Below are 57671 nucleotides of genomic sequence, written 5' to 3' on the forward strand. Positions count from 1 at the left end.
CCTTTTTGCACAACAACTTCTGCTTTTTTCAAGCAACAACTCTGGGGGTCAATTTGAAATTGGCGAAAGGGGGTCAAATTTATTGGTATATGCACATAAATTAAAGTGTTCGTATTCGGATCACGCTGGAGGTAAAACAGCATATGATCTATATTTTTAGGTGTAGGAAAACTGAGTGGGGATGGATCTTTCGACTGTGTCCATGCTTGAGGTGAAAACAGGAAAAGGATTAAAACTATAATGAATGAGGTTTTAAGTAGAATGGGTAGTCTAGGTGGTGTTAAATACATTTTAGGCTTGTTTATTTAAAAGAGCGTTTAAAAGATTCGAGTAATTTTTAGGTGTCGGTTTTGGGTTGATCATGTAGAATTTCTTCATCGATCTCATTAAGTTGTTCATTATAAAGCCGGTCTGATTCAGCCTTACAATGTTCATAATCATCTAATTTTTCACAAGAAGTGTTTCCGTGGATCTCGAAAAAATCCCTGATGGATGGATAATCAAAATAAACTGACATATTATTAAGTTTAGGTTACCAATTTTAGAGGGGATGGCCATTGATCATTCGCTGAAAACAGTTAAGAGATCTGCTTTCAAACTCATCTTTTCTGCCATTGCAGAAGGAATTAGCACCTTGTTTTACGCAACAGGTTGCTAAGACATCAAAGGGCCATTCCCTACGTCTTTCTTGATAAGTATTAGACGTCATGGACGGAATCGAACCGCCGTACTAGGTTTTGCAGACCTTTACCTAACCACTCGGCCACATGACTATAGGTCTTTTCAATCAGGTTATTCAATCACTTTTTGAATGAGACAAAGCAAAGGTAGAAATAATAACTATATATTCTATAGAAATAGTAGTTTTTTTATAAAGTTTATGATTGTTGAGATCTTTTTATGATTTGACGGTATATTAATGTGCTACCGATTAGGTAAGCTGATCAATAATTTAATCAGATTAGATATTTGCTTTTATAATTAATATCAAAACAAATCTAAAGGGCGTATCGCGGAGGAGTTTTTCTATCCCAACTTCCTTCCCGTATTAATCACATTAACGCCGTTAAAACGGGTAGTGGCACTTCCGTGCGAAACTGCACTTGCCTGTCCGGGTTGACCTTTACCATCTGAAAATGTGCCTCCCAGCCTATAATCGTTTTTATCGCAACGCTGCACACAGGAATTCCAGAATTCTTGTGTATTCGCTTGGTAGGCAGCATCTTTAAGCATACCCACAATTTTACCTTCTTTAATTTCGTAAGCCAACTGCGCGCTGAACTGGAAATTGTAACGCTGTTGATCGATAGAATAGGAATTCCGACCGAACATGTAGATGCCTTTTTCTACATTTTTAATCATATCAGCAGCGCTTAAAGCCGCATGGCCAGGTGCCAATGAAACATTTGGCATCCGCTGAAACTGGATACTGTCCCAGCTATCAGCATAACAACAACCTTGCGATTCTTTTAAACCTAAAATATGTGCCTGATCGCGGATAGTCTGGTAATTTACCAAAATCCCATCTTTAATGATGTCCCATTGGCCACATTTTACACCTTCATCATCATAACCCACCGCACCTAATGAACCTGTTTCCAGTTTATCGGCAATAATGTTCACTTCTTTGCTGCCAAAGTTGAATTTTTTTGATTCCCATTTATCCAGTGTCAGGAAACTGGTTCCGGCGTAATTGGCTTCATAACCTAAAACGCGGTCGAGCTCTGTTGGGTGACCAACAGATTCATGTATGGTTAAAAATAGGTGAGATGGATCTAAAACCAGGTCGTATTTACCAGGAGCGATTGGTTTTGCTTTTAATTTTTCGTCAACATGTACCGCAGCTTCACGCACATCTTCGAGGATATCGTAACGTTTCTTGTACATCGTAACCGGACCACCTTTTATTTTTTCTTCGTCTTTTGGTTTCAAATATTCAAAACCCATACCCATTGGTGCGCTTAAGGCATTTCTGGTTTCGAACTTACCGCTGGCCGCATCCGTTTTGGTTAGGGTAAAGGTTGGCCATATTCTGTGGATATCCTGATCGATATAAGAACCATCGGTAGAAGCAAAATATTTTTGCTCATTGATCATAAAGAGATTGGAACTGATGTACTTTGCACCACCTTTCATCGCCTCACTGTTTACTTTTAAGAGGAGATCAACTTTATCGGCAATGGGTACTTCAAAGGCATTAATTTCAACTGGTGTTTTCCAGCTTACTTCGCCATATCCTTTTTGTGCTGCCAATTGCACAGGCTCTTCCATCAGTTTTGAGTTTCCTTTGGCAATGGCTACGGCAGCCTCGGCAGCTTTTGCAATACTGGCATTATCCAGGTTGTTGGTTGCTGCGAAACCCCAGCTTCCGTTGGCAATAACGCGGACACCTAAACCATACGATTCGGAATTAGAGATGTTTTCGACCCTGGTTTCTTTCGTGGCCACTACCTGATTTAAATACCGTCCAATACGCACATCGGCATACGTTGCACCTTTGCTTTTTGCTGCGTTGAGCGCAACATCGGCCATTTTTTTCTTGAGGGCAACATCAACGGGCGTTAAAGATTCTTCAACAGAAATAATTTTGCCAAAGGCAGGGATGTTGGGCATCATGCTGGCACCAAGGCCAACACCTGTCATGTATAGAAAATCTCTTCTTCTCAATTTTTTGATTTTTTTGTTTATAAAAAATCGTCATTTCGACTGTAGCTGCCGATTTTTTATCGGTAGCGAAATGGAGAAATCTATTTAAAGAGATTTACTGGTATAGATCTCTCCATTCCGTTGCACTTCAGTCGAGATGACGACACTAGTTAAACTGCATCTGATAACGAGGTAAACGTAAAATCGCGGATTTTCATTGGTGGAATCAACCCACTTCCCGTTCTCACCGGTTTACCTAAAGCTTCCACATTGTTGAGCATAATTACCGGACTTTCGTTAAACCTGAAATTCTTGATCGGGAATTTAATTTCGCCGTTTTCGATGTAAAAAGTACCATCACGGGTTAATCCGGTAAGTAATAATGTTTGTGGGTCTACCGAACGGATATACCAGAAACGGGTAACCAAAATGCCTTTTTCAGTGCTCTTAATGAGATCTTCCAAAGATTGTGTTCCTCCTTCTATGATCATGCTGCGGCTAAAAGGAAGTGGTTGAACATTTTTCTGTGCAGCCCAATATCTCGAATAAGATAGGTTTTTCACTATTCCTTTTTCAACCCATTGTGTTCTTTTTACTGGTAAACCTTCGCCTGTGAATGTCGAAGACGGGATTTCAGTATTCATTGGATCAGAATAGATATTTACGTTTTCTGAGAACAATTGCTCGCCTAAACGAGTACCACCACCTTTTTTGCTCATAAAGCTCCGGCCTTCGTCAGCACTTCTGGCATCAAAACCCCTAAACATGTTGCCGATAATATCGCTGGCTGCGAGTGGTTCTAAAATAACAGTATATTTTCCGGGTTCGATGGCTTTTGCACCTGCAGAACCATTTGCTTTGCTTGCTGCAATTTTGCTAAGTGCCAGCGTATCCATTTTATCGAGGTCATTAAAGCCCTGCTCAACGTAGCCTGATCCTGTTCCTTGCTTGTTTCTAACAGTTACCGAAAAAGAAACATCGGTACCTTTATTATAGGCGAACAAACCTTTAGAATTCATGATCGCGTTAAAACGGGTTGAGTTTTCCAAGAAACCAGCAGCATCTAAACCAGCTGCTTTTGATACACTTAAACTTTTTCCTACCATTTCGGCCCTGGTATCAGGTGTCATGGCGGCAGTTTTAGCATTGTATGTATTCGATTCTGCAAAAGTCTGCGGGCCTAATGGAGGCATAAACTCAGGGTTTTCTGGTGCCAGCATGGCCAGTTCTTCTGCTCTTTTTACCACTTTTTGCAAAGAGGCATCATCAAATTCGTTAATAGTAGCTGTACCTGTTTTTTTACCAAAAGTGGAGCTTACCCCTAAACTCATGGTGCTGATCTGACCTGCTGTAGAAACAGCGTTACGGGCATAACGGATATTCCCGCCATCAGAACCGTTTAAACCTACTTCGCAGAAATCGGCTTTCGAATAACCGATTACTTTTTTTAATATCGCTTGGGCTTCTTCTTTACTTAATATGGCCATAATTATATTTTTCTTGCTGTATTAATAACATTAACTCCATTAAACCGGGTAGTGGCACTGCCATGCGAAACGGCACTGCTTTGTGAAGGTTGACCTTTTCCATCATTAAAAGAGCCGCCTAAACGGTAATCGCTTTCATCGCAAATAGCATTACAGGAGTTCCAGAACTCTTGAGTATTAGCCTGATAAGCCACATCGTTAAGCATGCCTACAATTTTACCTTCCTTAATTTCGTAGAAAATCTGTCCACCGAACTGGAAATTGTAACGCTGCTGATCGATAGAAAAACTTCCATCACCAATGATGTAAATGCCTTTTTCAACATTTTTGATCATATCATCAACACTTAGTTTTTCTTTACCTGGTTGTAACGAAACATTTGGCATGCGTTGGAACTGAACATCATCCCAGCCCTGCGAATAACAGCAGCCATTGGATTCCGTTAAACCGATAATGTGTGCCTGATCGCGGATGGCCTGATAACTTACCAATAAGCCGTCTTTGATCAGATCCCATTTCTTGCATTTTACACCCTCATCATCATAACCCACAGCACCTAAAGAACCTACCTGGGTTTTATCGGCTACAATATTTACTTTATCACTGCCAAACTTGAATTTTTTTGATTCCCATTTATCTAAAGTAAGGAAACTGGTACCTGCATAATTGGCTTCGTAACCTAAAACACGGTCTAATTCTGTCGGGTGACCAACAGATTCGTGGATGGTTAACCAAAGGTGAGAAGGATCTAAAACCAGATCGTATTTACCTGGCTCAACCGATTTTGCCTTTACTTTTTCTGTTGCTACACGGGCGGCTTCTTTTACATCTTCCAGCATGTCGTAACGGCCTTTATAACGGGTTACAATGCCGGTAACCTTATCTTCAGGGCGGGCATGCATATATTCATAACCTTTGCCAGAGGGCGCGCTTAATGAATTACGTGTTTTAAATTTACCCGATTCGCGGTCAACTTTGGTTACGTTAAAAGTTGGATAAATGCGGTGAATATCCTGATCAATGTAAGAACCATCGGTAGAAGCGAAGTATTTCTGCTCGTTAACGGCAAAAATAACGGAGTTTATAAAGTTGGCCCCATTTTGCATAGCCACATCGTTCACGTTTAAAAGCAGGTCTACTTTTTCCTTTACCGGAACTTCGAAGGCGTTAATTTCGATAGGTGTTTTCCAGCTTACTTCGCCATAACCTTTTTGAGGGGCCAGTTGAATTGGCTCGCCCTGTATTTTAGCATTTGCTTTTGCAACAGCAACTGCTTGTTCGGCTGCTTTGGCAATAGCATCTTTAGTTACATTGTTTGTAGCTGCGAAGCCCCAACAGCCATTGGCTAAAACACGGATACCTACACCATACGATTCGGTATTGGCAACACCTTGAACACGTTTTTCGCGGGTGGCAACAAATTGGTTCAAATAACGCCCAATGCGGATGTCGGCATAAGTTGCGCCTTTCGATTTTGCTGCATTTAAAGCAACATCAGCCAGCTCCTTTTTAATTTTTACATCTACTCCATCTAAGGCCTGTAAAGGGTCTATTGGAGTTCCGAATGCAGAAAGATCGGGCAGGAGCAGGGCACCCATACCCATTCCGGATAAGTAGAGGAAGTCTTTTCTTTTCAATTGGTTGAATTTAGTTAGTTTACGATTTCAATATAGCCAAATTATATGGCGAAAAGTGGAAAATGATTATAACATTTTAGTTTCAATGCCAAAAAAGGAGATGTTTTTTCTATTCAGGTGTTTTTAGCTATAAATAGACTGTGGCAAACACAGGTATTTTGTTTTTTTCGTTGTCATTCTGAACGCAGTGAAGAATCTTTTATAACATCACTCTCTGATGCTTGCAATTATATCCTCAATCGGTATTCCATCGGTTAAGGATCCTTCACTGCGTTCAGGATGATAGCAAAACGATTTATTTAAACCGCCAAAATCCTCGCTTCGAACCATAAAAAGGTAGCGGCGATTAAGAATCCGGTAAAAAACCACCAGATCGAAATCTCTTCTTCAATAACAGTATCTGTTAATTTGTTTTTGGCTTCATTAGTATTCAGGTTTTTAATAAACTGATGTGTCCCATTCAGCTTTTGCTGATTTTTGAGCGTTTCCCAATCAGTTTTTTTATAGATGTATACTGGCCCGATGGTTTGATTCAACGCTAAGTTAGCCCAGCCTGATTTTTGCGGCCAATAGAAAGCATCCCATTGAAAGGGAAGCTCCATGTTTTGCCTTGGACTGAGTAAAATACTGTCGATTTTTAATATTGGTATCTGGTTTGATTCGGCCAGATCGGCAATAATCCTCATTTTTTGGCTAATAACAGGGAATTGAGGAATAATGTTTACAGCCTGAATGTCGTTTCTTTTTCTTGCTGCATTGGCCAAAAGTTTAGCCCAATAAGTTGCATAATCTATTTTTTGTCCTGAAAGTAACCAATTGTATGTAGAAGAAAGCGTAGAAACTAATACTTTGCCATATCCATTGATGCTGCTATTTACTACTATTTTTCCACTTACATCAACAATTAGGGGCTGATCACTTTGGTTCGACTTTAAAAATAACGCCTGTTCAACAGGTAAGGGACTAAACTTGAAATAATCTTCCTTTAGGCTCAACGGTTTGCCTTTTAAAACTGGAGCTTCAAAACGGGTAAATTTACCACTAAGTGTGGTCGAGGCTTTTACATTCGCAACCCTGATCAACAATCCCATTCCATTATTAACAGCAAGATCTATTGATGATCTTTCGCTAGGGCTAATAGCGGCAAATTCTTCTTCATCAATAATCAGGATATCAAATTTTTTTAAAGATGATGTATTGATCTGGTTAAGGTTTATACTATCTGTGTTGAGGAAATCGAAAGCATATTTATTTTTGCTGATCTGACTTCTGAAAGCCAATGGATATTGATTTTCGTACAGCCAGTTTTTTAAAAATTTATATTCGAAATCGGGAAAAGAAGCCAAGATTAAAACTTTCATCGGCGCTTGGTCGCCAACTTGTACAGGAACCGGCTCCTTTGCCAGGGTATCCGTTTTTTGTAAAGAAATTAATTCGTAAACAGCTTTCCCTGTTTGTTTTGGGGTAGTTTTAAAGGAGAAAGCTTTGCTCAATTTTGCTTCAATAACGATAGAATCTACCGTTTTACCTAAGCCTTTAAGCAAAAGTTTGACAGATTCATTGCCCGAATTTTGATAAGTGCCCTGAACCTGCAATAATTCGGTAGTTTTTGATTTGGCCGGCCAATTGACAGCGATTATACCTCTGGGGTTTGCAGAAGGGTGGAAAGTGACCTGGTACCCTTTTAGCTGCTCCAATTCGGTTGTATTTAATCCGTATCCGTAAACATTCAGCTTCCTGATGTTGGGATTCGATTTTAAGAAATAAGAAAGATCAGGAATATGTATGGTCTTCGTATTTTTTAACTCTAGAGATGAAAGTGTATATTTCTTTCCTTTTAAGCTGGCAATTGAATCAAGATTGGTGCCTTCGGTAAGTAAAATAATCTCATCTGTGTTTTGTGGTACATGTGTTTCAAACTTGATCGGTACAATTAAAAAGATAAAACAGCACACAGCAATGATGTTGGCGAAAATACGCCAAATTAACCTTGCTTTATTTGCCCTGCGGATTTCTTTATAGAGCAAAAAAGCCAATAAAACAAATCCAACCAGAATAGCGATGTATTTAAATTCCATATCTATTTGCCGGCTTTGTTGAGGTTATTAAAATAGTTTTGATACAATGTCGTGGCTGGGCTGGTACTTTGTATTTGTGGTTTGGCCTGTTCGGTATTGATCATATTTTGTATGGCTTGTTGAACCAGATCAATATCGTTGATTATCAGTTTATTGGTTGTGCTTAACTTTCTTAAACTACTCAGGGCGCTTAAATAAGTGGAAGGATGATCTGCTGCTGAACCAATCATATATTTCTCTGTTTCGCTGAGTAAGTATTGATCTTGCTCGCTGAATTTTTTGCCCGTTTTTCTGCTTTCCAACAAGGCGAGAGCCGCTTTTAAAGAAGCTGTCCTTTTTTCTTTTTGCTCAAACGACATTTTCTGTACTGGTTGTGTAATCTTGTCCAGTTCTCCGCTTAAGCGTTTTTCAGGTTTTAGCGCAGCCGTTTTTACGGTAGTTTTAGCCACATAAGCCCGAGATTTTTGCTGCAGGTCTTTGAGTAACCTCAGCGCTTTATATTCGTAAGGTAATGCTTCCTGGGGTTTGTAAGTTCTCAAACGAAGTTCTGCATTCCACATCTCAGTTAAAACCGCCTTTAACTGCGCCTTCATTTCCGGCTCAAAAAAGGTGGCATCTTCAGCAATATCATGTTTGTGCGCATATTTATCCATAATGGTGGTCACATCACCAAACTTTTCGATCCCACTTTTGTGCTCAGCATGTTCATCGTGGTCATCATGATCGCCCCCAATTTCAGTTTCGTTTTCTTCACCTAAAAACTGCCCGTAACGTAATCTTAATAACTTTTGATCAATACCTAAGTCATTACTTCTGTTTTTAAATGCCTGAGCAGGTATTGATGATTGTTCTTTCAATAATTTCTCGGTATCAATAATGATCTGCCTTTCACTCCTGAAATACTCCGGAACCAGGTTAACGCCATTGGTCATGCCAGCTAAACTCATTAATTCGGCAGTATCTACGATGGAAACAAAATAAACATCAGAGCGGCTAGATTGACCATGGTTATCCATTGCTTTGATGAAAAAGTAAAGCTCATCGCCCGGTTTCATGCCAAGGCTTTTTAAATCGATTAATTTGGTAAGTGCAATGCTTTTTTTGTTGTTGAAATTGGTGTTGAAAGAAAGCTTTTTCTCGGTAAAACTCACACCTTCACCTTTGCCACTGGCCATGGTTGCAGATATAAAAGCATCATTGATGCCGTAGTCATCAGTAAGTGATACATTCAGGTTAATTTTTTGGGGCTGACCGATATCAATTGTTGTGTGTTGCTTGGGTTGCGTAATTTTAATTGTAATAGGTAAATCGGGAATGATCTCGATCTGGTAGAGATCTGATTTTTTACCATCCAGATCTAATTGATAAAAACCTGATTTGTTGACGGTTTTACTGTAGTCCCATTGTGTGTGTGATGCGCTTAAGGCTTTTAGTGAAACAACTTCGTTATCGTTAAAGATGATTTTCAGTTTTTTAATGCCAATGTTCGTTTCTATTTTCCAGTTTACTTTGGCACCTGTTTCTGCAGTAATCGTAAATTGCTTTTGTTTACGCTCGCTTTTTTGAGTGTAGGCAGGCGGAATGATGGTTGCGCTGAAATCGGAAATTTCTGCCGGAATATTTTCCTTAACTGCTGGAATCTGACTTGCCTTTTCGTGAAAATTTAAAGGTTCATTTTTATGCAAGGAAATTTGGCTGATACCAATGCTGATGAGCAATCCTACAAGAAGGATAACCAAGCCCAAATATAATTTCTTTGCTGGTTCTTTTGGCTGTGGTAGACTAGTGAGGATATTTTCAATCTTATTTCGTTGTAATTGTTGTAATATCGATAATTCAAGCTCATTCTTGAGTAGCAGATCAGCACTTTCTTCCAATTCAGGATACTGGTTGTTTACAAATCTCGAAACATCATGGTCGGTGGTTTTCCAAATGGGTTTACTGAATAAAAGAATAGCCAGAACAATAGGAAAAACCAGCGCAAAAAGCCATGGCGAAAAATGCAATAGATATACTGCAATGGCCGATAAAACCAAGGCTATGGCTAAAGCAATTGCTAAGGTGCTAATCAGGTAAAAGCTAATCCACTTTTTCCTGAGGTTACTGATCCAATTTTGTCCTTCAGCTCTTAACATAATTCGGTTTTTTTCTGAATGATAAAATACGTTCGGTAACAAAAATCAATAAAGCAGCTATCCAGAATAAAGTTCCAAGCGCTTCATTTTGAGTTGTTCTTATAGCCGATTCGGCTCTGTTGGACTGAAAGGCATTTTTTTGCCCGTCTGATAAACGTCGTTGATCGGCAGGGTTGTCTTCGAAACCAAAATCTGCTGAATTTTCCGCTCTGATTACAATGGGCATCATTGCTTTCACAAATACACCATCCCAAACCAATTCGTTCCACTGCGGATTAAACCGGCTATAAAAATGGAATATAGTTAGATTGTTTACCTTTTCGCTGGCTAAGATTGCATTTCCGAAACCGTCAGTCCATATTTTTTTAGCTCCATTTATTGGAACAGTTCTTTTACTCAATTTAATATGACGGCCATCTAAGTTAATAAATGAGGGTTCGGCAATTATTTTCCCATTTTCATATTGAAATAGAGCTCCACTCGGTGCAATTGAAGATTTGAAGTTTGTAGCTACTGCATCACTTGATAACCAAAAACCAATATCTATTTTCCCCGAAGCAGGGTTAATGACGATTTTTCGCTTTGTAAAGTTGCCAATGGCTTTTAAAGCCGCAATGAGATATTTTCCATCCGCAGTTCCAGAAGTTTGATGTATGGCGATGTTTATCGGTGCCTCATCTCCCGAATTTAAAGTTTGGTATGCGGTATTGGACGGATTAGATTTTGCTTCATATTTCTTTCCTGCATATTCGGCAATCCAGCTGCTAATCGTATCGGTTTCGGTTAATGCAATATATTTCAATTGATAGTTAATAATTGGCAGTTCGTTACCAAAATGGCTTAAACGCCGATCGGCAAAAAGATAAACGTTCGTACCTGCCGGAACAAAATGATTAGCTGCACTTAATAAAGCGTTATAACTTAGGCTGTTAGTCTTTTTTGCTTGATTATCGGTAGTATCTTTTAAGTTTAATGGAGTAAAACCAAGATTAAAATCATGGATTTCGTAACCCTTTTTTAGCAACGAATCGATCGTTTTTTTATTCGAATTAAAAACCTGTTGAAAAGTAGCTTTATCAGCTAAAATCCATCCATTTTTACTCTTACCCGAAATAATTTTTTTTAGGTAAGGCCGCGCCAGAAGAAGTGCCAGCAATGCCAAAAGCAAACAGCGTAATAACAATAATAGCCAATCGTTAATTTTAAAGCTTTTTGAGCTTGCCCTCGAGCTTTCGCCAAGCAGTGCAATGCTACCAATCTTAATGGTTTTGCCCTGTTTAACATTCCACAAGTGGATAATGAGCGGAACAATTAATCCTGCAAGTGCCAATAAACCTATGGGAGATAAAAAATGCACCGTTTAAATTCTAAGTTTACTTCTTTGTTTTAAAAAATCTCTTAAGGCCTGGTCTAAAGGTTCGTCAGTACAAATGGTTCGGTAGAAAATTCTTCTGTCGAGCATTTTAACTCTTGTTTCCTCTAAATAAGTTGCGAGTTTACTTTTATAATCCTCTCTGGCTTTTTCCTGGTCGATCTGAATGATTTCGCCTGTTTCTAAGTCCTCAAAAGTGCTATACCCTTTAAAATCAAGATCGAGTTCATTTCTTGATACCACATGAAAAACAACAATTTCGTGTCGCAGTGTATTTAAAGTATCCAGCAATTTAATAATCTCTTCATCACTTTGATAAAGGTCGGTCACAAAAATGAGCAATTCGCGTTTTTGAGTGCCAGCAAATAATTCTTTATAATGGATAGGTTTGGTAAAATTTCCTTCAGGGTTAATCTGCTCCAACTGATAAAATAACCTGGCCAAATGCTGGTAGTCCTGCTTGGCCGCCATAGAAAATATGCCAGAATTTTTCAGTACATATAAACCAATGGCATCGCCCTGTAAATTTGCGAGATAGGCCAGTGAGGCGCCGATATAGCGTGCATATTCTATTTTGGTAAAATCGCCATCGCTATGGTTCATTGAGGCACTGGCATCTATTAATATTCGAATGGCAATATTGGTTTCCACTTCCGATTCACGGATGTAGTAGCGGTCGGAGCGGGCAAACATTTTCCAATCGAGTGAGCGTAGATCATCACCAGGCTGGTAACTTCTGTATTGGCTAAACTCCAAGCCCGGGCCCTTTACCGTACTTTTATTAATGCCGTTCATAAACCCGTCAACCGTCATTTTAGCTGATAAGGAGAGGTCTTTAATGGCCATCAATATTTTCGGATCCAGTAGTTTTTGCATCAAATGTTCGCTTTTGGTTTCGAAATAGCTCTAATTAATTCATCAGTTACTTTATCTGACGAAACATTTTCTGCTTCGGCTTTAAAATTCATTAATACCCTATGGCGCAATACCGGGTAAGCCATGGCTTGTAAATCTTCCATGATCACTGCATATCTGCCTTTAAATAAGGCTCTTGCTTTTGCCGTCAAAATTAGCGCTTGTCCAGCACGTGGGCCTGCACCCCAACGTACCCATTCTTTTACGAAACTTACAGCGGTGGTATCTGGGCGTGTAGCACGGATCATTTCGATTACATAAGTAATCAAATCATCACTAATACTTACTTCACGTGTAATGGCCTGTAATTCTTTGATTTCTTCAGCACCAATAATGGGGTTGATTACTGCTTTTTTACTACCTGTTGTACTGCTTAAAATCTGTGTTTCTTCGGCTGCCGTTGGGTAACCGATTTTGATGTACAAAAGAAAACGGTCTAATTGTGCTTCTGGCAGGGGGTAGGTTCCGGCCTGTTCAATCGGGTTTTGGGTAGCCAGGATAAAAAATGGCCGATCTAAAGGGTAAGTTTGCCCGCCATAAGTTACTTCAAATTCCTGCATGGCTTCCAATAAAGCCGATTGGGTTTTTGGAGGAGTTCTATTCACCTCATCGGCCAGAATAATATTGGCAAATAATGGCCCTTTGTTAAATTTAAAGAAACGTTTTCCGGTTACATGGTCTTCTTCCAGTATTTCGGTACCAACAATATCAGTGGGCATTAAATCGGGCGTAAACTGGATTCTTCTGAAAGAAAGATCCAAAGCCTGCGACATGGTTCTCACCATTAAAGTTTTCGCTAAACCTGGTACACCTTCCAGTAAACAGTGTCCGCCGGCCATTAATGCAATCAGCATTTCTTCAATGATCACATCTTGACCCACAATTACTTTCTGTATTTCGCTTTTTAACAGGGAGATCTTATCGATCAATATTTTTAGGTTGCTTTCTGAACGATCCAAAACGGTTGATTTTTTAGTATAACGATATTGTGCTTCAATATAGCGCATATTGGCAGATAGTTTTAGTTCTATGGAAAGAATATCAAAAAATTTACAAGATTTTTTGGATAAAAAATCTAAATAATAAAAAATGAAGGTAATTTTAGGCTGTGCGAAGAGCTAAATTTACATTTGCGAGGTTAAAATATAATTCGGGAGACTGGGATACCGATCAGCGTATGCCTTCTAATCTGTTAAATTCTTTATTGGAGTATACCACTATTCCGTTAGATGAAGAAGAGAAAATTGTAGAATTGAGCAGCCGAGATTTATTTAAATACCCTTTTTGTTATTTAAGTGGACACAAACTGGTTCAATTTACACAGCAGGAAGCCGTCAATTTTAAAACCTACGTGCACAACGGGGGCTTTGTTTTTGTAGATGATTGCAACCACGATATTGATGGTTTATTTGCCCGCTCGTTCGAAACTCAGATGAGTAACCTTTTTGGCCCTCAGGCTTTGAAGAAAATCCCCAATAACCATGGCATTTATAGTTCTTTCTTTAAGTTTGAGAAAGGCCCACCTACAACTTCTTTCGAGCTAAACGGCTGGGGTGATGATCTGGTGCACGATTACCTGAAAGCAATTACTGTTAACAACAGAATAGGGGTGTTGTACAGCAATAAAGATTACGGTTGCGAGTGGGATTACGATTTCAGAAACAAGCGTTTTTTGGCAGAGGATAATACCAAATTCGGGGTAAATATTATCCTTTACGCGATGGGCATAAACAGTTAGCAATTGGTAATTTTCTTTTTGTGCTGTCAGATGGTACCATCTGACAGGTTGAAACCATTCATTAACTAAACTGAAAAGCAGCAGGTGGTAAACAACTACCGCTATGCTTATTATGTTTTTTTATTAACCATATAAGATATTTAAGAACATGAAAGTGCATTGAGCTTATATGAACCTTCAATGTCTTATATGGTTAAAAAGCAATTGTATTGTTTATGTGGTTACCTCTGATTGCCATACACTTATTTTACCATCTAAGTTGCTTGAGTTCATCAATTAACCGATCAACAGCATTAATAATAACTAATGAACCAATACACCTAAAGTGCGTAAGCCGTTTCGGCCTTCGATTGATTAAGTACTAAAAAACTCTGTATATTTCCAACATAAGCCAGCGCGCCTATATTGTCTCTCAGAAAATTGTTATAAGAAACCATATCGGGCATGGCAACTTTAAGCATAAAATCGAAATGACCAGTAAGGTGGTAACACTCCATTACCTCGGGGTATTTCTCCATTTCAGTCTTGAATGCGCTTACAATATCCTCTGAATGCATGGTAAGTTGAATGTGCGGAAAGGCTATAAAATGCGACCTCAGTTTATCAATATCTACAATGGCAACTGTTGATTTGATGTAGCCGTTTGCCCGCAGTTTTTTAATACGCTCTACAATATTGGTCATACTTTTCCTAAGCTTTCCCGAAACTTCTTTATAGGTTAATAATCCGTCATGTTGTAAAAGATTTAGGATTTGGATATCTGTCTGATCAACTTTTTGAGGTTGCATGTAAATACTTAGTGTATAATTGTTTCTATTTTGTTCGCTTTTGTAAAGCCTAAAAATAATTAAAATAAGGTATATTTATTTAATTTATTCTTGTTAATTAAAAATGTACTTAGTGTATATATTACAATAATGGCTGGGATTATGGAGTGTAAATAAAAATTATATTCTGTCATCTTATTTTCTTGATATACCAAACCAAATTTTTAGGATGTTTAGGGTTTTCCAAAAAATAATTTTTACCAAAAAAATGGGTTGTTGCGGTATAATTTGCTTAATTACTGATCTTTACACTGTAATTAATTTAACCGAATATTATTTTTCTCATGCATAAAAAACACAACTTTGGTGCCGGTCCATGCATATTGCCGTCATCTGTAATGGAGCAAGCTGCTCAGGCCGTAATTAATTGGGGAGGGATGGGTTTGTCTATTTTAGAAGTGTCTCATCGGTCGCCAGAATTTGAAGATGTGGTGCTTAAAACCCAGCTTTTGGTTCGCGAGTTATTGTCTGTTCCAGATCACTATGCTGTGCTTTTTTTACAGGGCGGGGCAAGTACACAATTTGCTATGGTTCCAATGAATTTTTTGAGTGCAGGAAAAAAAGCTGCTTATCTCGATACCGGGTATTTCGCACAGAAAGCCCTTAAAGAAGCCAAATTATTTGGTGAAGTAGAAATTGTAGCTTCTTCGAAAGATAAAGATTATGCTTATATCCCAGTTGAGTTTAATAACGATAAGCAAGCTGCGTACCTGCATTGTACTTCAAATAATACGATTGAGGGGACAGAAATATTCGATTTTTCTACTGCAGGTGCCCCGTTGATATGCGATATGTCATCAGATATTTTTTCAAGAGAAATTAATATCACCGATTTTGATCTGATCTATGCGGGTGCCCAAAAGAATATGGGACCTGCAGGAATGACACTGGTTATTGCTAAAAATGAATTTATTAATCAGGCAAAAAAAGAAATTCCATCTATGATGGATTATCGGATATTCCGCGATAATATGAGTATGTACAATACACCGCCTGTTTTTTCTATTTATGTAGCCATGCTTAATTTATTGTGGCTTAAAGATCAAGGTGGCGTAAGTGGGATAGCGCAAAAAAATATAGAAAAGGCAAAATTATTATACGCTGAAATAGACCGAAATCCACTTTTTTATGGTACAGCCGATGTTGAGCATCGCTCTCGAATGAATGTTACTTTCTTAGCCATTAATAAGGATGTAGAGGCCGAGTTCTTAAAATTTGCGGCTAACCTGGGAATTGTAGGCATAAAAGGCTACAGAACAGTAGGCGGATTTAGGGCTTCACTTTACAATGCGCTCCCACTATCGAGTGTTGAAGTATTGGTTAATGCCATGGCCAGTTTTGAAAAAGCATACAGTGATAAAATTGTTCTTGAACTCGAATAATCTGTTAAACGATGATAAAAATCTCTCCGTTAAAGGCACTACAGCCAGGTAAAGATATCTTTGATCTGATGATTTCTGATCAGGTAAACGGTAAGGTGCATAAAAATGAGCAGCTTTCGTTTGAAGACCTGCTCAATTTATTCGGATGCCCTTTGGATGACCGGCCTGCTATTTATGTTTACGAGTTCCGCAGCGAATTTGGTATAATGAGGGGGATTTGGGCAGCTACCGATCTCTCCCAAACACCGGAAAATGCAATTAAAAGGCACGAAGAAACCGTATCGTCGAAAGTAGAATCGCTTAAAATAGACCGGAAAAGTAAAACAACGCAAAAATCTCCAATCTTATTGGTACATAAAAAAGATAAAGCTTTAGATGCGCTTATCGATTTTGTGGTACGCACGCGTAAACCTCTGGCAAGCGAGTGGTCGCAGATGGAACATTTTCTTTATCAAGTATTGGAAGAAGATGTTATTGAAAAGTTTGTTGAAGAATTTATGAAGCTTCAGGCGGTTTACCTTGCCGATGGCCATCATCGTTTGGAAGCAGCCTGTTCGCTGCAAAAAAGTATTCCCCAGCAGATCAGTTCGCTATTTGTTTCTGCCGATGTAATTTCTATAGGTGCCTTTCATAGGGTCGTTTTGGGGGTAGATATTTCTTACTCATTGTTGATGGAAAAACTGAAACAGTATTATTATATCTCAAAAATCCCCAATAACAAAGCTTATAAACCAGATCGGAAGAATAGGTTAGGCCTTTTTTTTAAAGGCGAATGGTACCAACTGGATTTAAACGAAGCTTCTATTGCATTGTGTGATGTACCAGATACGGTGATTTTACAAGATAAAATCCTTTCAGCTGTGCTGGGTATCAATAAACCGAAGGAAGACGACAGGCTTATCTGCTATCCGGATTGCAAATGGTCTGAATTTCTTGCTGAGCTTGATCGTGATGAAAATTCGATCGGCTTTTCTCTTTTTCCAATGACAGCAGAGGCTTTTATTACTGCTGCAGAAAAAGCTGAATTTTTGCCGCCCAAATCTACATGGATAGCGCCTAAGGTTCCTCAGGGGTTTATGGCGAGTAGTGCGGTGGCTATCATGGCAAAGGGTGAACGGGTAAATTAATGGTTAAACCTATAAAACAAACGATATGTTTGATTTCGATTTAGAAAGCATAGCGCAGATTGGGGCTACTTTTCTGATAATTGCCTTCTTTTTGGTGGCTTTATACAAAAAGCGACTTAAGGTAAACAAGAAAAAAAGTGATGAAGAGCAGGATTATTTACATTGGCTCTAAAACTGTTAGATTGAATTTGGGGTGTAGGCTTTTTGTTACGGTAAACGAATTTAATTTGATAGGTAGGTTGATTATAGCAATTTGAATATAGTTAAATTTTATACTTTTGGGTTATTGAAATTTACAATTTAACCCGATATATTTTATGAAAATACTTTTTAGAGTTTGTATACTTTCTGTTTTAATCTGTTCATCTATACTGGCAAGTGCCCAAACCGTTACCTTAGATTATTTTTTTAATCGCGAAATCCGAAAAGATAAACAGGGTAAAGAAGTACGTTTTCATTATCTGTGGAGTGAGCAGGCCATGAGTGGCTTTTCTATTTTTGGCAGTGCATTTAAAAAAGAAGGATTTAAATTAGATTCGCTTGAAATAGCACCAACATTGGCCAATTTAAAAGGGAGTGATGTTTACTTAATTGTAGATCCCGATCGTCCGAAAGAAAATCCTAAACCGAATTACATAGAGGCTAATCATATTGCTGCAATTTCTGCTTGGGTAAAGCAGGGGGGCATATTAGTAATGTTTGCCAATGATAGTGCGAATGTAGAATTACTACATTTTAATAAACTGGCCAATGTGTTCGGCATGCATTTTACCAACGAAATGCAGAACCATGTAATTGATGATGAGCATTTTGAAGATGGCGGCATTGTGATCAAAAACAATCCGGTGTTTAAAACAGCCAAAAAAATATTCATGAAAGACATCTGCTCAATCGATACCAAAAACGGTGCAAAACCGGTATTGAAAAATGCAGCTGGTGCAACGGTTATTGCCACTGCCAAATTTGGCAAAGGAAATGTAATTGCCATTGCCGATCCATGGTTGTACAATGAATATGTAAACGGCCGTTTGCCAAAAGAAATGGGCTTTGAAAACGATAAAGCTGCTGTAGATCTCGTAAAGTGGTTAAAAAGCCTTACCCGGAAATAGTTAAAGATTATCTAGCTTAAAATAGCCTAAATGAATTTCATCTTCAGGTAAATCGCCTGAAGATGTTTTTATTTCGATATGGTATTTTTGTTTCGATTCTTCGCTTAAAATATCTTCAATTTTATAAATATCATCTACATCAATACCATACTTTTCATCAATGTGGGCATTGGCGCCTTTTATTGAATTGGTTTTAAAGAATACCGTTTTCTTTGCTTCTTGTATAGCCTTAGCCCTTTCATCATGTACGGATAAAACAATATAATGTTGTTCGTATAGCTGGTTCGATTGATAGCCCCCAAGGTTGATAAAGAATAATTTATGTAGCGATGGTGGCGTATGCTCATCCCTTAACTTAATACTGATTTTGTAATCATCAACTTTGGTTACTTCCCGCCAGCCATCTATGTGGATACTGGCTCCTGCCTCTGGCCAAAATGCTTTAATTTCGGGCACAAGATCTTTTAGCGAATGGGCAATGCCGAAAAAATAGTCGTGCTGTTCTACATTTCGTTTTGGGGCTTTTGAGCCCAGTAAAAGCATATATAGATTTAAATCGTTCATTATTATGGTTAATCGGTTAATTGTTGGAATTGGTTAATTGTCTCGAACCGCTCAATGTCAGTTACCAGACCGATTAATAGCCATTGGTTTATTGGCCATGTCCTCCTGATTATTCAAAACTTACTCATTAATCCCTAACAACATTAATCAGAATTGGTTTGTGATCTTCTTCTTTTAAACGCAGAAGACACAAGGGAGGGACGCGGGAACACAAAGGTGGGCACATTGAATTCCTCTGTATAACAAACTGCGAAAAAATATTCAAAGCACTTCATCATCTGGCTTACATTTTCAATCAATTTAAAACAATTTTGCCTTTTTAAGATTATATGTCCTGACGGGTTATAATATGCTAAATAAAACGCATCAAGAATAGATGAACTTAACTACTGCAAAAAAAAGAATTGCCATTATCGGTGGAGGACCAAGTGGACTTTTCATGTATAAAAGATTAATTGAATCTAAAGCCACCAACTTCGAAATAGAGATATTCGAACGTAAAGATTATTTAGGAGCAGGAATGCCTTATAGTAGTGAAGGCGCAAATGTAGAACATATCACTAATGTATCGGATAATGAAATTCCGATTATATTCAACTCTATTGAAGATTGGGTGAAAATTGCACCAAAAGAAATTTTAAAAAGATTTAATATCAACGAAGAAAAATTTAATGAATATAAGGTATTACCTCGATTGTTTTTTGGCGAATATCTTTCTGCACAGTTTAAGTTATTAAAAGAAGCTGCAGAAAATAAAGGGATTAAAACCAATGTACATTTAAATTGTGTGGTAGAAGATATTATCGATTTTCCTGACAGTGACCGAGCAGCCATATGTTTAAAGGGGCTACCTAAAACCTATTTCGACCAGGTTATTATTTGTATCGGCCACAATTGGCCAAAGAAGTACGAAGGTCGCATTCCCAAATATTTCGATTCGCCTTACCCGCCAAAAAAGCTTTTAGTTAAACTTCATCATCCGGTTGGGATTATGGGCTCGTCGTTAACAGCTATTGATGCAATAAGAACATTGGCCCGGCAAAACGGAAAGTTTGAGGAAGAGGCGGATGGGACTTACCGTTATCATTTAGCGAGCGAGGGATTTAAAGTTGTAATGCATTCGCGTAGTGGCTTGTTGCCTGCTATCCGCTTTCACCTGGAAGATTCGCATTTAGGAAAGGAAGAAACGCTGGGTAAAGCCGAAATTAAGGAGAATATGGCCGAGAACGGAGGTTTTTTATCATTGGATTTTGTGTTTGAAAAGAATTTCAAGGAAATGTTTATTAAAAAAGATCCAGCATTTTATGAGCAGATCAAAAATATGAACCTGGAAGAATTTGTTCAGGCCATGATGGCTTTCAGGGAAAAATTAGAACCTTTCGATCTTTTTAAGAAGGAATATGAAGAGGCTGAAAAATCTATAGAAAAGCGAAAATCTATTTATTGGAAAGAAGCCTTGGCTGTTTTAAGTTTTTCGATGAATTATCCTGCCAAGTACCTTTCTGCCGAAGATATGGAACGGCTACAAAAGATATTAATGCCGCTAATTTCTATCGTAATCGCGTTTGTACCCCAAAGCTCGTGCAGAGAATTATTGGCACTGCACGATGCTGGTGTGTTGAGTATTGTTGCCGTTGGGGATGACGCAGACCTTAAACCCTTAGAAACCGGTGGCGCAGATTATCATTACAGGCTAGGTGAAAAGAAGGTTACCGTTCACTTCGATACCTTTATTAATTGTGTTGGTCAGCCACATCTTTCTTTCGATGATTTTCCCTTTAAAAGCTTAATTAACAATGGAACGCTTAGTCGGGCAAAATTGCAGTTCCAGTCTGCCCGGCGCGGAAAGGAAGAAATGAAACATAACGATTTGGTGACAAAACAGGGCAATAATTACTTTTTAACTGTACCCGGTATTACGATCAACGATTATTTTCAGGTAGTTGATGAAGCGGGGCGGGTAAATAAAAGAATCTATATGATGGCTGTTCCGTATATTGGTGGCTATAATCCCGATTATTCTGGTATCGATTTTTGCGAAGCAGCGTCAGAGGCGGTGTTAAAGTGTATTTTTTAGTGGATAACACAAGTGCTGCAGCAAATACAATGATAATTTATGAAATCAATTAGTGTTATTCCTACAAAAAAATACATCATGTAAACGGTTTACGGACTATTTTTTTCAAGATTATAAACAATAGTTTTTTTGAAAAGTAGTTATTGGGCTAATGTTGATTTTTTTAATTGAATTAAGCTAAAACTACTTAAAAATAGTATATAAAAATAAAACTTTTCTAATGAAAAAAAAGCCTTCAGGTGGATTAAATGTAGTTTTTAGAAAAAAAACAAACGTTTGCGCTTAATTTCTGGTATGTCTTTTTTTAGTTACAGATTTTAGAAAAAATGTATGGTATTTCTGGGTATGGGCTGAGCCCAAATATGATTCTATAACCATAATTTTAGTCACGTACCAAACTATCATTTAAAGCTTTCTGCTTAACAGTTATTTGTTACTGGAATATTATTCAGAAAATTATCAGAAATTACCAGATTAATACTGCTGTTCAATGCGTATAACCCTGTGTAGCTTACTTCTTACGCATTTTTTTAAGCAAACGTTTGCGTTAAGAAAAAAAAAAAAACACCTCCCTTAATATATACCTTGCATTACCAAATATTAATGAGCCGATATTTTATTTTAGTATTACGAGCAAAAAGAATCTTGCCAACTAGCAAGACAATAAATAATAAATAATAAATAAAATAACAAAATACACCTCTAACCAAGGTACTTAACAAACAAGCAAACAAAAACTAATCATTCTTATGCAATATAGGTTGCTTAAGAATTAATATTAATCAACTCTAAACCACATTCCATGATCAAAAATTTTACTTTTTGTCTAGTGGCATTGCTATGCCCAAAAATCCCAAATCGAAGTAACTTCTTAGCGGCATTTTAACAATCGAATTACTTTTTAACAAAAAACTTAATTAAACAATAAAATGGTTAAAATTTACACAAGCATTTGTTTTGCCTTGTTTTTATCTGTTTTTGGATTTCAATCTTCATATGCCAATGGGGCATTGATTAAGAGGATCAACAGCAGCTATTCTGCCTTTCAGCAAGATACCTCAAAATCTAAGAAAGATTTATCCGCTAATGTTGTAAAAACAGATACAATCGGGCAGATGATAAGGGCGTTGCAAAAATTTAAAACAGTGCGCGATACGGTGAACATCCGTTCGTCGGCACCAGTTCCAAACCTGTCGTTACAGCAGATTATTAAAGGCAATTTGGCTGGGGTTTATGTTCAGGAACCGAACGGAGAACCTGGAACCGAGCAAAGTATGATTATACAAGGTACATCGGGCTTACTGTTTAATAAAAAAGATATTTACGCTTTACAGCCAGCTATCTACTTAAACGGGGTGCCTTTGGTGGCTGATAACCCGTTTGCCTTCGATGTGCAGAAATATGATTACAACAGGATTGGCCCTGCAACTAATTTACTCTCACAAATAAATATTAATAACATACAGTCGATTACGGTAATTAAAGATCCATTCGAACTGGCTAAGTTGGGTCCTAATGCAGCTAACGGAGCAATTTATATTACCACCAAAAATGCCAGGGCTGGTCTTAGAGATATTAGCCTTAACGCCTATTTTGGCTATGTAACCGCTCCAAAGGTAAATACCATTAATGGGGTTTACGAAAATAATTTCAGAAGCCAGTTTTATAAAAAATATAACCCTACCGGCAGTCCGGCTTCTTATTTACGAGATTCTACCAATGTGGCCTATTTCGGTCCCTCAAACTGGACAGATTTGTATTATCAGAATACCCCGACTTTTTCTGCTGATTTAGGGATTACCGGAGGTACAGAAAGGGCAAATTTCAGATTTTTTGGTTCGGGAACCAAAAATGCCGGAAATGCAGATAATACCAGTATTGACCGCTATAATTTGTTTTTCGGTATCAATATGGCTCCTTTTAAATGGCTTACTGTGTCGAGTACAGTAAATACTGCCCGTTTAGATCGTACCAGAAACAAAAGTTTACGTGATCGTTTTGCAGAAACACGTTATATACCCGATTTAAGTAGTCCGCTTTCTCCAAACGCGGAATCGTACGCCACATATTTAATTCAAAATGATAGAAATGTAGATAACAACCGTTCTACAGTATTAAATGGAAACCTGACCTTAAGTGCGAAGGTGAATAAATTTGTAATCTCTACTACAGGTTTGTTTAATTACAACGAGGGGATCAGGGATTATTTTGTACCATCAACCTTGCTGGCGGGTATCAGTTATATTTCTAACTATTTTGGTTATAGCCAAAGGGTTTCACTCAACAACAGTATTAGCTACAGATATGATATCAATAAAAATCATGCTGTTGATTTTGAAGTTGGACAGAGCTTACAGGGCGATACCTACAAATATAATTATGCAAGAGCCTATAATGGCCCGAATGATTATGTTAAACTGACTTTTGTGGATGGTAATCCAACCAAGGATGGAGCTGATAATCCGGATTACCTCAACGTACTATCTAACGGCGATTTTTATGTATTCAGGTATATAGATAAGGAGCGTAATAATTTAATGTCGTTTTATGGATCGGCAAAATATGCTTATAAAAGCCTGTTTACTTTTAGTGCCTTATTGAGAAGAGATGGTACCTCTAATGGACAGCCAGATAGCCGATGGGTTACTACTCCGGCATTTAATGCCAACTGGAACTTAAAAGAACAGTTTTTAAAAGGTAACAGCGTAATTGATGCATTACATTTAAGTGCAGGCTGGGGAAGAACTTTAAGGGTTTTCCAGGATGATCGGTTTGCTGCAGGACCACAGTACCGTTCAGAAAATGGATGGGAAGAAGAACCCACTATTCCGGGTTATGGAGGGCTATTAGGTATTAACCGTCCATACAATAGTGGTTTTATTGGCTATAATCTCAGCCTGCCCTATGCCGATCGCACGAGTGTAACTTTAGACGTATCGTTTTTAAACAGTCGCATCAATGCTGCGGTAACAGCTTATAACCGTGAAGATAAAAACAGCGTAATCGGATTACCTGTAGCCGTTGAAACAGGTTATTCTACCCAATATAAATCGGGGATGGATATCAATAACAAAGGAGTAGAATTTTTGGTTAGCGGTGCGGTGCTGCAACAACACAATGGTTTAACCTGGAATACCGGACTAAACATAAGCTATAACAAAAATAAACTTTCGGCATTACCAGAGGGCTTAAACGAATTAATTTACCAGAACGACAATAAGTTACAGATAGGTAAATCGGTGGGCAGTTATTGGTTATACACCAACCAGGGTATTTATAACAGCGATGCGGAAGTACCTGCTGGCAGAACTTTTAACGGAATTCCATTAAAAGCCGGCGATCCTAAATGGGTTGATTATAATAATGATAACCGTATCGATAGTAAAGACAAGGTATTAACCGGAGATAGGTTGCCAAAATTTTTAGGTGGCTGGAACAATACCATAGCTTACAAAAACTTCGATTTAAACTTCAATTTTATTTTTGCTGCGGGACAAAAGGCCATTAACCAATATGAGGCAACCCGTTACGGTTTTGTGAACCGCGAGGCTGGAAACGATATTAATTCGGTTAAAGAAGTTTCTTCATGGCAATCTTTCGATAACGAGAAAAACTACCCGGTATATAATCCATGGAGCCCGGTAGATGCTTACCGTACCGATCAGGATCTGTTTTTAGAAAGTGCTTCTTATGTGAAATTAAGATCGGTTACCCTGGGTTACGATTTTAGTAAAACAGGTTTATTCAAAAAAGCCGGCGGAAAAATCAGAAAAGCTTATTTATATGCTACAGCTTTAAACGTATTTACACTGACCGATTTTTCGGGTGTTGATCCAGAACTGATCAATTACAATGGAATATACGACGGTGCCAATATCACCATCCCACGAACATTTGTTTTAGGCCTCAAACTCGATTTATAAAATATACCATTATTGATATGAAATATTCTAATTATAAAATTAGTATCTACAGGTCGGTCAGCCTAGTGCTAATACTAACTGTGGTTGGTATGGGCAATTTCTCCTGTAAGAAAATTGATGATGTACAATCAACAAGATTAGCTACTGAAGAAAGTAACTGGAAAACGCTGGAAGATGCCCGCGCAAACTTACTTTCGGTATATGGCCTGATGCGTTCGGCTACCGTTTCTGATAACACCCATTGGTTAATGGGCGATTTACGCCAGGGCGATTTTCAGATCACCAACCGGGCAGATCTTAAATCTATTGTTACGGGACAGTTAAATGCGCAATATCCTGTAATTAACAGAATTACCAACTGGCGCAGGTTTTATGCTGTAGTTAATGCTGCGAGTTTATTTATCGAGCGCTCTAAGCAGATTATCCCGTTAGATTCCCGTTATACTCAGATAAACAATAATGTAGATGTTGCACAGGCCAGAATATTAAGGGCTTTTGCTTATTTCTATATGGTAAGAATCTGGGGAGATGTGCCTTTGTTAACCTCATCGCACGATGGCGATTTTGTACAGTTGCCAAGAACCACTAAAGAAAAAGTTTTACAGTTTGCCACGGCCGAACTATTGGCTGCGGCACAGGTAGTACCTTTTAAATATGGTGGTGATGACCCTATTTTACCTGGCCTTTATTATGGTGCTGGCTGGGCAAGCTGGAACGGAAACATTTTTACCCGCTTATCGGCCTATATTATTTTGGCCCACATTGCAGCTTGGCAGGGCAATTACCTGGATGCGGCCACTTATTCAAAATTTGTGTTGGATAACTATACCAAATCTAATGGAAGTGGCTCGAACGGAATTGTTTACTTGGATATGGATGCCCTTACCGAGAACGTAAATTATTATAGTCCATTTGCTTTTAAACGCGCAACGGTGCTGGTTGGTTTTCCTTTTGAGGCAGGTAATGGTCTATCAACCGCAAACGGCCACATTGAGCAATTAACCCTGGCATCGCCCTTTATCCCTAAAACACAGCCCGAAATGTTTGTACCAAAGGATAGTATTCTTAAAATATTTACCGATCCTGGAGATTTAAGGTTTAGCATTAACCCTTTAACCGGATTATACCGGACAAATTATTTTTACAACTTTCCTTCAGAGCAGCCCATTTTTAATAAGATCAAAGTGATTTACACGGCTCAAACTTCTGGTAACTTAACCCTGTTCAGTTCTACCATGCTTTTTAGCCGCATCGAGGAAATTACTTTGCTTAGGGCCGAGGCTTGTGCCGTATTGGGTCAGCGTGATGAAGCCATTTCGGCACTGAACAAAGCAGCCAATTTAAGAGGAACGGTTACTTATAACCCTGCATCAGGTAAAGATTTGGTTGATGCCATTTTTGAAGAACGCAGAAGGGAGTTAATGGGTGAAGGCTGGAGATGGTACGACATCGTACGTTACAACAGGCTTAAAAATGCTACCGGTACCTTCATTAAGAAAAATGGTCAATCACTTACATTCACGCAGTTTGAGCGTGCTGGAGGTATTTACTGGCCGGTATCTCAAGATGTAATCAATGCAAATCCATCGGTTACCCAAAACCCATACTGGCAATAATCAATCAGAAGATCATGAAAAAGAAATTATATAATAAGTACAGCCTATTGTTGCTAATAGCCGTAATGGGTATTTATTTAAGCGGCTGCAAAAAAAACGATTCTCCTTATTACGATTATACCAATACGGTACAAACATTTAAGGGAACCGCAGTGGATTATTTAAAATCGAAGCCCAACACTTTTGATTCCCTGCTTTTGGTATTGGACCGTTTCCCTTTTTTGAAGGATTCTTTAACCAATCAGAAAGTAACCCTGTTTGCACCAGTAAACGAAAATTTTGCTGCATCGGTTAAATATTTAAATCAAACGAGAAAAGCGGAAGGAAAAGCACCTATTTATTTAAGTACTGCAGATCCGTTGGAACTGGCATTTATGCTTTCGAAATATATTATAAGGGGAAACTTAACATCCGCTGCCTATGCCAGTACGGTTGATGGCATTTCGGTAACAACTGTAGCTTCTAATTATCCTATGCATGTTAAAGCCCTACAGGCAAATGCATCAGGTTTTGTAGGTGGAGGTGCCACAACACTCGAATACAGTGATATGTACGGCTCAACCATTAGGCTCAACTGGGTAACCACCAATACCAACGCCATTAACATCAAAACCAATAATGCAACCATAAACATTTTAACCCCGCTGCACAATTTTGGGTTTGATGAATTTACATACAGATTAGACCAATAGCCTTATGAAGATGAAAACTAAAAAATACTTTCTTAGTGTAGCTATAATCCTATCAGGCATGATGCTCGTATTGGTATCGTGTAAGAAAAATTTACCGGATAATAGATTGTCTATCGCTAACGATAGCCAGTACACACAATATTTATATCAGCCTACTTTGGGTAGAAATACCTTATTTACCAACAATTTTGCCTATGGTAACTCGAGCAGGCCTTTGGATTTTAAAATTGTGAATATGCGCACCTTTGGTGGCGAGCCTGCTCCTGAACTTACCAAACTGTATCCTGTTAAGGTATGGAAAACGGCTTATGATGGTACTGAAAAATCGCTGGCCGAAATTGAGGCCAAACGTGTAATCGAAAACCATCCGTTGTTTGAAGTACGTCCGCATTCCGGTGAGTTTTTAATGTGGGCAGAAGCCAATTCCAACATGATTAAAGCACAACCAGATTCGGGTTATGTTTTTGATGTCGAAATGTCGAATACTGGTGGAAGGAAATATTTCCAGAATTTCCGCCTTAGCCCGTTGCGAGAACGCCCTTACGAGCCTTCACCATTAGATCCCATAACCGGACAGGGAACATCAACCTCGGTTAGCCCTGCTGGTTTATTTATTACCGGTACAAGAACCAATCAGTTCTTATCATCGAGCGATGTAGCCGTGGTGTTTAACAAACTGCCAAAAGGATTGCCGGGCTATTCCGGGCATAGCATCAGTTTCAAATTTATAGATACACTGGCACAAGCCATCGATCCAAATAAGTTCGCTTTAACCGATTGGGGCAATTTGGTACATGGTTTCAATATGGTAAAAGATGGAACCAAAGTGAAGTTTGATGTGGCTTATCCCATCCCTTTAACCGCATACCCTACAAAATATACCACAACAGATGGTGCTGCGGCAAGGGTAGTGTTTAGGTTCGACAGGCAGGCTTTTGGTGCAGTTTTACTCCACTGTTATATCGCCTTAAATTTCAAGATTTACGAGGAGGGGGATTGGGAAATTATCTTTCAGTTCAAGAACGACAAACCAAAATTTGATAACGACTGATGAAACAAACTAAATCCAAACAAAACATATTTCCAATGAAGTATTTTTACAGCATAGTAATTTTATTGATTTTTGGTTTGCATAATCTCGCCCTGGCACAACAGCAAATTGCAGTTACAGGTACAGTTTACGATGGCGAATCGAAAAAGAAAGAAACCATGCCCGGCGTAAGCATTTTAAGTGCTGGTAGGGTTTTGGGCCAAACCGATGGTGATGGACATTACAGGGTTACTGTAGCATCAAATGCAGAAATTACCTTTAAATATTTAAGTTATGTTACACAAACCGTTAAGGTAAATGGAAGAACTACCATTAACCTTACTTTACAGGGCGATAATGCTACCCTTAAAGAAGTTACTGTTACTGCAGGTTATCAGACCAAAACCAGAACTTTATCTACAGGTTCTACCGTAAGCATCTCGGGTAAAGATATTCAGGGGCAGCCTGCAAGTGATATTATGTCACTTTTACAAGGTAAAGTCGCCGGTCTTAACATTCAGAATAATACCGGTGCACCTGGTTTTAGAGGGTCTATTACCCTGCGTGGTATTTCTAATATCAACGTATCAGGTTCTGGAAGTTCGAGTTTCTTAACCCCAACTTCGCCATTGTTTGTAATTGATGGTGTACCTGTTGATGACAATACCAATTATTCGTACGGTTTTCAACAGGCAGGTCCAGGTGTATCACCTATCTCACAGATCCCGCCAGAGGATATTGAAGACATTACCACGTTGAAAGATGCTGCAGCTACCTCGTTATACGGATCGAGAGGAGCTTATGGGGTTATTTTAGTAACCACCAAGCGCGGTAATTCTAAAATTCCGGTAGTGCGTTATACAGGTGCATCCTTTTTTTCAATGGTTCCTCAATTGCGCAGTGTTATTGGAGGTAAAGGCGAACGGATGTTGCGGATCAATCAGATTCTGCAAAATGATACCAGTTATAATCACGCGATAGATTTGGTCAATTATAATCCCATTTTAGCTGATAGTCTGAATGCTTACTTTAATAACTCTACCGATTGGCAATCTTATTTTTACAGGAATACTTTCAATCAAACCCATAATGTAAGCATTTCGGGCGGTGATGTAGCATTTAACTATAAAGTAGGTTTAGGGGCTTATGATGAAACCGGAATCCAGGAGAATACGGGGTATTCGAGGTATAACCTTAACATGAATATGCAATACAATCCTACACCTAAATTTAAGTTATATGGTCAGTTGCAAAATTCAATCCAAAAACAACAGGTTGGCAGTGGTAATGGTTTCTTAAATAGTGGTTTAGCCACAACAGGACAGGCCTCAAGCCTATTGCCTTCACCATCGCTTTTCTCTTCTCAAAGTGGGGTGTTGGCACAGTTACAAACCGATAACGATAATAAATCATTACAAACTTTTGCAACCATCAATGCAGAATATGAACTTTTTAAGAATTTTAGGATAGCTACTTTCTTAAATTATACCAATAGCACCGGTACTAAAGACAATTTTTCACCGGCAGCGTTAAACGGAAATCAATCCAAATATTATACGTATAACGATCGGGCAACCAAGTTGTACAACCGTAACCAGTTCTCTTATGTATACGGTTTAAAAGATGCAGCTGGGGAAGATTCTCATACGTTTAACTTATTTGCCTTTACTGAGATCAACTCGAGCTTTTTTAAAGCCGATGCTATTTTGAACGAAAGAGGAGTTAACGATCAATTAAGAGGACCTTTAACCAATATGACCGATTACCTGACCTCTCTGGGCGGAACTATTGATTATAACGATGCCCGGAGTGTAGCTTTTGCAGGTGCATTTTCTTATAACTACAAACAAAAATATGTATTGGATTTTAACTATCGTTTAGATGCCAATTCGGCCAATGGCGAAAATGCCCGCTATGTTGCCAATCCATCCATTGCATTAAAGTGGAACTTTAACAAAGAAAAGTTTTTGCAAAATGTAAAATGGGTTGATTATGCCGATATCCGTTTAAGTTATGGTTCTAACATACAGCCTGTAGGTGGGGTTTTTGATGCCTATGGTAAATATGTAGGAGGAAACCGTTATAATAATGCCAATTCTATCATATTGGATCTAAAAAGGTTGCCAAATTTAGATTTACAGCCTACAAGGGCAACCACTTATAATGCTGGCGTTGATTTTAGCTTGTTCCAAAACCGTTTTTCATTCGTTTTTGATACCTATTACAAACAAAATGATAATATTTTCAGATACAAGGATATTTCAAGTGCCAATTCATTCGAAACGGTTGCATCTAACGAAATCAGTAATGTAAACTACGGATGGGAATTTCAAGCAACCGCTCGCCCATTAAACCCTACAAGTCCATTTAAGTGGACCATATCAGGAAACTTGGCCATCAACAGAGAAATTTTGGCACAATTGCCTGATAATTTAAGAGATCTTATTTATTATGATAAAGCCTTAGGTCAGGATACTTATTATCGCTTAGGTACCAACTCCTTATCTAACTACCTATACAACACAAAGGGAGTTTATTCTACCAATGCCCAGGTTCCGGTTGATCCAAATACAGGTTTGCCTTACCGCGTAGGAGGTACCGGTCGTTTGAATTATTTTAGGGCAGGTGATCCTATTTTTACCGATCTGGATGGAAATTATGTACTTGATGGTAATGATAGGGTGATTGCCGGTAATTCACAGCCGCAGATAACAGGAGGTTTTTACTCCTACCTGCAATGGAAAAACTGGAGTATAGAGGTGAACACTTCCTTTACCCTGGTTCGTGATATTATTAATAACCCATTAGGTAAGCAATTACAGAACTATAGTAATTTTCAGTTCGCGAGTTTGGTGCCGCTTGACCAGCTGAACTACTGGAGTGCACCTGGCCAGAATGCCACTTATGCCAATCCTTTAGATTTTGTCCGTGCACGTATTATTGATCCTTTCAGGTTAAACCAAACGGCATTTCAGGAAGATGGCTCTTACTTTAAGTTAAACTCGATTAAAGTGTATTACATCTTTGATAAGAAATTTACCAGCAGGTTCGGGATGAACAGGGTAAGTATTAATGCTACTGCCGCAAATCTTGGCTTTATTACACGCTACTCTGGGCCAAATCCTGAAAATGTGACCAGCTTGGGTAGAGATGACTCAGGAGGTTATCCTTCGCCAAAGCAGTTTACATTAGGTTTAAACATTGAGTTTTAAAAATTAGACAGATGAAAAATACAACATACATAATTCTGATTGCTGCACTGGTTTTTACTGCCCTTGGCTGCAAAAAATTTCTGAATGTAACACCAATTGAGGCTCAGAGTGGGAATAACTTTTGGAAAACCCGTGAAGATGTAGAGGGATTTACCAATGGAATTTACTCTCGGTTAAAATCAAAAGTGGCAGGTACACCAACCTTCTTTAACAATGATGACCGGGCATTCTTCCCGGCATTAGAAATGAGGGGCAATAAGGTTGCCATAGGAAGCTTAAGTAACGATGGCGCTAATACTTTTCTTGCCCTTACAAGCAATAACATGAAATTCCTCATTGCCAGTTCCGGTCGGTTTAATGGCATGATGAAAAACATCATGAGCTGGAAAGAATGGTACGATGTAGTTGCTGCGGCCAACATCCTATACTTCGAAGTTGACAAAGTGCCTTCATCAAGTTTATCTGATGCCGATAAAAAACGCTATAAAGCAGAGGCCGTATTTTTGCGCAACCTCAGCTACATGTTTATCTGTAAATTGTTCGGTGATGCCATTTATTATACAGATGCTTATCACAGTACTCCACAGGGCAGAACCCCGCAAGTAACCGTATTGAACAAGTGTATCGAAGATATGACTGTAGCAAAAAATGATCTGCCTACTTTCTATAACGATGCCACATCTAACGGTTTCAGGCCTACAAGAGCATCGGCAGTTGCACTGTTAATGCATTTAAACATGTGGGCTGCAGCATGGGATACCGGGGTGAAAACCAAATATTACGATGCGGTAAAAACATTGTCCACAGAACTGGATACTTACAGTAATTATAAGATACTGCCCATTACTCCAGCCAATACCCTTAAAATTTTTAAAGGAAGAAGTTCTGAAAACCTGTTCGGTATTTTACAGGATTTTAACTATGGAGAAGGATTTTCTTTACCTGCAAGTTTATCGTATTACTTGTCGCATTACCCATATCAGGGCAATGTAACCAAAACGCAAAGTTCTATAGCTTATTCAACCGATTATATCCGTAAACTTTATCCTCCGGGATCTCCAGATGCAAGGATAACCACCTGGTTTGAAAACTATGATGCTCAGGGCGGAGCGTTTCAGTTTAAAAAATTCGCAAATATTTATTCAACCGGATCGGGCAGCGCAATATCCATCACGAGTGATGATAGTGCCATCATTTTCAGGTTACCTGACTGCTATTTGTTAACTGCTGAAGCACTTGCAGAGCTTGGCGACGAAAGTGGAGCAAGAGATTTTGCAAACAGGGTAACTGTAGCCGCCAATGCTCCACTGATTACGCAAAGCGGGCAGGATTTAAAAGATGAAATATATAAAGAAAGATGCAGGGAGCTAATTGGCGAAGGACAGTTCTTTTTCGATCTGGTAAGAACAAAACGGGTGTTGAATTCTGATTTCACCAACGCACCTATATCGGTAGCTAACCTAAATGCAGGTGCCTGGACATGGCCACTTACCATTACTACTGCCGAGCGCAGTGCAAACCCAGGTTTAATTGGTAATAATTTTTGGAACTAATAGATATGATGATGAAAAAGAATTATAAAACACTGCTGTTTTTAATAGTCTGCGTATTATCGGTTTTAACCGGCTGTAAAAAATACTATATAGAAACAGGGGTACATGAAGCAAAATATAATGGCAATATTATGCAGTACATGGAAGAAAAGAAGCCGTTTTTCGATTCAACCCTAACCGTAATCAAATTAGCTGGCCTGGCCGATGTGATCAGCAAAGAGAACATCACATTTTTTGCACCGCCTAGCGGGTCGATATTTAAATCTGTTAAGGGTTTAAATATTAGGTTGAGAGCAGCTGGTAAAGATACCGTTTCTCAATTATCGCAAATAAAACCTGAAGTATGGAAGAATATATTATCACAATATATATTTAAAGGTAGTAACCGCTTAAAAGATTATCCTCAGCGCGATACTTTATCTTACCTCGCTTTTCCTGGTCAGGGTTATACCTCTTATAGCGGCAGGATTATGAATATTGGGGTGATTTTTAATGATGCAGTGGTGTATAGTGATAAAGGCGAAGAACTTTCGCGGGTAGCTTATGCAGGTTACCGCCAGTTGTACCTGGCTTATATTCCCGATCTGTCCAACCCTCAGGTGGCATTAGTGAATATTCCGATTGCTACTTCAGATATTCAGCCCACCAATGGCGTTTTGCATGTGCTCACCAAGATCAGGCATAATTTCGGGTTTAACACCAATGTTTTTATCGAGCAGGCCATATCCGCGGGTATTAATCCACCAACAAAATAGCTCTATTATCTCATTCATAAATTGAATAAAATGTTAACTAACATAAAATATAAATTTAAGCTGATTTTGTTCTGGGCAATATGCTTAACAACAGCTTTAATTTCTTGCAAAAAGGAAAAGGGCCTGGGCGAAGATCCTTATGCTGGAGGTAAGAAACCATTAGATCTCACTTTCGTTTCCAAAACAATCGAACCGGATGTAGTAAATGCCGGAGATGTTTTAACAGTAAGGGTAAAAGGCCTGAGTAAATACATTAACGATTTTAAAGTATATGTAAATGAAATAGAAGCGGAAGTGGTTACTGCATCTACCAACGATAGTACCTTAACTTTCAAAGTTCCGTTAACAGCCAGTACGGGCAGTATGTGGATTACTTCACAGGGGCAAAGCTTTTTCGGACCGATTGTTAAAGTTGGTGGTAAAGTGAGTGTTGACGCCAGCTGGAAAGTGATTAACGGCGCAACAAATAACAGTAACAATGGCTTTAGCCTTAGTACCATATACGATATTGAGGCTTTACCTGGTGGCAACTATTTTCTGGGGGGTGCCTTTAACGACTTTGAATTAAATGGAACTGAAAAACTGCCTATTGGTGGTATCGCGCAGATTTTAGGCAATGGCGCTTATTCTACGAGCGGCGTTAATTTTGGAAAAGGAGCAGGTGGTGCCGATAAATCGATCTATTCTATTACCCGCATCCCAACCGGATCACAAGCGGGTAAATACATCATTGGTGGTAGTTTTACCAGCTTTAACTCTACACGCATCAACCGCCAGACTTTGAATAATGTGGCCCGCTTAAATAGCAATGGAACATTAGATAGTCTGATCCTCAGGAATGTAATTAATCCTAAACCTCAGGAAACCTATAAAAATGGCGATACCGTTTCAGCCTTTAATGCGGGTGTTGACGGGTTTGTTAGAAAAACCTTTGTATTTAATGAGCAGGTTTACCTTGTGGGTAACTTTAATAACTACAAGCGTATGTATTTACCAAACTCCAGTTATGACGAAAAAGTGTACGATTATACACGGATGCGCCAGGTGGTAAGGGTAAATATGGATGGTACGATGGATTCTACTTTCCATTATAACAAATCGACCCGTCAAAGTGCAATAGGCGCTAACGGCGTAATTTTAGATGCCATGATGCAGAATGATGGAAAGCTGATCTTGGTGGGTACATTTAGTACTTTTAATGGCATACAGGCCAACAGAATTGTAAGATTAAACCTTGATGGCAGTGTAGATAACAGCTTTAATGCAGGTTCTGGTGCCAATAGCGACATTATCTCAATCAGGTATAACGCTAACACGAATAAAATCGTAATAGGAGGTACTTTTACCAGTTTTAATGGTAAACCGGCTTCTGGTATTAACCTGTTAAATGCTGATGGCTCTAATGTAACAACCTTTACCGGTCAGCCCATTACCGGGGGTATTACCAATTTTGTGGGTCAGCTTAACAATGGGAAAATTATTGTAAGCGGTTCCTTTAATAAATATGGCGACTACCTGCGCCAGGGTTTTATGGTGTTAGAAGCCAATGGCCAGCTAGCTGTAGGATATAACAATACCGGTGGTTTTCAGGGCGCAATTTACGATATGGTAGAAACTTCAACCGCCACGGGTTCGCAGGTAATTTTTGTGGGCGATATCCTTCGTTTTAATGGTGTCTTACCACACAATATCATGCGCCTAAATTTTGCTAATTGATCAATATAGTTTCAAATATAAAAGAGATGAAAAAAGGATTTACATTAACAGCAACCTTTAAATACTTTGGCCTTTGCCTGGTATTTGGACTATTCCTTATGGCCACAGGGTGTAATAAGGATTTTGAAAATACATTGCCACAAAATTTCAGAAACGATACGTTAGGTTTAGGGGCCGGTAAAAAGGTACTTTATATTGTTTTGGATGGTGTAACTGGTGCCGCGATAAAAGCGCTAGCACCTACTAACCTGGCTCAGATTAATGCCAAAGCCACCTATACTTACGAAGGCTTGGCTGATAACAAATATAACGTAATTACCAATGCATCGGCCTGGACAACCATGTTAACCGGTTACGACTATACCAAACACAATGTAACCAGCGAAGATTTTTCTGGTTTAAATCTGCAAACCACGCCTACAATTTTCACGAGGATTAAAAGTTCGCTCAATAATGCAAGAACGGTTTCAATTGCCTCGACTACGGTTTTTAATGATAAACTGGCAGGTGATGCAACAATAAAACAAAATGTAACAGATGATGCTGCCGTAAAAACCGGCGTGGTTACCGAGTTAACCAGTAACAATCCATCAATGGTAGTGGCACAGTTTCACAGTGCTGAAACTGCCGGAGCAGCTAATGGCTATACCGCCGCTACACCTGCTTATGCGGCCGCTATAAAAAACATAGATGGTTACATAGGGGAAATATTAACAGCGCTAAAAGCCAGAAAGGGATATGCCGGAGAGAACTGGTTGGTGGTAATTGCTTCAAATAAAGGTGGCGGTCCATCTGGTGGTACACCGGGGTCAAATATTTTTAATGATGTTTCGCGAAATGCTTATATCGCTTTTTATAATCCCCGCTTTTCGTCGGTATTGATTTCACAGCCAGATCCCAACAGCTATCCATTTGTAGGTACGGGCCCTCGTTTTATCGCAACAACCAATTCTAATGTTACCGCTATTCAGAACAATACCGCGATTGGTAATTTTGGTACCACAGGTGATTTTACCTTTATGTTCAAATTTAGGGATGATTATGGGCAGGCAAATTATTACCCTATGTTTTTGGCCAAAAGAAATGCTTTTAACTCGGTTTCGTCAACAGGATGGGGCTTTCTGTTCGGTGCAAACTCCGCGCAGTTAGATTGGGGCGGTACTCCACGCCCTGGTTTTGGTATTGATATCCGTGATGGACGCTGGCACACTGTAGCCTTTACCATTGGTGTATTAAACGGTGTAAGAACACTCACTTTATATGTTGATGGGCTAACCAGGTACTCAGGATCTATAAACGGAAGAAATATAGATAACAACACTCCACTCCGGTTAGGTGGTGATATAGGAACTGATGGCAATACACAAAGCAATCTCTTAATCAGAGATGTAGCCTTATTTAACGTAGCCATGTCTGCAACCGATGTTGCTGCTATTATGAGAACGCAAATTAAATCGAGTACGCCGTTTTATAACAATTTGCTTGGTTTTTGGCCAGGAAATGAAACAAGTGGCACCGCAATGTTAGATCAATCAGGCAAAGGAAATAATTTTACTTATAGCAGTAATGTAACATTTACTGGTTTTGAAGAGATTTCGCCGAACATCTCGCCCGATATTTCTCCTGCGGCTTACCTTTCTGTACCTAACGGAGTTGATATTCCACTACTCATTTACAATTGGTTAAATATTGCTGTTTCTCCTCAATGGGGCTTAACAGGCAGGTTGTATATCCCAACTGTATCATTACCGACTAATTAACTTTAAATATTGATAAAATGAAATTTAATCAATTAACTAAAATATTTGGCCTGTCTCTTTTAGTAGCATTCACTGCTTGTAAAAAGTATGGCTATGAGGTTCCGGATGGATATCCAGACAATTCGCAGAATGTAGCTGAAGGAACCATTGATACCAACATGAAACTGATCGATAAATCGATGTATGCCAAGGCAAGGGTATTTCCCGGTTTGGTAGATCAATCAGAGCCAAGGGTAAAAGATGCACAGTTTACATTGGATCTGAATTTTACCGATCAGACTGCGCAAAATTTAAGGATTTCTGTTGCTCCATCACCACAATATAGTACCGGTTATTATGCTGCTCCGGGTGAGTTGATCAAACTTGTGGTTCCGGCAGGGGTTGATGGTTTAACCGTACAGATTGGTGCACATACCGATAACCTGGCCGGTAAATTTCCACTGCTGCGCGATCCGGTAATCTATAACAGAAAAAAACTGGTTTCCGGGGTAAACTATATCCGTAATCTCTACGGTGGTCATATTTACATTTTGGCTACTTTCGCTTATGCCAACCCGGTTACTTTTACCATTACAGGCGCTGTGGTATCGCCCGATTTTATTTTGGGACAAACCAGCGATGTCGATTGGGTAGCTAAAGTTAAAGCTTCACAAGTGCCATGGTTAGAGTTAAGGGCTAAAAGTGTTATTTTCACCATTCCCAGGGATAAGGTAATCGCTACTTTTAATTCAAGCGAGCCTTTTACCAATCCTACAGCGGTATTTACTAGGTGGAACGATGTTTTCGATCTCGACTATAACGCATGGATGGGTTTATCAGATAATGCGGCCGATATTAGAGACCGTAGCCCGCAAAGCCAATGGCGGGGAATACTTGATATTCAGCTGAGTTTAGGCTATGGCCACTCGGGTTTTCCTTTCGTAGGTTTAAACGATTCTTACTGGTTTGCCAGTTTTACCAGCTTAAATTCAATCACTACCAGTTCGGGCCAGTGGGGTACCTATCATGAGTTTGGACACAACTGTCAACAGCCAAATGTATGGAGCTGGAGTACTTTGGGCGAAACCACCAACAACCTGTTCAGTTTTAAAGTGGCCAATAGGATTGGGGCCAACTACAATATTCTACATCCTGCAGTATCCAGTGGTTTCCCTAAAGCGATTGCCTATGCTAGTGGAACAGGAACCAAAAATTTTGATACAGATGCAGCTATGAATACGGTAGATGAGGCGCCATTTATGAAAATGACCCCTTTTGTACAAATTTTCGAAAAATATGGCTACGGTGCAATGACCTATTTATATACAGAGGCCCGTCATGCCGACCGTTTAAATACTAACGATGTTACCAAACATAATTTTGTATACGAAAAGCTATCAGATTACACCAAAACCGACTTATCACCATTTTTCGGTGCATGGGGAATTTTAATCAGTGACGCAGTAGTAGCAAAAGTAAATGCCAAATATCCGCTGTTAAAAACAGCTTTATGGACCTATAATCCGCTAAACAAAACAGGTGGTACGGGTACAATTACTTACAATACCACTGTGGTATCGGTAAGTTCGGTTCAATCTGGTGATGGTACAACTGCTGCCCTGGTTGATGGTGTTGTTTCTGCAGCATCTTACTGGCATTCAAACTATGGAACAGCAACCTCTACAAACACATTGGGCTATCCCATCAATATTGTTTTAGGTACTGGATCACCGGTTCCTATAGCAGTTAAAGGTGTAACTTTTGCCCAAAGGCAAAATAATAGCGGTGGTTACGTAAAAGATGTAGAAATATTTACCAGTACCGATAATGTGAATTATGTGAGTGTGGGCACCACAACTTTACCACAAAATACTTCAGTTTATAATTTTAACTTCCCTGGAGGTAACGTGAGTGCCAAGTTTGTAAAAGTGGTGATTAAAAGCGGTGTAAGTTCCGTTTATGCCAACTTATCAGAGTGTAACCTTATTAAACCTTAACTCTCACTATTATGAAAACAAACCATAAAATATACAACATACTGCTTTGTGTTTGCGCAATAGGCCTATTAACATATTCCGGATGTAAAAAATATGCTAATCCACCGGCAATTTACGAAGACCTAAAGCCACTCTCTGCCGGGCAGCGTAAAATTTTGGTCATCAGCATCGACGGACTAACAGGTTCAGAACTGCAGACTGTTGCACCAACCAACATTACAACCCTGCAAAAGAACGCTAAATATTCTTATAATACATTAAAAACAGCATCTGATGCAGCAGGGTGGGTATCGATGTTAACCGGTACAAGTTTCGTGAAACACCAGATCAGTACTGATAACTTTGAGCGTGCAGCGGGTTCAGGTGTTGATGAACATGCCCCTATTGTATCTTATCGTAATGTATTTGATTATATAACGCAGTATAAATCGGTAAAAACGGCTTTCGTTACCCCGTGGGCTAATTTGCGGAATTATATGAAAAATGCAGATTTTGCACCTGTTGTAGCCACTGATATAGCCGTTAAAGACAGTACGGTGAGCATTCTAAATAGCCAAACCGGTTTGGGTACCATATTTGTAAACTTCAGAGAAGTTGAAGCCGCTGGCGCTAATGGAGGTTATGTAGCTACTAATGATAACTATAAAAATGCCATAGTAAAAGCCGATGAATATGTGGGTAATATTTTAACCGCTTTAAAAGCAAGAAAAAATTATGCAAACGAAGATTGGCTGGTAATATTAACCAGTAATCATGGTGGTAGCAGTGCAAACCCAACAAATGGTTTTACCTTGGTTTACAATCCTGCTTTTAAACCATTTGAGTTAAAAAAATCAGGTTTTAATCCTGTGCTTTTTAGCACCAATACTTCAAGGGCGGTTACACCAAACGATAATGGCCTCTATGATGTGGGCGATACCAAAAGCATTACCGTTCAAATGGAAACCAAATTCAACAGTACTAATGTATATTACCCAACATTTTTTGGTAAGAGTACAAATTTAAATGGGAGCACCATTACTGGCTGGCAATGGGGACATTATGGCGATCAATTTTCAGTTACTGTTGGAGGGTCAGCAAATGGTGGTAGTGGAAAATTACAGGTAAATACAACAACAGCACCCGGAACTGATTGGCATACTTTAACCATGAGTATCAATACTACAGTGAATGCGCAAGGTGCAGCCAGTGCCAGAACGCTTAAATTGTATGTAGATGGTAATTTGGAAGCAACGAGTGATATCTTAAGTAGAAAAAGCTTAACAACAACCGAAGTGTTAAGGGTAGGGCATAGAACGGGCGACTCTGATACGCCGACACCGTTTTATGGAGCTAACCTTGCATTTTTTAATGTGGCTTTAAGCGACGCCGTTATTAAGGCAAATGTTGGTCTTAAAGACATTACCAAGCACCCTAATTATAATAATTTAGTAGGCTTTTGGCCAATGGATGAGGGAACAGAAGGTACGTTTTTCAATAAGGCTCCTGTTGGTTACAACATGTCGCTTTCTGGTGTTTATAACTGGGCTAATTTGGGTAATGCTTATCCTCCAGGAACAACACCAGAGCCGATAACATCATCATTGTCTATCCCATCAACAGTAAGTGATGTATCTGCTTTAACTTTGTATTGGATGAAGATTAATATCCTGCCTGATTTCGGTTTCGATGGTAAACCTTACCTTAAAAACTTTGAATTAGAATTTTTAAAATAGTAGTTAGTTTAGTTAGTGGAACCCTTGCCGCCGGAGGTGGCAAAGGGTTTTTTCCGTTTTGGCTATTTGTATTTAGAATTTTTGCAAAGGAAATTTGATGGCTCTTAAGCCTATTTTAATCTGATCATTTAACTTCTCGGTAACATATTTAAAACTCAAACGTTTGCGCTAAAACATTTTTACTATTATCACCCAATCATCAGTAATTTGGAGCAACAAACCAAAATCATACACACAGAATGAAGCGAAAATTAACCATTTTATTTACATCATTATTTATTGTCGGGCAAATCAGCGCGCAAGATCTGCCCTCCGAACTGCAAACCCCCGAAGTGGTTTCGGTAAACCGTTTGCCTATGCGGGCATCAGCTTTTGCTTTCGAAAACCAAGATTTAGCAACGAAAAGGGCTAAAGAAAAATCAGAATATTTTTTATCATTAAATGGTAACTGGAAGTTTAACTGGGTAAAAGATCCACGTAAAAGACCAACAGATTTTTATAAAGTAGATTTCGACGATAAAACATGGGATAATTTTAAAGTGCCCGCCAACTGGGAAGTAAATGGTTACGGATTACCAATTTATGTAAACCAACCTTACGAATTTGCCGGTAGGCAGTTAACCGGAGCACGGATGAATCCGCCTTTCGATATTCCGGCAGATAACAATCCGGTAGGTTCTTACCGCAAAAAAATCAATATTCCGGCCAATTGGGGCGATAAACAAGTGTTTATCAGCTTAGGAGCAGTTAAATCGGCTTTTTACATTTGGGTAAATGGTAAAAAAGTGGGGTACAGCGAAGATAGTAAGCTGGCTGCCGAATTTGATATTACCAAATATGTAAAACCGGGCGAAAATACAATTGCCCTACAGGTATACCGTTGGAGCGATGGCAGTTATTTAGAGTGCCAGGATATGTGGCGCATTTCGGGTATAGAACGCGAAGTATATCTTTATGCTACGCCAAAACTTGATATCCGCGATTTTAAAGTGGTGGGTACACTTGATGCGAGTTATACCAAAGGACTTTTAAATGTGGATTTAGCCGTTCAGAATTATAAAATAGATCAACGTACCAACCACAGCCGTCCCGATAGTTTTTATGTAGCGCTTGATCTGGTTGATGCTAAAGGCAATAATGTTTGGAAAGAAGCAACCAAACTGCAAAAAGTACTGGGCAATTATAAAACCGATCTGGCTTTTAAGGCGCAGATTAGTAATGTAAAAAACTGGTCGGCAGAAATTCCTTATTTATATACGCTTTACATCACTTTAAAAGATAAAAACAATAAAATAATCGAGGTAATTCCACAACGTGTGGGTTTCCGTTCGGTAGAAATTAAGGGCAGCGATTTGTTGGTTAACGGTAAACGCGTGTTTTTAAAGGGTGTAAACAGGCACGAACACAATGCTACACAGGGCCATACTTTAACCCATGCCGATATGGAAAAAGATATGGAAATGATGAAAAAACTAAATGTAAATGCAGTGCGTCATTCTCATTATCCGCCCGATCCCTATTGGATGGAACTTTGCGATGAATACGGTTTATATGTAATTGATGAAGCCAATATCGAATCGCATGGCCGTTATTATAGTTTGGAAACTACTTTCGCCAACGATAAACAATGGCGTATTCCTCATCTTGAGCGCATTACACGTATGTATGAGCGTGATAAAAATCATGCTTCGGTAATCACCTGGTCGTTAGGTAACGAAGCCGGCAACGGGGTTAACTTTTATGAAGCTTACGAATGGTTAAAAGCCAAAGATTTCCGTCCGGTACAGTATGAAAGGGCAGAAAATGATTTCAATACGGATATGATTGTGCCGCAATACCCTTCACCAAATTATTTGCCACGTTATTCGAAACAGGAAAAAGAAACCCGTCCGTTTATCATGAGCGAGTATGCGCACATTATGGGTAATAGCTTGGGTAATTTTAAAGAATATTGGGATGCCATTGAGAGCAATCCTAAACTGCAGGGCGGTTTTGTGTGGGAATGGATTAATCAGGCAATTGATACTGTTAAAAACGGTAAACGCATTATGGCTTATGGTGGCGATTTTCCGTTAAGCGGTCCTGTTGACGAAAACTTTAGCGACAACGACTTTTGTGTTAAAGGTGTAGTAACGGCATACCGGGGAATGACACCAATGGCGGTTGAGCTTAAAAAAGTACATCAGTATATTAAAACTACTTTTAATGGTACCAACCAGATTAATGTAAACAATAGCTATTTCTTTAAAGATATTAGTAATGTACAGTTAAACTGGGAGTTGGTTGAGGATGGTCAGGTTGTACAAACGGGAGTGGTAAACGACCTGAACGTAGGGCCGCGCCAAAACCAAACGCTAAACATTCCGTTTAATACGAAATATACTGCAGGTAAAGAATATTTCTTAAACGTTCGCTACCGTTTGAAAAATGCGGAGCCATTTTTAGAAAAGGGTTACGAAATTGCTTACGAGCAGATTGCGCTGGCTGGTGCGCCTAAGGCTAATATTTATACCGCTGGCAAAAAAGTTTTAAAAGTTGAACAAACTGCAGATAAAGCTGTGGTTAAAGGAAGCGATTTTACAATTACTTTCGATTTAACTAAAGGAAGATTAATAAGCTACGTTTCTAAAGGACAAGAATTATTAACATCAGGTCCACAGCCCGGTTTTTACCGTGCACCGACCGACAACGATATCGGCGCAGGCTTAAATACAAAACTACGCATGTGGCGAAATGTATATCAGGATAATGATGCAGCTAATATCAAATCTACTGTAAATTCAACCGCTGATAGCTTTACGCTCACGGTTAAATCATCGTTATTAAAAAGTGATGCAGAAACTACTCAGCAATTTACTGTGCTGGCCGATGGTACCGTTAAGGTTGATAATCAATTTAAGGCAATAACTGGTAATTATAAAAGCCTGATGCGCATCGGTAACGATTTGCAGTTAAAAAATGATTACAGCAATATCCAATGGTATGGACGTGGTCCGGGCGAAAACTATGTAGACAGGAAAACAGCTTCATTAATTGGTACGTATAAATCAACGGTTGCAGATCAGTATTTCCCTTATGCGCGCCCACAAGAAAGTGGTAATAAAACTGATGTGCGTTGGGTAGCTTTCAGCAATAAAGCTGGCAGGGGGGTACGTTTCGAATTTGCCGATCAGCTATTGAGTTTTAATGCATTGCCTTATGCAGTTGAGGACTTAGATCCGGAAGCAGAGAAAAAACAATACCACTCTGGCGAACTGGTAAAACGAAACCAGGTTTATGTGCACATGGATATGCAGCAATTAGGTGTTCAGGGGATAGATAGCTGGGGTTCTATGCCATTAATCCAGTATCAAATTCCTTTCAAAGATTACCAGTATAGCTATTACATCAAACCGATTAAATAATATAGGTGGTTCGTCATTCCCAATCAAGTTAGGAATGACGACCTTTCTCTTAAAGAATTGAAGAACTTTCTAACCAAAACAAAAATGAGACTTGTCAAAATATGCTTTGTGCTGTTATTATTCACTCAGGCGGCATTAGCACAGGAAACCAAATTGGCTGCAACGCCACCAATGGGCTGGATGAGCTGGAACATCATGTCAGAAAACCCGAATGAAAAAGATATTAAAGAAATGGCCGATGCGATGATTAGTAGCGGGATGGTAAAGGCAGGTTATCAGTATATTTTTTTAGATGATTGCTGGCAGGGCGGTCGCGATAATAAAAACAATATGATTGCCGATCCTAAGAAATTCCCTTCGGGTATTAAAGCACTGGCCGATTATCTGCATAGCAAAGGAATGAAACTCGGCATTTATTCGGATGCTGCTCCTTTAACCTGTGGCGGTTATACGGCAAGCTTAAATTTCGAAGATCAGGATGCTAAAACCTTTGCATCGTGGGGAATAGATTACCTGAAATACGATTATTGCAATGCACCAGAGGATGTGGAAACCGCTAAAAAACGATATGGTAAAATGGCACAGGCATTACGCAAATCGGGTAGAGAAATTTTGCTGGGTATTTGCGAATGGGGACCACGCGAGCCTTGGAAATGGGGTGCACAGGTTGGTGGACAAAGCTGGCGTACTACTTACGATATCAGGGATAAATGGTTGGATATAGAAGGTAAAGGAGGTGTTGGCATTTATAATGTGGTTGATAAAATGGCCGGATTGGCCAGCTTTTCAGGCCCTGGTAAATGGAACGATGGCGATATGTTGGTAGCTGGTTTACACGGCGTAAAGGGCCCTTCATCTGGATTTAAAGGCATAGGTTGTACAAAAGCCGAATACCAGAGCCAAGTGAGCTTGTACAGCATGCTCAACTCGCCACTATATGCCAGTTGCGATATCCGTAAAATGGATAATGAAACCAAAACCATTTTTACAAACGAAGAAGTAATCGCATTAAACCAGGATACCTTGGGTAAACAGGCCGAAAGAAAAATTAAAACCGATACCTGGGACGTTTTTGTTCGCCCTTTAGCCAATGGAGATTTCGCCATTGCGATTTTAAATAAATCGGCGTCTGCCCAAAATGCAAAAATAAACTTTGCCGAATTAGGACTTACTGATAAATATGAGATCAGGGATTTATGGCAACATCAAGTAACGGGCAAAAATAATAAGTGGAATGGTGAAGTAACTGCGCACGAAACAAAGCTTTTCCGCCTAAAAAAAGTATAACACCTAAATAACAACAAACTAAACACAAATGAAATCACTATTATCTCTGGCATTAGTAGCAGCTGGCTTAACCACCTTTGCTCAGGATGCAGTAAAAAATCCGGCAACAATTGTCATTACACCACAACATACCCTTTCAAAAAACGATACGGTATTTAGAAAAGCAATTGCCAAATGGAGTGATGAAACTTTAAAAAGCACCGATTATAAAAATATTAAAGCACAACCATCAGCTGATGTTTTTCCAGGTGCAGTTAAAACGGGCTTTCAGTTTATAAATAAAACGGTTAGTATCGAACATAAAAAAATGGCCGATAGTTTAGTGTCAATTGTCTCAACACTAGGGTATTCCGGTTATGATAATGCCACCATGTACAGTACAGGTTTATATGCAAAAGCGGGTGAGTATATAGAAATTGATGTACCCAAAAACACCAATGTAAACGAACTTGAAGTTCAGATTGGTACGCATAGCGATCGCCTAAACTATTGGGTAGCAGGCAAGGAAGATTGGCGTAGGATGCCAATTATAACCAAAAAACAGCAATTGGTAATTGGAAAAAACAGATTGACCTCACCTTTCGGTGGCCTGATTTATATCGATATTAAACCTAAGGCCGAAAGTAGAAAAATTGATTTCAAAATCAGCCATGCGGTAGCAGCTCCGCTTTTTGTATTGGGCAAGAGCACACAAAGCGACTGGGAGAACCAATTAAAAAGCAATAAAGCACCCTGGGGTGAAATGGCGACCGAAAATGTGATTTTAACCTTGCCTGATAGTGTTTTGCAAACCATCAAAAATCCTGAAGAAGTATTAAAACTATGGGATTTGGTTGTGCTTGGAGAGCTGGATCTGGCTAATATGCCAGCACCATTTTACAGGGCACAACGGATGGTACCCGATGAGCATATTGGCGGAGGGTACATGCACAGTGGTTATCCGATCATGATCCACCATTCGCCCTCAAGGCACATGCTTTCTAACGAAATTATGGCTAACCCTGAGTTGTTGATGAAACCGAGTAAAGGTGGCGCAAACTGGGGCTTTTTCCACGAGATAGGCCATAATATGCAAAACCTGAACTGGGTTTTTGGCGGTACTACCGAGGTGAGCAATAACTTCTTTTCGCTATACATGTTCGATAGGCTGATGGGCGGAAGAGATGATTCGCACACAGGCGTATCAAGTGCTAACACGCAAAAAATGATGAAAAAATATTTTGCAGAAGGTCCTAGCTACGAAAAATGGAAAAACGATCCTTTTTTGGGTTTGATCATGTTCCGCCAAATGCAAGAAGGTTTTGGATGGGAAAGTTTCAAGACATTTTTTAAAGAATACCAAAAAATAGGGCCAAGTATTGGCAGGTTAAATGACCAGCAAAAGCGCGATTTATGGGTAAAAACGTATTCTAATGTGGTAAAAAGAAACTTAGCGCCATTTTTTAATACCTGGGGTGTAGGTATAAGTGAAGAAATGCAGAAAGAGCTGAGCGGACTTCGTGCCTGGAAACCTTATAATTTTCCACCGATAAACTAGCTGTAAAGCTTCTAAACCTATGAGGTTTCCTCGACATGTTGCCATAAACTTCATAGGTCTTAAGGGATGTAGCGTTTTTATTTTAATTCCCGTTTTAGGTTAAAAGTAAAAAAACAATGAAACGGGTGCTATTTATTTTAACCTCATTTGTACTGATAATGAGTTTGATATTGACTTGTAAAGACCGAAATGAGCCCATGCTCAACGCTGATCAGTCAGAACTGGATAGACTTTATAAAGATATTGAAAAAACTGCGCAACAGTTTACCTGTGAAAATGCCGGCGAATGGAAATTTACTGCCATCGGATCTAAGGCTTGCGGAGGCGCCTCGAGTTATATTGCTTATTCTGTAAAAATAGATGAAAGCACTTTTCTGAAAAAGGTAGAACAATTTACCAAACTACAAGCCGATTATAATAAAAAATGGGGTGTATATTCAGATTGTGCATTGGTCATACAGCCAAAGGGAGTAACCTGCGATAATGGGAAACCTAAGTTTACGTATTAAGATTTAATGTATTTCCGTTCTGACACCAATAATATTTATAACCACTTATTTTAATTGTCTCGAAGCGCATTTTCGAAGTATTCGGAAATGCGCGTTTTTAATGTAACAACAGTAGTTCCCTTGTTCTCAGGATCAGTTTTGCCATTCACTACAGTTTGGGCCATATCAATAAAATTCTTGCTGGCATCTGGTGTGAAACCCATTTTCTGCAGGGTTATGTTCCATTCGCTCGATGGAATTTGTTTTGCTTTAACCTCTTTATTTAATACTTTTTCAAAAGCTGCAGCTACATCGTCAGAATTTAGTTTTTCGGGTCCAACAATTTCATAGATTTTAGATTGACTGTCTTTCATTAAAATATCAGCTGCAAATGAAGCTACATCCATCGGCGAGGCCATAGGTAAAGTTAAGTCGGTAGGGTAAAAAGTGGGTAGTATTCCGTTCTTTTTAACTTCGGGAAGCTGAGCTAACCAATTGCTATAATAATATGCAGGACGAATAAAAATCTGAGGAATTATCAGATCTGTAAAAGCATGCTCCAGCATATACGACATTAATAAATTACCGGTCCCTTTACTGTATTGTGCACCAATCGACGATAATCCGACAACTTTTTTAATTGAAGACCGCTTAATGGCTTTATTGTAATTTTCGAGGATAGTTTTTGTTTCACCTAACACATCTTCTGTTTTTCCAGTTTCAGGTGTGTTATAGCAAAAAGGATATCGCCACCTTTAAAAGCTTCGATTAATGAATTTAAATCCATAGCATCGGCAATGGCTACTTCTGCACCTTTTTCTTTAATTACTGAAGCTTTATCGGGATGATGAACAATTGCTTTAACGTTTAATTTTTTAGCCAATAAATGATCTACAATCGCCGAACCAACCTGACCAGAAGCACCTAAGATTACGTACATAACAAAATAATTTAGTTACGAGCGTTTCTTAATCAACAAGAAAAAAGGGGCTTGGTTTATATTTTTTTGTATTTGTTATTATTTGATATATTCTTTTATAAATGCCTGAGGGTTATAAAAACGCTCGTTCAGTTGTTTGTTATTAAAAGTTAACCAGCTTGCACAGCCATAGTCATCAAATTTTTTTCTGATTTCTAAATGGAGATGATGATAATCACCTCCATATTTTTTACTTTCCTGCGGCGTAAACAATCTTGCCAGTTTCGTGTTCTGATCAACATTTTGGCCGTTGCTTACATAAACTTCTTTAAGGTGTTTGTAAGTGGTGAACATGGTTAATCCGCCCGGTAGCTTATGTTTTACCACAACTGTACGTTGATTTTCGCCCAAATGAACAGAGCAGATTATTCCATTGGCCATGGCGTAAACATTAACCAGTTTTGCTTTAGGCTGTGCAGGATTAATATCTATAGCGGTATGGATATGCCCCTTAACATAACTATCTCTATGATCGCCAAAAATGCTGATGATTTTGATATTGCTTATTTTTTTACGGTTAGCCACATCGAATGGGAGAAACCATTGATCGGCTGTTTTAGCAGGAGCAGCATCAGTATAATAAGGTTTCCAGCGATCGCGATCTTTTTCAATGGTAGGCGTTTCTAATAATAGTGTCGATAAAAAGATAAATAATAATGCCCTCATCTATGTAATAATTTATAGGGCAAGATAATGCTTTTATCGACACAAACTATTTTTGTAGTTTAAAAAGTTTTGTCGTCATTGCGAGAAGGCTTTTTCAGCCGACGAAGCAATCTTAATGCGCTCGCTAGTAGCGATAGTTGTAAGATTGCTTCGTAACCTTGCAATTGACGATTATCTTTCTTAGTGCCAGATGGTAACATCCGACTGCACATTACGTCAAAACATTTTCTTTCAAAGCCTCTGCTGCTGGATTAACCAGTGTTCCGATCAACTCCGGAACCGGAACGTCGGTGCTTTCGCTATAACCGTGGGTTAACAATCTTACACGATTGATGCAAACCCTGATAAATTCGGGTACAAACAGGTCAAATTTCTCGAATTTTGGGGCAAGTTCTGGGTTTTCTTGTTGGAATTCCAAAATTACATCTGCCACCTGACGCCAGAATTGCTTTTCATCCAATCCAACATAACTATGGAAAATGTTGCTGAGGTACCTGAAAACGGCATCAAATATCCCCGAAAGGATAAATAAAGGCGCCAATTCATCATTAATTTCCCTTAAAACATCTGCCAGATCATTCGGTAATTTTGCTTTTGATTCTTCAGTTAGCACAATTTCTTCAACAAAATCTTTAATGATAATACGTTCTGGTATGCCGTTTTTCATCACCAAAATGGTGTTTTCGCCATGCGGACTAAAGAAAAAAGCATGTTTGTAAAAAATCCTTAACACAGGTTTTAGATAAGCCGATAAATAGGCATTTAACCAGGCTTCTGCATCCAGTTCAGATTTTTCGATTAAGGCCTCAACCATGCTTTTACCGTTATTATCTACATATAATAGACTAGCCATGGTCATGATATTCTCACCTTCTAAAAGATAATTTTCGGCACTTTCTCGCCAGATTGCCCCTAAAAATTCCTGGTATTGATACGGAGAGCCGGGTATTTCACTGTATTGTGGATGTGTATATGCTACAGTAGCCACTTCACCCAAAAGTACCACTCGGGTGTGTTTTAAATATTCATCGCCCTGAAGCATATCTTTTGCCCACTGGGTTACCTTTGGTGCAATAGCAAGTTTTTTTGGCGAAAGTCCCCTGAAAATGGAGGTGTTTAATATAGAAATGGCGGTTTTTACATAGTGCTTTTTGGGCTCACTTACATTAAAAAAGGTACGGATGCTGTTTTGACACATGTACTCATCATTCCCAACACCAACGGGAACAATCAATTGATGGGCAATATCATGAGCCAGTTGTAATACGATTTTATTATTCCATTGCCATTCGTGCACAGGGATAAAGAAATAATCCTCTGGCGGTAACTGTTGTTGGGTTAATACCTGATTAAAATCGTGTACCTGTTTTAAACTGAGTTCTTCATTATAAAAAGAAAAAGGCGAAATACTTTCGATACTTTTAAATTCGGCTCTTGATTGATGTACAGCTAGCCATGCCAATTGTGTTTTTTGCGCTGCTTCTGGCGCATATTTAGCCTGATCGCTATGGTTAAAACCGATACGTCCTTTGTTAATAGTGGCCCAGGGATGTCCATCCATTTGATGTTCGATGGTTTGGTAATCGGCGTTGGCTAATTCATCAGCTGTTAACCGGCCCTTTTCGTGGATATAAGCATCGGCGTATAGGGTATTTAATGTTTCTTCTACAAAATGGGCAAGGGTAAATGGTTTAATACCAAAAGTTTGTTGCAGCTCGGTATAAAATGCAGGAGCATTGTTTACCGCTACACTTTCGCCATTTACAAACTTTTTGATACTCTGCTTATCGATATGCAGATAATCTAAAGCACGTTGCTGACCTGAAAAGGTATAATAAATGTCTTCAGAATCTGTAGCGAGGCGGAAACTAGTATTTCCTTGATCATCTCTATTGGTTAGTATTGGCTCCGCTAATTTTTCGTGCATCAATTCTACTATTGATTTTGCAATATAATTGAGGTTTACCTTATCCCAAATTTCTTTTTTTAAAGGTTTTATGTGGTTGAAATTGTTGTAATTCATGGTGTTTATTTTTTTATTATGCGTTAGTCCTGGTTTGCAATCTGGACTTGTTGTACGCTGGATTTTAAATCCAGTGCTCAGTGTTGGGGATTAAAAATCCCCACCAACATTCTCAATTTAATCTTCAGATAACTGAAGCGCTGCGTTAGATAATTCATTTTCCTGTATTTCATCTGCTATGCTAAACTGCTGGAAAGCAATCCGTTTTTCTACATTATAGATTTCGAAGCCTAAAATGGCATTGATAATGGATGCATTGCGATAGGCACCCATGCCCAGATCAGGTGTCACAAATCCATGCGTATGCAGTTCCGCATTCTGAACAAAGATTTCGTTTCCGTTTACATCAATAGCATAGTTTCGTTGTACCTGAAAAAGCCCATCGGCATTGCGGGCAATACGTTCTTTAATGGAGGTTAAAAACATGGGTTCGTTGTATTTGTAACCCGTAGCCAATACCACAAAATCAGTATCTATACTAAAGTCTTTTTCACTCTCCGTATGGTAAAAATCAAGCTGATAGGAACCATTATTTTCAGTTAAATTGTTCAGTTGGCAGTTTGGCATCAGTTCGGCATTAATTTTTTCGCCATCTACGCTTAACTCATATAGCTTATCAAAAATCTGGTTAATCAGATCGAAATTTATTCCCTTAAATAATGAGTTCTGTTTAGCTAATAATTGCTTGCGTTTGGTATCACTTAGATTGTAAAAGTGGTCTACATATTCTGGAGAAGTCAGTTCCAGTGTCAATTTGGAGTATTCCATAGGGAAAAAGCGATCCGGTCGGGTAAACCATTTCAATTTTAACCCGTTTTCGGTTTCAGGTAATAAATCGTAAAAAATCTCGGCAGCACTTTGACCTGAACCTACTATGGTGACTGTTTTTTGCTTTAAAATGCTTTCCTTAAATTTTAGGTATTCCGAAGAGTGTATTGCATTTTTATATAGGGCTGGTTTAACAAAGTCGGGTACTTTAGGTCCCGTTCCGGTTCCGAGTACGATTTTTTTAGTCAAAATGATTTCTGTGACTCCTGTTACCTGATCTACTTTTTCTACCTGATAAACACCATTAACATAGTTTATATGGGTTACTTTTTGTCCAAACTGGCAGTTTTTCAGTTGATTGATTGCCCATTTGCAATAAGCATTGTACTCTTTGCGCAATACGAAAAAGTCTTCCCTGATGTAAAATTTATACAGGCGATCTGTTTGTTTAAGGTAGTTTAAAAAGCTGTAAGCGCTGGTTGGATCGGCCATGGTAACCAGATCAGCCATAAATGGAACCTGTAAAGTAGCATCGCTAAGCATCATGCCAGGGTGCCAGTTAAACTCGCTCGCCTGATCTAAAAACAAGGTAGATAAACTGTTGATCGGAGCACATAAAGCCGCCAAACCTAAATTGAAGGGACCGATTCCAATCCCAACAATGTCGTATATTTTCTGTTTTTGCATTATATCTCCTCCGTTTCAAATTGTGCTGTTTTCATCATAGCATAAGCTTTGGCTTCCGGAAATTTGTCCCAGTACCAATCGCGGTAACAGAAAGTTAGATTGGCCATTTTATAAGGCATTTGGATCACTTTTTCTAATTTAAAGCCTAGTCTGGTTACGAAAATGTGCATCGCACGACTTTCTACTGCCGCCTCGCCGATACATTTACCTACCTCGGGCTGTTCAAAAATGAAATCCATTAAAGCCTGGCCCGTTTCGAAACTGAATTTTTTATCTTTATCGGTAGGGGCAATCAGTAAATGCGCACCATAATCGGTAGTTAAAGCTTCATAGCAGGCACCTACACCATCCCGCATAGGCCAATAGGGTTCTATGGTAAATGTGGGTTCGTCATTTATTTCGCCAATAAAACTATGCGATGAATCGTTGGGCAATAAAGTTCTATAGAATAGTTCTAAGCCTCTAATTGGTCCGTCCATCTTCCAGATCGGTTTCGCATGCTCCTGATTAAACCAATCATGAACCATTTCTAGATCGCGATCAATATTAAAAGGGCGGATATTGATGGTTATATTCTCTTTGGGAAAAAACCTGCTGTATAACACCTCTTTTGTTTGTGGTTTAATCAGGTTTTCGGAAAAGAAATATTTAGATAATGGATTTGGAAACTCACGGTAAATGGCCGGATTATCGATAGGGGCACTGGCTTCATCAATATTACAGAGGTTGGTAAGCAGGTTGCCCTTTACTTCCCAACTGCGACGGTTGATGATATAATCTACTAATCCTGTGGTATCGCTTTTTTCGAATTGCTTAAACTCCAGATAAACAAGATCGAGCAAGGTCTTCTCATCAGCGAGGTTGTTACTTGCAATGGCATTTACCACACCTAAAATATTATTAATGAGTAAATAATAGGTGAGCTTAGGAATAATGTATTCGTTTGGTACTATCGAACCACTTTCTTCAGCAATGCTCGGATAAACCGCTTTTAATGGCTCTACTTTGCTGTCGCTAAAGAAATAACCCTGGTTATCCCTAAAATAAAATTTGGCAGGATAATAATCTTTATCCAGTTCTACCATCACATTTTGCTGATGGAACTCAAAAGCCATCCCAAAATTGTTGTAAAGGCCAATAATTGGGGCTACACAAAGGTGTAGATACTGTTTAAACCAGTTTATGGCGGTATGAGCAACTGTTTTGTTTTTGCTGATTGCGGCTTCTTCGATCAGATTTACAATTCTTGGTTTCTGGCCCAATAGCGCATCCTGGCAAAGTGCGGCTAACAAGGTAACGTTTTTTTCGGTTCCTTCTCCTTTAAACGGATTATGCCTGATGCTGATGTTAAAGCCATCAATGGTTTTACCTTTATAATTAACAGTGATAAAGGCCGGATCGGTAATAAATTCAATTTCTGGGAATTCGGTTTTGGCCGCTTTGCCGTATTCGGTTTTTAGAAGCTTACTTACATCATAGCCACGGTGAAGTTCCCGAACCAGATTAACCCTTTCTGAATTGGTTATTTTTACATGTAATGAAAATTTAAGCATCCAATCGCTCGATGCATTATAAACCGTTCTTACCGATGATGTTGGTGTATAAAATTCTCCAAAATGCCCCAAAAAGAAAAGCAGGTTTTCTTGCTGCATTGCTTTTACAACAGGAAGAGTAAGCAGGTGTTTGGCCTCCCACGGGTGCATGGGTACCACTTTATAATCTGGATGTTGATCCAATAAAGCAATTGTCTCCGCATTACCGCTATCTAAAAGCTCAATTCTGAAAAGATCGGTTATGTCGAAACCTTCCGCATTTTTCTCCACAATATTTTCGGCTGAGATCAGGAAATAGGCCAATTGGAATTGTCCCTGTGTTTCTGGTGAGAATTTGATAAGTTCTTCTTTATTGTTAAAACCAGATCTGCCTTTTGGTAGGGGATGGGCGTTGTGGCCTAAAAATAAAGATTGCTCGGCCTCAATAAAACTCATTTTCGCAAAATTTGCAGGTTTGCCATTTTGCTTAAAGAAGAATAAAAATGTTTCGAGGTTTTCTACACTATTGGCTAAACGTTGTTTTACCAGATCTGCATCAATAGCAGTAAATTCTTCGGCACTGAATTGGGTAGCGAGTTCCATAAACCTGTAAATCGTGATCTGATTGATGGCATCTGTATCAATGTTCCTTTCAATTACAGGGAAATTAAACACGTGTCTGCCACTATCGGCATAAAATTTTAAAGGTGCATATACTTCGAAGCCAATGGCTGTAAAGTCGAACCTGATATGCAAACGATTACTTGTTGTAACCAGATAATTGGCTAAGGCTTCATCATATTTAGGGATACCGGTGTAACGGCTCCAGTTAGCAAATTCTCTACAATAACTGTTTAGGAGCGCGTTAAAATTAGTTTCTTCTGAAATCTGCTGAAGCTTGATTGAGTCTAACATATTCGTTTCCATGTTTTTTAATGATTTTAATAATGTTTTCAATATCGCTAATGGTAGTTAGCGGGTTAAGTAGGGTAAATTTGAGGTAGAAATGATGGTTAATTTTGGTGCCTGCCACTAGGGCTTTTCCTTCATTGAACATAGATTTTTTGATGTATTGGTTCATGGCACAAATATCCAGACGCACATTTTTTGGCCGGTAACGGAAAACCAGGGCACTGACGTCTGATTCGTTCATCAGCTCAAAATCGCTGTCGAAATTTAAGCGATCGGCAATTTGTGCAGCAGTTTCTATAATCGTATCAAAATAGCCACCCAATTTGTTTCTGCCCATCATCCTGAGCGTAAACCAAAGTTTTAAGGCATCGAACCTGCGGGTGGTCTGTATCGATTTGTTTACCTGATTGGGCAAACCATCTTCATCATGATCTTTAGGATTTAAATAATCGGCATGGTGGGTAATCAGGTTAAAATATTTTTTATCATTAACTAAAAAACCACTGCTGCTTACCGGTTGGAAGAAAGATTTATGGTAATCAACCGTAACAGAGTGGGCCAGTTCGATCCCATTCAGCAACCTCCGATATTTATCTGTTAACAATAAACCACAGCCATAAGCTGCATCAATATGAAACCAGGTATTATATTTTTTGCTGATGTAGGCAAGTTCTTTCAAAGGGTCTACATTCCCGAAATCGGTAGTACCTGCTGTGCCTACCACGGCAATAGGAATATTTCCTTGGGCAATTTCGCGCTTAATCGCGTCTTCCAATAAAATGGTATTCATCCTAAAGCTGCGGTCAGTTTTAATCTTGATTACCGATTTTTCACCTAAACCTAAAAGGGATGCATTTTTCTGGATACTAAAGTGTGCTTTTTCGGAAACAAATATTCTGAACCTGGAAGCTTCCTGGGGTAACCCCTCTAGTTTAATGTTGTGATTTAGTGCAGTAATTGAATAATGATCGCGTGCCAATAAAAGCCCCATTAAATTGCTCTGGGTACCACCACTGGTAAAAATACCATCAGCTTTTTGGCTATAGCCAACCTGGTCGCAGGTCCATTCGATCAGTTTTTGCTCAATCAATGTCCCACCAGCACTTTGGTCCCAGGTATCAATTGACGAATTGATCGACGAGATCATCACCTCAGCAGCTATAGCCGGAATTACAATAGGGCAGTTTAAATGGGCAATATAAGCAGGGTGGTGAAAGGCAACCGCATGATTGGTATAGAGCTGCTCTACTTCTTTAAGCAAAGCATCGTAGTTATCATGTGTTTTTTCAAATTCAATCGAATCAAACAGTGGTCTTAACTTCGACGGCGATATGCCACTAAAGGGTTGTTGATTGTTGTTAAGGAATTTTTTTACTGCCTGGGTAACTTTTCCTACCGCATGCAGGTATTCTGCTTCATTTTCTTGGTGAAAGATTTCCTTAGTCGGACTTTCCGTAAGGAAATCAATTAATTCATGTTTTTCGAGGTCTGATGTAAACATTAGTTTTTCAATTTTCAAAAGGTTAAGGTTATAGGCAATAAAATACCAGGTGTTTTAAGCCGATATTTTTTATTTATAAATCTGGTTAGGTGAGAGATTAAGCGCAAGCTTTTTTTATTAATAATCACGACTGCTAAGGTATATTTTTATTTAGATTGATTAAAAATAATATTTAAAATATTTTTAACATATTGTTAGTAAGTTGTTTATATGCTTTTTTTTAAATGATTTATCGCTAGTGTAAAGAAAAAATAAGATATTTTATTTGTATTTAATCTAAATAAATGATTGTTTTGTGCGAAAAAATAATTCGAATGAAAAATCTATACTTAATAGTAATCCTTGTCTGTGGAGTTGTTTTAACAGGCAAAGCTCAAACCCTTACCGGAAAGGTAATAGGTGAAACCGCTCCGCTTGCGGGAGCAAATATTAAAGTTGAAAGTAACAATATTTCGACTACAACAGCTGCTGATGGTAGTTTCGAACTAAAGCTAGCCGCTGGTTCTTACCAATTACAGGTAAGTTATGTGGGGTATACAACCATTCTGCAAAAAGTGAGCTTGGTTAAAGATCAGAGCGTTAATTTAACCATTAGCCTGAGTCCAACTTCCAACATGCAGGAAGTTGTGGTGGTTTCATCACGTAAACCGACAAAAATCAGTGAAATACCAGGTACCGTTTGGGTAGTAGATGGTGCAAAAATACAGGAGCAGGCCAGGGCAGGAATCCCACTTAAACAGACATTGGCACAATTAATTCCGAGTTTGGATGCTGGTCCGGAGGGACGTACCAATTATGGACAAAACCAACGTGGCAGAGATGCTTTGGTGATGATTGATGGTGTA

General features: G+C 38.9%; 40 protein-coding genes, 1 tRNA gene and 1 riboswitch (1 of these 42 running past the window's edge). Of the genes, 22 read left to right on the forward strand and 19 right to left on the reverse strand.

The features are described from left to right. Positions 1-337: 337 nt before the first annotated feature. The 10 genes from HDC90_RS13190 to HDC90_RS13235 all read right to left on the reverse strand — a co-directional run bounded on the left by HDC90_RS13190 (position 338) and on the right by HDC90_RS13235 (position 13277). Positions 338-517, reverse strand: coding sequence for a hypothetical protein (locus tag HDC90_RS13190; RefSeq protein ID WP_167293529.1), 180 nt, complete (start codon positions 515-517; stop codon positions 338-340). A 79-nt stretch (positions 518-596) separates the two neighbouring features. Then, positions 597-698: riboswitch (SAM riboswitch) on the reverse strand. Positions 699-702: 4 nt separating this feature from the next. Further along, positions 703-773: transfer RNA gene (locus tag HDC90_RS13195), tRNA-Cys, on the reverse strand. A gap of 253 nt (positions 774-1026) precedes the next feature. Next, complete coding sequence (locus HDC90_RS13200) at positions 1027-2667, reverse strand: TldD/PmbA family protein (RefSeq protein ID WP_184467069.1); 1641 nt, start codon at positions 2665-2667, stop codon at positions 1027-1029. Between the two features lie 149 nt (positions 2668-2816). Then, positions 2817-4133: a TldD/PmbA family protein gene (locus HDC90_RS13205; RefSeq protein ID WP_184467071.1), complete on the reverse strand. Its 1317-nt coding sequence runs from the start codon at positions 4131-4133 to the stop codon at positions 2817-2819. Between the two features lie 2 nt (positions 4134-4135). After that, positions 4136-5770: a TldD/PmbA family protein gene (locus HDC90_RS13210; protein WP_184467073.1), complete on the reverse strand. Its 1635-nt coding sequence runs from the start codon at positions 5768-5770 to the stop codon at positions 4136-4138. A gap of 299 nt (positions 5771-6069) precedes the next feature. Next, a complete protein-coding gene (locus tag HDC90_RS13215) occupies positions 6070-7848 on the reverse strand; it encodes a hypothetical protein (protein ID WP_184467075.1) in 1779 nt (592 codons plus the stop codon). Between the two features lie 2 nt (positions 7849-7850). After that, positions 7851-9983, reverse strand: a complete 2133-nt coding sequence (locus HDC90_RS13220) for a DUF4175 family protein (RefSeq protein WP_184467076.1) — start codon at positions 9981-9983, stop codon at positions 7851-7853. Continuing rightward, positions 9970-11340, reverse strand: coding sequence for a BatA domain-containing protein (locus HDC90_RS13225; protein WP_184467078.1), 1371 nt, complete (start codon positions 11338-11340; stop codon positions 9970-9972). Before HDC90_RS13225 ends, HDC90_RS13220 begins: the two co-directional genes overlap by 14 nt. Positions 11341-11343: 3 nt before the next feature. Further along, the gene (locus HDC90_RS13230) at positions 11344-12231 is read right to left on the reverse strand and encodes a DUF58 domain-containing protein (RefSeq protein ID WP_255497640.1); all 888 of its coding nucleotides are present in this window, start codon (positions 12229-12231) and stop codon (positions 11344-11346) included. Continuing rightward, entirely contained in the window at positions 12231-13277 is a 1047-nt protein-coding gene (locus tag HDC90_RS13235; RefSeq protein ID WP_184467080.1) for a MoxR family ATPase, read from the reverse strand. The genes HDC90_RS13230 and HDC90_RS13235 overlap by 1 nt, the downstream gene beginning before the upstream one ends. Before the next feature lie 101 nt (positions 13278-13378). Here HDC90_RS13235 and HDC90_RS13240 point away from each other — a divergent pair, with 101 nt between their 5' ends. After that, on the forward strand, positions 13379-14008 hold the full coding sequence (locus HDC90_RS13240; RefSeq protein ID WP_184467082.1) for a DUF4159 domain-containing protein: 630 nt from the start codon (positions 13379-13381) through the stop codon (positions 14006-14008). Between the two features lie 320 nt (positions 14009-14328). Here HDC90_RS13240 and HDC90_RS13245 read toward each other — a convergent pair whose 3' ends face one another. Then, complete coding sequence (locus HDC90_RS13245) at positions 14329-14796, reverse strand: Lrp/AsnC family transcriptional regulator (protein ID WP_184467085.1); 468 nt, start codon at positions 14794-14796, stop codon at positions 14329-14331. 323 nt (positions 14797-15119) lie between these two features. Here HDC90_RS13245 and serC point away from each other — a divergent pair, with 323 nt between their 5' ends. The 4 genes from serC to HDC90_RS13265 all read left to right on the forward strand — a co-directional run bounded on the left by serC (position 15120) and on the right by HDC90_RS13265 (position 18453). Further along, on the forward strand, positions 15120-16217 hold the full coding sequence (serC, locus tag HDC90_RS13250) for a 3-phosphoserine/phosphohydroxythreonine transaminase (RefSeq protein WP_184467087.1): 1098 nt from the start codon (positions 15120-15122) through the stop codon (positions 16215-16217). Positions 16218-16228: 11 nt separating this feature from the next. After that, complete coding sequence (locus HDC90_RS13255) at positions 16229-17344, forward strand: DUF1015 family protein (protein WP_184467088.1); 1116 nt, start codon at positions 16229-16231, stop codon at positions 17342-17344. 25 nt (positions 17345-17369) lie between these two features. Continuing rightward, positions 17370-17516 carry a hypothetical protein gene (locus tag HDC90_RS13260; protein ID WP_184467090.1) on the forward strand — a complete coding sequence of 49 codons (147 nt, stop codon included), beginning with the start codon at positions 17370-17372 and terminating at the stop codon, positions 17514-17516. A 145-nt stretch (positions 17517-17661) separates the two neighbouring features. Further along, positions 17662-18453 carry a lacto-N-biose phosphorylase central domain-containing protein gene (locus tag HDC90_RS13265; RefSeq protein WP_184467092.1) on the forward strand — a complete coding sequence of 264 codons (792 nt, stop codon included), beginning with the start codon at positions 17662-17664 and terminating at the stop codon, positions 18451-18453. Here the strand turns inward: HDC90_RS13265 and HDC90_RS13270 are convergent, their stop codons facing one another. Further along, entirely contained in the window at positions 18454-19017 is a 564-nt protein-coding gene (locus HDC90_RS13270) for a DUF1543 domain-containing protein (protein WP_184467094.1), read from the reverse strand. A gap of 376 nt (positions 19018-19393) precedes the next feature. Between HDC90_RS13270 and HDC90_RS13275 the strand changes: the two genes are divergently transcribed. The 16 genes from HDC90_RS13275 to HDC90_RS13350 all read left to right on the forward strand — a co-directional run bounded on the left by HDC90_RS13275 (position 19394) and on the right by HDC90_RS13350 (position 47779). Further along, positions 19394-21094, forward strand: coding sequence for an FAD/NAD(P)-binding protein (locus HDC90_RS13275; protein ID WP_184467096.1), 1701 nt, complete (start codon positions 19394-19396; stop codon positions 21092-21094). Positions 21095-22023: 929 nt separating this feature from the next. Then, on the forward strand, positions 22024-25017 hold the full coding sequence (locus HDC90_RS13280; RefSeq protein WP_184467098.1) for a SusC/RagA family TonB-linked outer membrane protein: 2994 nt from the start codon (positions 22024-22026) through the stop codon (positions 25015-25017). A 17-nt stretch (positions 25018-25034) separates the two neighbouring features. After that, the gene (locus HDC90_RS13285) at positions 25035-26633 is read left to right on the forward strand and encodes a RagB/SusD family nutrient uptake outer membrane protein (protein WP_184467100.1); all 1599 of its coding nucleotides are present in this window, start codon (positions 25035-25037) and stop codon (positions 26631-26633) included. Positions 26634-26647: 14 nt separating this feature from the next. Continuing rightward, positions 26648-27325 (forward strand): hypothetical protein, encoded by a 678-nt coding sequence (locus HDC90_RS13290; protein ID WP_184467102.1) that lies wholly within the window; start codon positions 26648-26650, stop codon positions 27323-27325. A 10-nt stretch (positions 27326-27335) separates the two neighbouring features. Continuing rightward, complete coding sequence (locus HDC90_RS13295; RefSeq protein WP_255497642.1) at positions 27336-28376, forward strand: DUF5007 domain-containing protein; 1041 nt, start codon at positions 27336-27338, stop codon at positions 28374-28376. A gap of 35 nt (positions 28377-28411) precedes the next feature. Continuing rightward, entirely contained in the window at positions 28412-31567 is a 3156-nt protein-coding gene (locus tag HDC90_RS13300) for a SusC/RagA family TonB-linked outer membrane protein (protein WP_184467106.1), read from the forward strand. A gap of 11 nt (positions 31568-31578) precedes the next feature. After that, on the forward strand, positions 31579-33120 hold the full coding sequence (locus tag HDC90_RS13305; protein ID WP_184467108.1) for a RagB/SusD family nutrient uptake outer membrane protein: 1542 nt from the start codon (positions 31579-31581) through the stop codon (positions 33118-33120). An 11-nt stretch (positions 33121-33131) separates the two neighbouring features. Then, positions 33132-33875 carry a fasciclin domain-containing protein gene (locus tag HDC90_RS13310; protein ID WP_184467110.1) on the forward strand — a complete coding sequence of 248 codons (744 nt, stop codon included), beginning with the start codon at positions 33132-33134 and terminating at the stop codon, positions 33873-33875. A 30-nt stretch (positions 33876-33905) separates the two neighbouring features. Then, positions 33906-35591 carry a DUF5008 domain-containing protein gene (locus tag HDC90_RS13315; protein ID WP_184467112.1) on the forward strand — a complete coding sequence of 562 codons (1686 nt, stop codon included), beginning with the start codon at positions 33906-33908 and terminating at the stop codon, positions 35589-35591. 26 nt (positions 35592-35617) lie between these two features. Continuing rightward, positions 35618-37351, forward strand: coding sequence for a DUF4983 domain-containing protein (locus tag HDC90_RS13320; protein WP_184467114.1), 1734 nt, complete (start codon positions 35618-35620; stop codon positions 37349-37351). Positions 37352-37368: 17 nt separating this feature from the next. Further along, positions 37369-39327 (forward strand): M60 family metallopeptidase, encoded by a 1959-nt coding sequence (locus HDC90_RS13325; RefSeq protein WP_184467116.1) that lies wholly within the window; start codon positions 37369-37371, stop codon positions 39325-39327. Positions 39328-39338: 11 nt separating this feature from the next. Further along, positions 39339-41042, forward strand: a complete 1704-nt coding sequence (locus HDC90_RS13330) for a LamG-like jellyroll fold domain-containing protein (protein WP_184467117.1) — start codon at positions 39339-39341, stop codon at positions 41040-41042. A 239-nt stretch (positions 41043-41281) separates the two neighbouring features. Next, on the forward strand, positions 41282-44446 hold the full coding sequence (locus HDC90_RS13335; RefSeq protein ID WP_184467119.1) for a glycoside hydrolase family 2 TIM barrel-domain containing protein: 3165 nt from the start codon (positions 41282-41284) through the stop codon (positions 44444-44446). An 84-nt stretch (positions 44447-44530) separates the two neighbouring features. Further along, positions 44531-45733 (forward strand): glycoside hydrolase family 27 protein, encoded by a 1203-nt coding sequence (locus HDC90_RS13340; protein ID WP_221451847.1) that lies wholly within the window; start codon positions 44531-44533, stop codon positions 45731-45733. Positions 45734-45761: 28 nt separating this feature from the next. After that, the gene (locus HDC90_RS13345; protein ID WP_184467121.1) at positions 45762-47270 is read left to right on the forward strand and encodes a M60 family metallopeptidase; all 1509 of its coding nucleotides are present in this window, start codon (positions 45762-45764) and stop codon (positions 47268-47270) included. Positions 47271-47386: 116 nt separating this feature from the next. Further along, entirely contained in the window at positions 47387-47779 is a 393-nt protein-coding gene (locus HDC90_RS13350) for a hypothetical protein (RefSeq protein ID WP_184467123.1), read from the forward strand. A gap of 50 nt (positions 47780-47829) precedes the next feature. Here HDC90_RS13350 and HDC90_RS13355 read toward each other — a convergent pair whose 3' ends face one another. The 7 genes from HDC90_RS13355 to HDC90_RS13385 form a co-directional block, all read right to left on the reverse strand. Further along, positions 47830-48459 (reverse strand): nucleoside-diphosphate sugar epimerase, encoded by a 630-nt coding sequence (locus HDC90_RS13355; RefSeq protein ID WP_184467125.1) that lies wholly within the window; start codon positions 48457-48459, stop codon positions 47830-47832. Continuing rightward, a complete protein-coding gene (locus HDC90_RS13360) occupies positions 48453-48698 on the reverse strand; it encodes an SDR family oxidoreductase (RefSeq protein WP_184467127.1) in 246 nt (81 codons plus the stop codon). The genes HDC90_RS13355 and HDC90_RS13360 overlap by 7 nt, the downstream gene beginning before the upstream one ends. A 78-nt stretch (positions 48699-48776) precedes the next feature. Beyond that, entirely contained in the window at positions 48777-49403 is a 627-nt protein-coding gene (locus HDC90_RS13365) for a M23 family metallopeptidase (protein ID WP_184467129.1), read from the reverse strand. 211 nt (positions 49404-49614) lie between these two features. After that, on the reverse strand, positions 49615-51426 hold the full coding sequence (locus HDC90_RS13370) for an IucA/IucC family siderophore biosynthesis protein (RefSeq protein WP_184467131.1): 1812 nt from the start codon (positions 51424-51426) through the stop codon (positions 49615-49617). A 117-nt stretch (positions 51427-51543) separates the two neighbouring features. After that, positions 51544-52881 carry a lysine N(6)-hydroxylase/L-ornithine N(5)-oxygenase family protein gene (locus HDC90_RS13375; RefSeq protein WP_184467133.1) on the reverse strand — a complete coding sequence of 446 codons (1338 nt, stop codon included), beginning with the start codon at positions 52879-52881 and terminating at the stop codon, positions 51544-51546. Further along, the gene (locus HDC90_RS13380) at positions 52881-55328 is read right to left on the reverse strand and encodes a GNAT family N-acetyltransferase (RefSeq protein WP_221451848.1); all 2448 of its coding nucleotides are present in this window, start codon (positions 55326-55328) and stop codon (positions 52881-52883) included. Before HDC90_RS13380 ends, HDC90_RS13375 begins: the two co-directional genes overlap by 1 nt. Next, on the reverse strand, positions 55285-56826 hold the full coding sequence (locus HDC90_RS13385) for an aspartate aminotransferase family protein (protein ID WP_184467137.1): 1542 nt from the start codon (positions 56824-56826) through the stop codon (positions 55285-55287). Before HDC90_RS13385 ends, HDC90_RS13380 begins: the two co-directional genes overlap by 44 nt. Positions 56827-57140: 314 nt before the next feature. On the opposite strand from HDC90_RS13385, the gene HDC90_RS13390 reads away from it, so the two are divergent. Then, positions 57141-57671: the 5' end (the start) of a TonB-dependent receptor gene (locus HDC90_RS13390; protein WP_184467139.1), read on the forward strand. The gene runs 1905 nt beyond the window's last position; the window shows 531 of its 2436 coding nt (coding positions 1-531); the start codon lies at positions 57141-57143; its stop codon lies off the right edge, out of view.

Source organism: Pedobacter sp. AK013 (assembly GCF_014205835.1).
Classification (GTDB): domain Bacteria; phylum Bacteroidota; class Bacteroidia; order Sphingobacteriales; family Sphingobacteriaceae; genus Pedobacter.

What these genes read in the sequence shown, in the direction of transcription:
- HDC90_RS13190 (WP_167293529.1), bottom strand. Translation starts at nt 517, where the DNA reads ATGTCAGTTTATTTTGATTATCCATCCATCAGGGATTTTTTCGAGATC.
- HDC90_RS13205 (WP_184467071.1), bottom strand. Translation starts at nt 4,133, where the DNA reads ATGGCCATATTAAGTAAAGAAGAAGCCCAAGCGATATTAAAAAAAGTA.
- HDC90_RS13215 (WP_184467075.1), bottom strand. Translation starts at nt 7,848, where the DNA reads ATGGAATTTAAATACATCGCTATTCTGGTTGGATTTGTTTTATTGGCT.
- HDC90_RS13220 (WP_184467076.1), bottom strand. Translation starts at nt 9,983, where the DNA reads ATGTTAAGAGCTGAAGGACAAAATTGGATCAGTAACCTCAGGAAAAAG.
- HDC90_RS13230 (WP_255497640.1), bottom strand. Translation starts at nt 12,231, where the DNA reads ATGCAAAAACTACTGGATCCGAAAATATTGATGGCCATTAAAGACCTC.
- HDC90_RS13235 (WP_184467080.1), bottom strand. Translation starts at nt 13,277, where the DNA reads ATGCGCTATATTGAAGCACAATATCGTTATACTAAAAAATCAACCGTT.
- HDC90_RS13245 (WP_184467085.1), bottom strand. Translation starts at nt 14,796, where the DNA reads ATGCAACCTCAAAAAGTTGATCAGACAGATATCCAAATCCTAAATCTT.
- serC (WP_184467087.1), top strand. Translation starts at nt 15,120, where the DNA reads ATGCATAAAAAACACAACTTTGGTGCCGGTCCATGCATATTGCCGTCA.
- HDC90_RS13255 (WP_184467088.1), top strand. Translation starts at nt 16,229, where the DNA reads ATGATAAAAATCTCTCCGTTAAAGGCACTACAGCCAGGTAAAGATATC.
- HDC90_RS13260 (WP_184467090.1), top strand. Translation starts at nt 17,370, where the DNA reads ATGTTTGATTTCGATTTAGAAAGCATAGCGCAGATTGGGGCTACTTTT.
- HDC90_RS13265 (WP_184467092.1), top strand. Translation starts at nt 17,662, where the DNA reads ATGAAAATACTTTTTAGAGTTTGTATACTTTCTGTTTTAATCTGTTCA.
- HDC90_RS13270 (WP_184467094.1), bottom strand. Translation starts at nt 19,017, where the DNA reads ATGAACGATTTAAATCTATATATGCTTTTACTGGGCTCAAAAGCCCCA.
- HDC90_RS13275 (WP_184467096.1), top strand. Translation starts at nt 19,394, where the DNA reads ATGAACTTAACTACTGCAAAAAAAAGAATTGCCATTATCGGTGGAGGA.
- HDC90_RS13280 (WP_184467098.1), top strand. Translation starts at nt 22,024, where the DNA reads ATGGTTAAAATTTACACAAGCATTTGTTTTGCCTTGTTTTTATCTGTT.
- HDC90_RS13285 (WP_184467100.1), top strand. Translation starts at nt 25,035, where the DNA reads ATGAAATATTCTAATTATAAAATTAGTATCTACAGGTCGGTCAGCCTA.
- HDC90_RS13290 (WP_184467102.1), top strand. Translation starts at nt 26,648, where the DNA reads ATGAAAAAGAAATTATATAATAAGTACAGCCTATTGTTGCTAATAGCC.
- HDC90_RS13295 (WP_255497642.1), top strand. Translation starts at nt 27,336, where the DNA reads ATGAAAACTAAAAAATACTTTCTTAGTGTAGCTATAATCCTATCAGGC.
- HDC90_RS13300 (WP_184467106.1), top strand. Translation starts at nt 28,412, where the DNA reads ATGAAGTATTTTTACAGCATAGTAATTTTATTGATTTTTGGTTTGCAT.
- HDC90_RS13305 (WP_184467108.1), top strand. Translation starts at nt 31,579, where the DNA reads ATGAAAAATACAACATACATAATTCTGATTGCTGCACTGGTTTTTACT.
- HDC90_RS13310 (WP_184467110.1), top strand. Translation starts at nt 33,132, where the DNA reads ATGAAAAAGAATTATAAAACACTGCTGTTTTTAATAGTCTGCGTATTA.
- HDC90_RS13315 (WP_184467112.1), top strand. Translation starts at nt 33,906, where the DNA reads ATGTTAACTAACATAAAATATAAATTTAAGCTGATTTTGTTCTGGGCA.
- HDC90_RS13320 (WP_184467114.1), top strand. Translation starts at nt 35,618, where the DNA reads ATGAAAAAAGGATTTACATTAACAGCAACCTTTAAATACTTTGGCCTT.
- HDC90_RS13325 (WP_184467116.1), top strand. Translation starts at nt 37,369, where the DNA reads ATGAAATTTAATCAATTAACTAAAATATTTGGCCTGTCTCTTTTAGTA.
- HDC90_RS13330 (WP_184467117.1), top strand. Translation starts at nt 39,339, where the DNA reads ATGAAAACAAACCATAAAATATACAACATACTGCTTTGTGTTTGCGCA.
- HDC90_RS13335 (WP_184467119.1), top strand. Translation starts at nt 41,282, where the DNA reads ATGAAGCGAAAATTAACCATTTTATTTACATCATTATTTATTGTCGGG.
- HDC90_RS13340 (WP_221451847.1), top strand. Translation starts at nt 44,531, where the DNA reads ATGAGACTTGTCAAAATATGCTTTGTGCTGTTATTATTCACTCAGGCG.
- HDC90_RS13345 (WP_184467121.1), top strand. Translation starts at nt 45,762, where the DNA reads ATGAAATCACTATTATCTCTGGCATTAGTAGCAGCTGGCTTAACCACC.
- HDC90_RS13350 (WP_184467123.1), top strand. Translation starts at nt 47,387, where the DNA reads ATGAAACGGGTGCTATTTATTTTAACCTCATTTGTACTGATAATGAGT.
- HDC90_RS13360 (WP_184467127.1), bottom strand. Translation starts at nt 48,698, where the DNA reads ATGTACGTAATCTTAGGTGCTTCTGGTCAGGTTGGTTCGGCGATTGTA.
- HDC90_RS13365 (WP_184467129.1), bottom strand. Translation starts at nt 49,403, where the DNA reads ATGAGGGCATTATTATTTATCTTTTTATCGACACTATTATTAGAAACG.
- HDC90_RS13370 (WP_184467131.1), bottom strand. Translation starts at nt 51,426, where the DNA reads ATGAATTACAACAATTTCAACCACATAAAACCTTTAAAAAAAGAAATT.
- HDC90_RS13375 (WP_184467133.1), bottom strand. Translation starts at nt 52,881, where the DNA reads ATGCAAAAACAGAAAATATACGACATTGTTGGGATTGGAATCGGTCCC.
- HDC90_RS13380 (WP_221451848.1), bottom strand. Translation starts at nt 55,328, where the DNA reads ATGTTAGACTCAATCAAGCTTCAGCAGATTTCAGAAGAAACTAATTTT.
- HDC90_RS13385 (WP_184467137.1), bottom strand. Translation starts at nt 56,826, where the DNA reads ATGTTTACATCAGACCTCGAAAAACATGAATTAATTGATTTCCTTACG.